The 56,146-nt window shown below is 69.0% G+C and carries 57 protein-coding genes (1 of these 57 running past the window's edge); 19 read left to right on the top strand and 38 right to left on the bottom strand.

Going from position 1 to position 56,146, the window contains the following annotated elements:
* The 8 genes from AVR91_RS13335 to AVR91_RS13300 all read right to left on the bottom strand — a co-directional run.
* Window positions 1–828, bottom strand: the start of a protein-coding gene (locus AVR91_RS13335; protein WP_063275092.1) for a helix-turn-helix transcriptional regulator. Its footprint begins 2,199 nt before the window's first position; 828 of the gene's 3,027 nt are visible here — the first part of the coding sequence; the start codon lies at window positions 826–828; the stop codon falls past the left edge of the window.
* A gap of 63 nt (window positions 829–891) precedes the next feature.
* On the bottom strand, window positions 892–1,104 hold the full coding sequence (locus tag AVR91_RS13330; RefSeq protein WP_063275091.1) for a hypothetical protein: 213 nt from the start codon (window positions 1,102–1,104) through the stop codon (window positions 892–894).
* A gap of 161 nt (window positions 1,105–1,265) precedes the next feature.
* Window positions 1,266–1,475, bottom strand: coding sequence for a DUF397 domain-containing protein (locus tag AVR91_RS13325; protein ID WP_016332808.1), 210 nt, complete (start codon window positions 1,473–1,475; stop codon window positions 1,266–1,268).
* Window positions 1,472–2,374 (bottom strand): helix-turn-helix domain-containing protein, encoded by a 903-nt coding sequence (locus AVR91_RS13320; RefSeq protein WP_063275090.1) that lies wholly within the window; start codon window positions 2,372–2,374, stop codon window positions 1,472–1,474. The genes AVR91_RS13325 and AVR91_RS13320 overlap by 4 nt, the downstream gene beginning before the upstream one ends.
* 445 nt (window positions 2,375–2,819) lie before the next feature.
* Window positions 2,820–3,719: an acyl-CoA thioesterase gene (locus AVR91_RS13315; protein ID WP_043848003.1), complete on the bottom strand. Its 900-nt coding sequence runs from the start codon at window positions 3,717–3,719 to the stop codon at window positions 2,820–2,822.
* A 157-nt stretch (window positions 3,720–3,876) separates the two neighbouring features.
* Complete coding sequence (gene pyk, locus AVR91_RS13310) at window positions 3,877–5,301, bottom strand: pyruvate kinase (protein WP_063275089.1); 1,425 nt, start codon at window positions 5,299–5,301, stop codon at window positions 3,877–3,879.
* Window positions 5,302–5,412: 111 nt separating this feature from the next.
* Window positions 5,413–6,078, bottom strand: a complete 666-nt coding sequence (locus AVR91_RS13305) for a DUF2461 domain-containing protein (protein ID WP_038516139.1) — start codon at window positions 6,076–6,078, stop codon at window positions 5,413–5,415.
* Between the two features lie 288 nt (window positions 6,079–6,366).
* On the bottom strand, window positions 6,367–7,587 hold the full coding sequence (locus AVR91_RS13300) for a glycoside hydrolase family 18 protein (protein WP_063275088.1): 1,221 nt from the start codon (window positions 7,585–7,587) through the stop codon (window positions 6,367–6,369).
* Between the two features lie 164 nt (window positions 7,588–7,751).
* Here AVR91_RS13300 and AVR91_RS13295 point away from each other — a divergent pair, with 164 nt between their 5' ends.
* On the top strand, window positions 7,752–8,060 hold the full coding sequence (locus AVR91_RS13295) for an ArsR/SmtB family transcription factor (protein ID WP_016332802.1): 309 nt from the start codon (window positions 7,752–7,754) through the stop codon (window positions 8,058–8,060).
* Here AVR91_RS13295 and AVR91_RS13290 read toward each other — a convergent pair.
* On the bottom strand, window positions 8,054–8,395 hold the full coding sequence (locus tag AVR91_RS13290) for a winged helix-turn-helix transcriptional regulator (protein WP_063275087.1): 342 nt from the start codon (window positions 8,393–8,395) through the stop codon (window positions 8,054–8,056). The two genes, AVR91_RS13295 and AVR91_RS13290, sit on opposite strands and share 7 nt — an antisense overlap.
* Before the next feature lie 106 nt (window positions 8,396–8,501).
* Here AVR91_RS13290 and AVR91_RS13285 point away from each other — a divergent pair, with 106 nt between their 5' ends.
* A complete protein-coding gene (locus tag AVR91_RS13285; RefSeq protein WP_063275086.1) occupies window positions 8,502–8,972 on the top strand; it encodes a group II truncated hemoglobin in 471 nt (156 codons plus the stop codon).
* 36 nt (window positions 8,973–9,008) lie between these two features.
* Entirely contained in the window at window positions 9,009–10,451 is a 1,443-nt protein-coding gene (locus tag AVR91_RS13280) for an aromatic amino acid ammonia-lyase (protein ID WP_016332799.1), read from the top strand.
* Here AVR91_RS13280 and AVR91_RS13275 read toward each other — a convergent pair.
* Together AVR91_RS13275 and AVR91_RS13270 are read right to left on the bottom strand one after the other, a co-directional pair.
* A complete protein-coding gene (locus AVR91_RS13275) occupies window positions 10,448–11,947 on the bottom strand; it encodes an amidohydrolase family protein (RefSeq protein WP_083737529.1) in 1,500 nt (499 codons plus the stop codon). The two genes, AVR91_RS13280 and AVR91_RS13275, sit on opposite strands and share 4 nt — an antisense overlap.
* Before the next feature lie 134 nt (window positions 11,948–12,081).
* Window positions 12,082–13,107 carry a 6-phosphofructokinase gene (locus tag AVR91_RS13270; RefSeq protein ID WP_063275084.1) on the bottom strand — a complete coding sequence of 342 codons (1,026 nt, stop codon included), beginning with the start codon at window positions 13,105–13,107 and terminating at the stop codon, window positions 12,082–12,084.
* Between the two features lie 283 nt (window positions 13,108–13,390).
* Between AVR91_RS13270 and AVR91_RS13265 the strand changes: the two genes are divergently transcribed.
* The gene (locus AVR91_RS13265; protein WP_063275083.1) at window positions 13,391–14,467 is read left to right on the top strand and encodes a 3-deoxy-7-phosphoheptulonate synthase; all 1,077 of its coding nucleotides are present in this window, start codon (window positions 13,391–13,393) and stop codon (window positions 14,465–14,467) included.
* 432 nt (window positions 14,468–14,899) lie between these two features.
* Here the strand turns inward: AVR91_RS13265 and AVR91_RS13260 are convergent, their stop codons facing one another.
* Window positions 14,900–15,385, bottom strand: coding sequence for a polyadenylate-specific 3'-exoribonuclease AS (locus tag AVR91_RS13260; RefSeq protein WP_016332795.1), 486 nt, complete (start codon window positions 15,383–15,385; stop codon window positions 14,900–14,902).
* Between the two features lie 20 nt (window positions 15,386–15,405).
* A complete protein-coding gene (locus AVR91_RS13255; RefSeq protein WP_063275082.1) occupies window positions 15,406–16,167 on the bottom strand; it encodes a lysophospholipid acyltransferase family protein in 762 nt (253 codons plus the stop codon).
* Window positions 16,168–16,383: 216 nt separating this feature from the next.
* Between AVR91_RS13255 and AVR91_RS13250 the strand changes: the two genes are divergently transcribed.
* Genes AVR91_RS13250 through AVR91_RS13240 form a run of 3 tightly spaced genes read left to right on the top strand, consistent with a single transcriptional unit; the run spans window position 16,384 to window position 18,805 of the window.
* Window positions 16,384–17,154: an alpha/beta hydrolase gene (locus AVR91_RS13250; RefSeq protein ID WP_063275081.1), complete on the top strand. Its 771-nt coding sequence runs from the start codon at window positions 16,384–16,386 to the stop codon at window positions 17,152–17,154.
* Window positions 17,151–17,642, top strand: coding sequence for a hypothetical protein (locus AVR91_RS13245; protein ID WP_063275080.1), 492 nt, complete (start codon window positions 17,151–17,153; stop codon window positions 17,640–17,642). Before AVR91_RS13250 ends, AVR91_RS13245 begins: the two co-directional genes overlap by 4 nt.
* 20 nt (window positions 17,643–17,662) lie before the next feature.
* Complete coding sequence (locus AVR91_RS13240; RefSeq protein WP_063275079.1) at window positions 17,663–18,805, top strand: glutamate--cysteine ligase; 1,143 nt, start codon at window positions 17,663–17,665, stop codon at window positions 18,803–18,805.
* Here AVR91_RS13240 and AVR91_RS13235 read toward each other — a convergent pair.
* From AVR91_RS13235 to AVR91_RS13205, 7 genes are read right to left on the bottom strand one after another with little or no spacing between them, the layout of a single operon-like run.
* Window positions 18,802–19,665: an NUDIX domain-containing protein gene (locus AVR91_RS13235; protein WP_063275078.1), complete on the bottom strand. Its 864-nt coding sequence runs from the start codon at window positions 19,663–19,665 to the stop codon at window positions 18,802–18,804. The genes AVR91_RS13240 and AVR91_RS13235 overlap by 4 nt on opposite strands.
* Window positions 19,666–19,669: 4 nt before the next feature.
* Window positions 19,670–20,629 (bottom strand): ROK family protein, encoded by a 960-nt coding sequence (locus AVR91_RS13230; protein ID WP_016332789.1) that lies wholly within the window; start codon window positions 20,627–20,629, stop codon window positions 19,670–19,672.
* A gap of 16 nt (window positions 20,630–20,645) precedes the next feature.
* Window positions 20,646–21,065: a hypothetical protein gene (locus AVR91_RS13225; RefSeq protein ID WP_063275077.1), complete on the bottom strand. Its 420-nt coding sequence runs from the start codon at window positions 21,063–21,065 to the stop codon at window positions 20,646–20,648.
* On the bottom strand, window positions 21,062–22,204 hold the full coding sequence (locus AVR91_RS13220) for an ArsA family ATPase (RefSeq protein WP_063275076.1): 1,143 nt from the start codon (window positions 22,202–22,204) through the stop codon (window positions 21,062–21,064). Before AVR91_RS13220 ends, AVR91_RS13225 begins: the two co-directional genes overlap by 4 nt.
* A gap of 14 nt (window positions 22,205–22,218) precedes the next feature.
* The gene (locus tag AVR91_RS13215) at window positions 22,219–22,659 is read right to left on the bottom strand and encodes an SRPBCC family protein (RefSeq protein WP_063275075.1); all 441 of its coding nucleotides are present in this window, start codon (window positions 22,657–22,659) and stop codon (window positions 22,219–22,221) included.
* A gap of 26 nt (window positions 22,660–22,685) precedes the next feature.
* Window positions 22,686–23,474: a metallophosphoesterase family protein gene (locus AVR91_RS13210; RefSeq protein WP_063275074.1), complete on the bottom strand. Its 789-nt coding sequence runs from the start codon at window positions 23,472–23,474 to the stop codon at window positions 22,686–22,688.
* Between the two features lie 23 nt (window positions 23,475–23,497).
* Window positions 23,498–23,908 carry a hypothetical protein gene (locus AVR91_RS13205; protein ID WP_038516189.1) on the bottom strand — a complete coding sequence of 137 codons (411 nt, stop codon included), beginning with the start codon at window positions 23,906–23,908 and terminating at the stop codon, window positions 23,498–23,500.
* 125 nt (window positions 23,909–24,033) lie between these two features.
* Between AVR91_RS13205 and AVR91_RS13200 the strand changes: the two genes are divergently transcribed.
* The 11 genes from AVR91_RS13200 (at window position 24,034) to AVR91_RS13150 (ending at window position 34,858) form a co-directional block, all read left to right on the top strand.
* Entirely contained in the window at window positions 24,034–25,824 is a 1,791-nt protein-coding gene (locus AVR91_RS13200; protein WP_063275073.1) for an AMP-dependent synthetase/ligase, read from the top strand.
* A 591-nt stretch (window positions 25,825–26,415) separates the two neighbouring features.
* A complete protein-coding gene (locus AVR91_RS42425; protein ID WP_063823169.1) occupies window positions 26,416–26,658 on the top strand; it encodes an anti-sigma factor family protein in 243 nt (80 codons plus the stop codon).
* Window positions 26,655–27,278 carry an RNA polymerase sigma factor gene (locus tag AVR91_RS13190; protein WP_143253992.1) on the top strand — a complete coding sequence of 208 codons (624 nt, stop codon included), beginning with the start codon at window positions 26,655–26,657 and terminating at the stop codon, window positions 27,276–27,278. The genes AVR91_RS42425 and AVR91_RS13190 overlap by 4 nt, the downstream gene beginning before the upstream one ends.
* 119 nt (window positions 27,279–27,397) lie before the next feature.
* Window positions 27,398–28,648, top strand: coding sequence for an MFS transporter (locus AVR91_RS13185; protein ID WP_063275070.1), 1,251 nt, complete (start codon window positions 27,398–27,400; stop codon window positions 28,646–28,648).
* 218 nt (window positions 28,649–28,866) lie between these two features.
* A complete protein-coding gene (locus tag AVR91_RS13180) occupies window positions 28,867–29,592 on the top strand; it encodes an AfsR/SARP family transcriptional regulator (RefSeq protein ID WP_158077404.1) in 726 nt (241 codons plus the stop codon).
* A gap of 162 nt (window positions 29,593–29,754) precedes the next feature.
* A complete protein-coding gene (locus AVR91_RS13175; protein ID WP_228708336.1) occupies window positions 29,755–31,296 on the top strand; it encodes an FAD/NAD(P)-binding protein in 1,542 nt (513 codons plus the stop codon).
* Between the two features lie 18 nt (window positions 31,297–31,314).
* Window positions 31,315–31,752, top strand: a complete 438-nt coding sequence (locus AVR91_RS13170) for a hypothetical protein (RefSeq protein ID WP_063275067.1) — start codon at window positions 31,315–31,317, stop codon at window positions 31,750–31,752.
* Complete coding sequence (locus tag AVR91_RS13165; protein ID WP_063275066.1) at window positions 31,752–32,738, top strand: FHA domain-containing protein; 987 nt, start codon at window positions 31,752–31,754, stop codon at window positions 32,736–32,738. The genes AVR91_RS13170 and AVR91_RS13165 overlap by 1 nt, the downstream gene beginning before the upstream one ends.
* A 10-nt stretch (window positions 32,739–32,748) precedes the next feature.
* Window positions 32,749–33,033 carry a hypothetical protein gene (locus tag AVR91_RS13160; RefSeq protein WP_143253991.1) on the top strand — a complete coding sequence of 95 codons (285 nt, stop codon included), beginning with the start codon at window positions 32,749–32,751 and terminating at the stop codon, window positions 33,031–33,033.
* Window positions 33,030–34,262 (top strand): cation:proton antiporter, encoded by a 1,233-nt coding sequence (locus tag AVR91_RS13155; RefSeq protein ID WP_063275064.1) that lies wholly within the window; start codon window positions 33,030–33,032, stop codon window positions 34,260–34,262. Before AVR91_RS13160 ends, AVR91_RS13155 begins: the two co-directional genes overlap by 4 nt.
* Before the next feature lie 77 nt (window positions 34,263–34,339).
* Window positions 34,340–34,858 (top strand): DM13 domain-containing protein, encoded by a 519-nt coding sequence (locus AVR91_RS13150; protein WP_063275063.1) that lies wholly within the window; start codon window positions 34,340–34,342, stop codon window positions 34,856–34,858.
* 458 nt (window positions 34,859–35,316) lie between these two features.
* Here AVR91_RS13150 and AVR91_RS13145 read toward each other — a convergent pair whose 3' ends face one another.
* The 11 genes from AVR91_RS13145 to AVR91_RS13095 form a co-directional block, all read right to left on the bottom strand.
* Entirely contained in the window at window positions 35,317–35,718 is a 402-nt protein-coding gene (locus AVR91_RS13145) for a thioesterase family protein (protein ID WP_063275062.1), read from the bottom strand.
* Between the two features lie 22 nt (window positions 35,719–35,740).
* Window positions 35,741–37,147 (bottom strand): pyridoxal phosphate-dependent decarboxylase family protein, encoded by a 1,407-nt coding sequence (locus AVR91_RS13140; protein WP_063275061.1) that lies wholly within the window; start codon window positions 37,145–37,147, stop codon window positions 35,741–35,743.
* Window positions 37,144–38,412, bottom strand: a complete 1,269-nt coding sequence (locus AVR91_RS13135; protein ID WP_063275060.1) for a diaminobutyrate--2-oxoglutarate transaminase — start codon at window positions 38,410–38,412, stop codon at window positions 37,144–37,146. The genes AVR91_RS13140 and AVR91_RS13135 overlap by 4 nt, the downstream gene beginning before the upstream one ends.
* Before the next feature lie 35 nt (window positions 38,413–38,447).
* Window positions 38,448–39,797: a preATP grasp domain-containing protein gene (locus AVR91_RS13130; protein WP_063275059.1), complete on the bottom strand. Its 1,350-nt coding sequence runs from the start codon at window positions 39,795–39,797 to the stop codon at window positions 38,448–38,450.
* Between the two features lie 25 nt (window positions 39,798–39,822).
* Window positions 39,823–40,998 (bottom strand): acyl-CoA dehydrogenase family protein, encoded by a 1,176-nt coding sequence (locus tag AVR91_RS13125; RefSeq protein WP_143253989.1) that lies wholly within the window; start codon window positions 40,996–40,998, stop codon window positions 39,823–39,825.
* Window positions 40,999–41,000: 2 nt separating this feature from the next.
* A complete protein-coding gene (locus AVR91_RS13120; protein ID WP_063275057.1) occupies window positions 41,001–42,332 on the bottom strand; it encodes an aminotransferase family protein in 1,332 nt (443 codons plus the stop codon).
* On the bottom strand, window positions 42,329–43,339 hold the full coding sequence (locus AVR91_RS13115; protein ID WP_063275056.1) for a 3-oxoacyl-ACP synthase III family protein: 1,011 nt from the start codon (window positions 43,337–43,339) through the stop codon (window positions 42,329–42,331). The genes AVR91_RS13120 and AVR91_RS13115 overlap by 4 nt, the downstream gene beginning before the upstream one ends.
* A gap of 33 nt (window positions 43,340–43,372) precedes the next feature.
* On the bottom strand, window positions 43,373–44,794 hold the full coding sequence (locus AVR91_RS13110) for a lactonase family protein (protein WP_158077403.1): 1,422 nt from the start codon (window positions 44,792–44,794) through the stop codon (window positions 43,373–43,375).
* A 282-nt stretch (window positions 44,795–45,076) separates the two neighbouring features.
* Window positions 45,077–46,177, bottom strand: coding sequence for an FAD-dependent oxidoreductase (locus AVR91_RS13105; protein ID WP_063275054.1), 1,101 nt, complete (start codon window positions 46,175–46,177; stop codon window positions 45,077–45,079).
* A 66-nt stretch (window positions 46,178–46,243) separates the two neighbouring features.
* Window positions 46,244–47,191, bottom strand: coding sequence for a ferritin-like domain-containing protein (locus AVR91_RS13100; RefSeq protein WP_063275053.1), 948 nt, complete (start codon window positions 47,189–47,191; stop codon window positions 46,244–46,246).
* 296 nt (window positions 47,192–47,487) lie between these two features.
* Window positions 47,488–48,732 carry an aminotransferase class I/II-fold pyridoxal phosphate-dependent enzyme gene (locus AVR91_RS13095; RefSeq protein WP_063275052.1) on the bottom strand — a complete coding sequence of 415 codons (1,245 nt, stop codon included), beginning with the start codon at window positions 48,730–48,732 and terminating at the stop codon, window positions 47,488–47,490.
* A gap of 175 nt (window positions 48,733–48,907) precedes the next feature.
* Between AVR91_RS13095 and AVR91_RS13090 the strand changes: the two genes are divergently transcribed.
* Window positions 48,908–49,378, top strand: a complete 471-nt coding sequence (locus AVR91_RS13090) for a YajG family lipoprotein (RefSeq protein ID WP_063275051.1) — start codon at window positions 48,908–48,910, stop codon at window positions 49,376–49,378.
* Here the strand turns inward: AVR91_RS13090 and AVR91_RS13085 are convergent.
* Genes AVR91_RS13085 through AVR91_RS13055 form a run of 7 tightly spaced genes read right to left on the bottom strand, consistent with a single transcriptional unit; the run spans window position 49,375 to window position 56,028 of the window.
* Window positions 49,375–49,869, bottom strand: a complete 495-nt coding sequence (locus tag AVR91_RS13085; RefSeq protein WP_063275050.1) for a hypothetical protein — start codon at window positions 49,867–49,869, stop codon at window positions 49,375–49,377. The two genes, AVR91_RS13090 and AVR91_RS13085, sit on opposite strands and share 4 nt — an antisense overlap.
* Entirely contained in the window at window positions 49,866–50,354 is a 489-nt protein-coding gene (locus AVR91_RS13080) for a hypothetical protein (RefSeq protein WP_063275049.1), read from the bottom strand. The genes AVR91_RS13085 and AVR91_RS13080 overlap by 4 nt, the downstream gene beginning before the upstream one ends.
* The gene (locus AVR91_RS13075) at window positions 50,354–51,589 is read right to left on the bottom strand and encodes an MCE family protein (protein ID WP_063275048.1); all 1,236 of its coding nucleotides are present in this window, start codon (window positions 51,587–51,589) and stop codon (window positions 50,354–50,356) included. The genes AVR91_RS13080 and AVR91_RS13075 overlap by 1 nt, the downstream gene beginning before the upstream one ends.
* Window positions 51,586–52,788 carry an MCE family protein gene (locus AVR91_RS13070; RefSeq protein WP_063275047.1) on the bottom strand — a complete coding sequence of 401 codons (1,203 nt, stop codon included), beginning with the start codon at window positions 52,786–52,788 and terminating at the stop codon, window positions 51,586–51,588. The genes AVR91_RS13075 and AVR91_RS13070 overlap by 4 nt, the downstream gene beginning before the upstream one ends.
* Entirely contained in the window at window positions 52,785–53,966 is a 1,182-nt protein-coding gene (locus AVR91_RS13065) for an MCE family protein (protein ID WP_063275046.1), read from the bottom strand. The genes AVR91_RS13070 and AVR91_RS13065 overlap by 4 nt, the downstream gene beginning before the upstream one ends.
* Window positions 53,963–54,994 (bottom strand): MCE family protein, encoded by a 1,032-nt coding sequence (locus tag AVR91_RS13060; protein ID WP_063275106.1) that lies wholly within the window; start codon window positions 54,992–54,994, stop codon window positions 53,963–53,965. Before AVR91_RS13060 ends, AVR91_RS13065 begins: the two co-directional genes overlap by 4 nt.
* On the bottom strand, window positions 54,991–56,028 hold the full coding sequence (locus AVR91_RS13055; protein ID WP_063275045.1) for an MCE family protein: 1,038 nt from the start codon (window positions 56,026–56,028) through the stop codon (window positions 54,991–54,993). Before AVR91_RS13055 ends, AVR91_RS13060 begins: the two co-directional genes overlap by 4 nt.
* Between the last annotated feature and the right edge of the window lie 118 nt (window positions 56,029–56,146).

The following is a 56,146-nucleotide window of genomic DNA, read 5'->3' as shown; positions in this document are numbered from 1 at the left end:
CAGCTCCTCGACGAAGAACGGATTGCCCTCGGAGCGGGAGACGATGTCGGCGATCATGTCCTGGCCGATCGGCTCGTCGGCCAGTGCCTCGACGAAGGCGCGCGCGTCCTCGGCGCTGAACGGCTTGACCTCGACGCGTTCGACCGCGCCCAGCCGGACCACCTCGGACAGCAGCGCGCGGAGCGGATGCCGCCGGTGGACGTCCTCCTCGCGATAGCTCGCCACCACCAGCAGCCGCTGGGTGCGCAGCCTCGTCAACAGGAAGGAGAGCAGGTTCCGGGTGGAACCGTCGGCCCAGTGCAGGTCCTCCAGGAGGATCACCACGGGCCGGCGCTGAGCGATGACGGTCAGCACCCCCAGTACCGCGTCGAACAGCTGGAGCTGGCCGAGGTCCTGCTCGGGCCCGACCCGTTGCGTCGACATCCGTTCGCTCGCGGTGAGCTGACCGTCTTCGATGGCGGGATAGTCCTCCGCCTGCTGCATCTGCGGGAGCAGCCTGCCCAGCGCCGGCCGGGCCCGGACCGCGGCGGTGACCGCGGGATCGGAAGTCGTCGCCAGCGGCGCCAGCGCCTCGGCGAACGGAAGATAAGGAAGACCGCCCTCATGGACGTCGATACAGCGCCCGGTGAGCACCAGGGCGCCCGCGCCCGCGGCGTACTCGCCGAGCGCGGTCAGCAGGCGGGTCTTGCCGACGCCGGCGTCACCGGAGAGCAGCACCGCGCCGGCCTCGGCCCGTTCTGCACGGGCGAAGGCGGCGCGGAGCTGCCGCATCTCCTGTGTGCGGGCGACGATCGGGATTCCGGAGCCAAGACGGGGCACGAGGTGCATTCTTGCCTACCGGACCGACAACTTCGCCTGTGTTTTCGCCGAGAGCTTCATCGCACTCGACCTCTACCGGGTGATGTCGCCGCTGCGGGCGGGCACCTGCCGGACCTCGCGGCGCTCCTGGGCGGGCACCTGGACCTCGGCGCGCTGCGCGCGGATCCGCTTGCCCGCCCGGCGGGCCCGGTCGACCCACATGCTGCGGCCCGCTCGCTGCAGCTCTTCCCTCCGGTATTCGACCTCGGCCAGTACACCGGTGAGGAGGGCGTCGTTCGTGTTCATCTTTTCCCCTTAGGAACTTCACTGCGTTGTTGGTAGTGAAGAGATTCGTCCTGAGGGGTGGCCTGAGGCATCGGGTGATCACCTACACCCGGACGTGATTCGACCCCTTACGCCGGCCCATCCCCTGCTCGGGGGGCGTAAGGGGTCGAGTTCGAGGGTGGCTAGCCGTGATCCGGGCCACTCGCGCGCACCGCGCCGAGCAGCCCGCGCCAAGCCTGCGGCGAGAGGCGGAAGGCACCTCCCTCGGGGTCCTTGGAGTCCCTCAGCGCGGCACCGTCACCGGTGAAGGCGACCTCGACACAGTCGTTGCCGCCACCGCTGTGGCTGCTCTTGAACCACCGGGCCTGGGAAAGGTCATCGTTGGGCGTCATGCTCCCCACTCCTTACTTGTTTCCAGGGACTTCTCCGGAAGGGCCGCCTGTTCGGCGAACCTCCCGGCGGCCTCGGCGATCACCTCGACCGAGTCGTCCGGCTTCAACGCGGCGGCACGGAGATGGTCGAACATCAACGCGTATCGCCGGACGTCCGGGGGTTCCTCCAGGTAGAGCCCGCTGGAGGTGCTGTCGACGTAGACCACGTCGGTGTCGGCCAGTTCGGGGAAGCCCATGATGAGGAACGGACCCTCCATCCCGGGATGGGCACCCGCGCCGAACGGCACGATCTGGACGGTGACGTTCGGCTGGGCCGCCATCGTGACCATCCGGTACAGCTGTTCCGCCATCACCTCGGGCCCGTCGACCACGCGGTGCAGGACCGCCTCGTCGATGACGGCCCAGTACTCCGGGGGCGAAGGATCGGTCAGCAGCTCCTGCCGCGCCATCCTCGCCGCCACCCGGCGCCTGATCTCGGCGTCCTCGGCGTCGGGCCGCATCGCCCTGATCACGGCCTTGGCGTAGCGCTCGGTCTGCAACAGGCCCGGCACCAGCAGCGCCTGGAACGCCCGCAGCGAACTGGCGTCCGCCTCCAAACCGACGAAGGTGCCGGTGAACACCTCGTTGTACGCATGCCACCAGCCGCGTTTGCGGGCTTCCCTGGCCAGCTGGACGAGCGCCTCCTGCTCGTCACCGGCGATGCCGTAGAGCTCCAGCATGTCGCGCGCGTCGCGCGGGGTGACGCCGACGTGCCCCGTCTCGATCCGGCTGACCTTCGACGCCGAGCATTCGAGCTTCTCGCTCACCTCGTCGATGGTGAGGTCGGCCGCCTCGCGCAACCGCCTCAGTTCGCTCGCCAGCCGCCGGCGGCGCACGGTGGGTCCTTGACCCCTCGTCATCACGGCACCTCCACAAGCTGTCCGAGCATCACCGATCGGGACACGGCGAGGAGAACAGTGTTCTCCCAACCCCGCACGAAGCACATCTAACCAGCCCGAGACACATTCGGTGAGATGGTCACACGACCATTTTCACCCATGCGTCGATTTTCATCCTGCAAATTGCAGATTGCCGTTGTAGGTTGAGCATTGTGCAACGCGGTACGCCCGCCCTCACCGGCGTCGGCGGATCCGCTCGCGGCACGGGCGCGGGGCCGCGAGCTGCACCGATGGGCTTTCCGAAGGATACCCGTCGAAGCCGGATTCACCCCCGGTGCAGGGCCGGAGCCGTCCCCCGATCGGTTCCGGCCCTCCCTTTTAATTCGTAATGCTCTGGCTCCAGATGTTAATGCGTTTCGCCATTCCCTCTAAAGGGTGGACAAGGCCGGATCCCGACTGCGGAACGTCACACGACTCGGAGAAGACCTTCCTGCACGACGGTGGCGATATGCGTTCCGTCCGCGGCGAAGAACCGGCCGGTCGCCAGCCCGCGGGCACCCGACGCCGTGGGCGACGCGCTGTCGTAGAGGAACCACTCGTCGGCCCGGAACGGGCGGTGGAACCAGAGCGCGTGGTCGAGACTCGCGCCGAGCACCTTGTCGAGATCCCAGTAGACGCCGTGGCGCGCGAGGACCGAGTCCAGGAGCGTCATGTCGGAGGCGTAGGTCAGGACGCAGACGTGCAGCAGCTGCTCGTCCGGGAGTTTGCCGTCGGCCCGCATCCAGACCTGGTTCCTGGCGGGCCGGTCGCCCGTCTTCCGGGTGACCCACGGCGGATCGTTGACGTACCGCAGGTCGATCGGACGCGGCCGGTCGAGATGGCCCATGAAGTAACCCTCGGCGCGTTCCTGCAGCGTGGGCAGCGAGTCGGGGGCCGGGACGTCCGGCATGGCCTCGGAATGCTCGATGCCGCCCTCGTCCTTCTGGAACGAGGCCGACAGGGAGAAGATCGCCTTGCCGTGCTGGATGCCCACGACGCGGCGGGTGGTGAACGAGCGGCCGTCGCGGATGCGGTCGACCTCGTAGACGATCGGGACACTCGGGTCGCCGCCGCGGATGAAGTACGCGTGCAGCGAGTGGACCTTCCGCTCCTCGGGGACCGTGCGGCCGGCGGCGACCAGCGCCTGCCCCGCGACCTGCCCGCCGAACACCCGCACCGGCGAGTGGGCGGGCGAGACGCCGCGGAAGATGTTCTCTTCGATCTTCTCCAAGTCCAGCAGCGCGACCAGCCGGTCGAGCACGGGCTGTCCGCCCACCCCGCCGGCGTTGTCGAAACCGGCCGCGGCTTCCCTGGCCATCTCAGTCATGTCCTGAACTTTAGGCCGTGCGGGTGCTCGGAGCCTCCGTGAGGCGGGACGTTTGTCGCGAAGGCCACCTTCGGGACACCTGGGACGCTAGGAACGGTCCTTTCCTTGCGAAATTTGCAAGGAAAGGACCGTTCATAGCGTCGGCAGGGCGGCGCGGTCAGGCGTGGTCGTCCTCGCCCAGGCGGTGCACCCGGATGAGGTTGGTCGACCCGACGGTCCCGGGCGGCGAACCGGCCACGATGACCACCAGGTCACCCTTGGCGTACTTGCCCATTTCGAGCATCGCGTGGTCGACCTGCTGGATCATCTGGTCGGTCGAGCCCACCTTCGGCACGATCCGCGTCGTGGTGCCCCACGTCATCGCGAGCTGGCTGCGGACGCTCTCCTCCGGCGTGAACGCCAGCAGCGGCAGCCGCGTGTGCAGCCGCGCGAGCCGCCGGACGGTGTCACCGGACTGGGTGAAGGCGACCAGGGCCTTGGCGTTCAGGCGCTCACCGATGTCACGGGCCGCGTAGGAGATGACGCCGCGTTTGGTGCGCGGGACGTGCGACAGCGGCGGCACGACCGGCGAGTCGGTCTCGACGGCTTCGATGATCCGGCCCATGGTCTTGACCACGTCGATGGCGTAGCGGCCGACGCTGGTCTCACCCGAGAGCATCAGTGCGTCCGCGCCGTCGAGCACCGCGTTGGCGACGTCCGAGGCCTCGGCGCGGGTCGGGCGGGAGCTGTTGATCATCGACTCGAGCATCTGCGTCGCGACGATGACGGGCTTCGCGTTCTCGCGGGCGATCTGGATGGTGCGCTTCTGCACCAGCGGGACCTGCTCCAGCGGGAGTTCGACGCCGAGGTCGCCGCGGGCGATCATCACCGCGTCGAAGGCGAGCACGATGGCTTCGAGGTTGTAGACCGCTTCGGGCTTCTCGATCTTCGCGACCACCGGGAGGCGTCCCTTGCCGACGCGGTCCATCACCTGGTGGACCAGGTCGATGTCGGCGGGCGAGCGGACGAACGACAGCGCGATGAAGTCCACGCCGAGTTCCAGCGCGAACTCGAGGTCTTCGACGTCCTTTTCGGACAGCGCCGGCACCGAGACGTCCATGCCCGGCAGGGAGACGCCCTTGTTGTTGCTGACGGGGCCGCCTTCGGTGACCTCGCAGACGACGTCCGGTCCGTCGACCTCCTTGACCACGAGGCCGACCTTGCCGTCGTCCACGAGGAGACGGTCGCCGGGCTTCGCGTCGTCGGCGAGTCCCTTGTAGGTGGTCGAGACGCGGTCGTGCGTACCGGCCACGTCTTCGACGGTGATGCGCACGATGTCGCCGTTGTGCCACTCGACCGGCCCGCCCGCGAAGGTGCCGAGACGGATCTTCGGCCCCTGGAGGTCGGCGAGGATGCCCACCGCGCGGCCCGATTCGGCGGCGGCGGTGCGGATGAGGTCGTAGACCTGCTTGTGGTCGCTGTGCGTCCCGTGGCTGAAGTTCATCCTCGCGACGTCCATCCCGGCGTCGACGAGTTGCCGCATCTTCTCCGGCGTAGCGGTCGCGGGGCCCAGGGTACAAACGATCTTCGCGCGTCGGCTCACGTTCGCACAGCGTAGTCCCTCATCGTGGCTACGTCTGTACCGATACCGAAAGTTCAAGAAAAGTGTCAGTTGACCTGGGCGACGAGGCAACCGCCGAACCCGGTTCGGTGGTTATCGGCGCGGCTTCTCGCTCGGCCCGACGCGATCCCGCGCCCATTCGTTGAACGCGCGGACCTGCCGCCACGCCTTGCGCACCCGGTCGAGGGCGCCGCGTTCATGGAGGACGTCGTCCGGCTCCCAGCCGCGGACCGCGTATACGGAGCGGTACTTCAGCAGTTCGATGCGGGGATGGTCCTCCGCGAAGCCGCGCGGCTTCGACTTGAGCCTGTCCCCCTTGACCTCCCAGCCCGCCTTCTCCAGCTTCGCGAGGATCTTGGCGAGCTCGGCGCCCCGCAGTTCCGTGTCGACGGCCTTGCGGAAACGGGCGAGCTGATCGGACTCGAAGTGGAAGCAGCCGCCGCCGACGCGCAGCCCGGCCGGGCCGACCTCGACGTAGTACGCGCCGCCGCCGCGGCCCTGCTCGATCACCGCGCCGCAGTGGGTCTTGTACGGCGTCTTGTCCTTGGCGAACCGGACGTCGCGGTACGGGCGGAAGACCTTGCCCTCGCCGAAGCCGTCGCCGAACTCCGGGACGAGTTCGGCGAGCAGCGCCTCCATCGGCGCGCGGACGTCGGCCTTGTAGGTGGCGAGGTTCGCGTCCCAGTAGGACTTGGAGTTGTCCGCCTCGAGACCGTCGTAGAAGTCGATGGCGTACTCGCCGAAACCCTCGAAACCCATGGGATGACCGTAATCCTCGCCACCGACAAGTCCCTGAAGGCCCCACGACCTCCGGCCGACGGCACCTGATTCGAGAGCTTTGCCTGGTTTGCGAGGGGTCGTGAGTGCTAATGAGGGTTCTAACCCTCATTAGCACTCACGACCCCCTCACCTCACGCGGGGGAAGGACGCTTTACCCGCGTCACATGCGGTGAAAGTCCCCTTCATCCACCCGAGTCCCAGAGAACGACACGAACTTCCGGCGCAGGACACCAGGCGTGAGAAAGGGGGCCTTCACGTACTTCGGCGCTACTTGGCCAGGGCGGTGATCAGTTCGCCGTCGGCCGTGTCACCGGACAGCTCCCAGAAGAAGGCGCCGCCGAGCCCCTGGTTCTTGGCGTAGGTGACCTTGCCGCCGATGGTCGCCGGGGTGTCGTAGCTCCACCAGTCGTTGCCGCATTTGGCGTACGCGGTGCCCGCCACGGTGCCAGTGGCCGGGCAGGTGGTCTTCAGGACCTTGTAGTCCTGGATGCCCGGCTCGGTGCCCGCCGCCGGACCGGTCGCGGTGCCGCCCGGGGCCTCCTGGGTGACGCCGGTCCAGCCGCGGCCGTAGAAGCCGATGCCCAGCAGCAGCTTGTTCGCCGGGACACCCTTGGCCTTGAGCTTCTGGATCGCGGCGTCGGAGTGGAAGCCGGCGGTCGGGATGCCCTCGTAGCCGGTCAGCGGCGAATGCGGGGCCGTCGGGCCCTGCGCGGCCCAGGCACCGAAGTAGTCGTAGGTCATGACGTTGTACCAGTCGAAGTACTGCGCCGCGCCGCCGTAGTCCGCGGCGTCGATCTTGCCGCCGTCGGTGCCGTCCGCCGTGATCGCGGCGGTGACCAGCTTCGAGCCGAACTTCTCCCGCAGGGCCTGCGCGAGGTTCTTGATCGCGGCCGGGCCACTGGTGTCACAGGAGAGACCGCAGGCGTTCGGGTACTCCCAGTCGATGTCGATACCGTCGAAGACACCGGCCCAGCGCGGGTCGTTGACGAGGTTGTAGCAGGACTCCGCGAACTTGGCGGGGTTCTTGGCGGCCTCGCCGAACCCGCCGGACCAGGTCCAGCCGCCGAACGACCACAACACCTTGAGGTTCGGGTACTTGGCCTTGAGCTTCTTCAGCTGGTTGAAGTTCCCGCGCAGCGCGCCGGTGTCCCAGCTGTCGGCGACGCCGTCCACACTGCCCGCGGCGTCGTAGAACTTGCTGGTCGCCGCCTCGGCGTCACCGATCGCGCAGCCACCGTTCGTCACGTTGCCGAACGAGTAGTTGATATGCGTCAGCTTGCTCGCCGAACCCGACGTGTCGATGTTCTTCACATGGTAGTTCCGCTGGTAGACGCCCCATTCGGCGAAGTACCCGAGTACCTTGCCGACCGAGGCGTCCGGCGTTTCCGGTGCGGCCGAGGCCTGCTGCGCCGGCGCGGCGACGGCCAGCGCGCCGAGCGCGACGGCCGCGGCACCCAGGATCGCGGTGAGCCTTTTCGAACGGGGCATGCGTTCTCCCTTCACGGTCACCAGGGGTGACGAGAGGACTGCGGCGGGACACGCACAAGCTAAGTGGACTAGACCACTCCGTCAATGGTTCAGACCAAGACTTTCGGATGGACATTTTCGAACATTCCTTGACGGAAATATGCCGCACGGGGCACATTTCCCGGATGATGCAGACCTTCGAGATCCTCGCCGAACCGCGGCGGAGGACCATCCTCGACCTCTTGCGCGGCGGCGAGAAATCGGTCAACGAGCTGGTCGAGGTGCTCGAATTGAGCCAACCGGCCGTATCGAAGCACCTGCGTGTCCTACGCGAGGCCGGTCTGGTCACCGTCCGCGTCGCAGCCCAGCGCCGCTGCTACCGGCTCCGCCCGGAACCGCTCGCGGAGGTCGACGCCTGGCTCGCGCCGTACCGCCGGTTCTGGGAAGGCCGGATCGACGCGCTCGAACGGCATCTCGACGACGACAGTCAGTGAATAGGTAACGGCTCGAACGCGATGCCGCGGTCGGCCGCCCGCCGTGTCCCCCAGTCGTAAAGCGCCTGGAGTGCGGGGCGTAACAGCTCACCCTCCTCGCTCAGCCGGTACTCGACGTGCGGCACCCGGCCCTCGCGGCGCTCCCGGAGCACAAGGCCGTCCGCCTCCAGCTCGCGCAGGTGCTGGGTCAGCATCTTCTCGCTGACGCCCGGCATCCGCCGCCGGAGTTCGCCATAGCGGTGCACGCCCTCCTTGAGATGCGCCAGGATCACCGGCTTCCATTTGCCGCCGATGACGTCGACGGCGAGCTCGACCGCACAGTGATACCGCTTCATCACCGCTCCCCCTTGGCACGAACCGGAAAGTAAGCGGTTGTCCCCGGCGATCCGGGGTGGTTGCCTTTGCCGGACCGGGAGATCGTCGCCGCTGGGAGAACCTTACGTGACCGGGACACCGACGTTGTACGAATGGGCCGGCGGGCTGGACGCCCTGCGCAGGCTGACCACCGTCTTCTACGGCCACGTGCTGAAGGACCCGTTGCTGGAGCCGGTCTTCCGCCACATGGACCCCGGCCATCCCGAGCACGTGGCGGTCTGGCTGGCCGAGGTGTTCGGCGGGCCGGAGACCTACAGCGGCGAACACGGCGGGCACCGGCACATGGTCGGACGGCATCTGGGCCGGGCCATCACCGAGGAGCAGCGCCGCCGCTGGGTGAACCTGCTCTTCGACGCCGCCGACGAGGCCGGGCTCCCGGCCGATCCCGAATTCCGCTCCGCGTTCGCCGCGTACGTCGAATGGGGCAGCAGGCTCGCGGTGATGTTCTCCCAGCCCGGCCGCGAGGTCACCGTTCCCGAGCCGATGCCGAAGTGGGGCTGGGGCAACCGCCCGCCGTGGCAGCCGCCGTCGGACTGAGGCGGCATAGTGGGGCGGTCGTGAAAGGAGGCCGCCGTGATCCGGGTGGACGGCCGGACCCTGCGCTGCGCGGACGTCGTGACCGCCGCGAGCACCGAGGGCCCACTGGGCATCGACGTTTCGATCGCCGCGCTGCGCGGCGCGGAAAGCGCGTGGAAGCTCGCCGAAGAACTGAGCACGCGCAGGATCGTCTACGGCCGCACCACCGGCGTCGGCGCCAACAAGGAGGACCCGGTCGGCGAAGGCGAGTCGCCGGATCACGGGCTGCGGCTGCTGCGCAGTCACGCGGGCGGCAGCGGCGACGTCATGTCCCCCGGCCAGACCCGGGCGATGATGCTCATCCGGCTCAACCAGCTGCTGGCCGGGCGCGCCGGGCTCAGTCCCGTGCTGATCGGGGCGCTCGCCGACGCGGTGCGGACGGGGGCGCTGCCGCTCGTGCACCGGCTCGGCGCGATCGGCACCGGCGACCTCGCGCCGCTCGCGGAGACCGCGCTCGCCCTCACCGGCGAACGGCCGTGGCTGACCGGCGGGGTGCCCCCGGTGCCGGTGCAGGCGGGTGACGCGCTCGCGTTCATGAGCAGCAACGCCGCGACGCTGGCCGAGGCGACCCTCGCGGCGATGCGGCTCGACACGCTGACGCGGGCGAGTCACGTCGTCGCGGCACTGACCTACATCGCGCTCGACGGGAATCCGGAGGCGTACGCGACCCCCGTGCACGAGGCGCGTCCGCACGCCGGGCAGGTCGCGTGCGCGGCGGAGATGCGACGGCTGCTCGGGATGGAGGGCACGCCCAAACCCGGCAGGCGGATCCAGGACCCGTTCGGGCTCCGCGCCTTCCCGCAGGTGCAGGGACCCGCGCTGGACGCGATCCACTACCTGCGCGACGTCCTCGCGGTGGAGATCAACGCCAGCACCGAGAACCCGATGATCTCGACGGTGCACCAGGACGCCTATCACCACGCGCATTTCCACACCGCGTACGTCTCGACCGCGCTCGACCAGGTGCGCGCCACCGTCCATCAGGTCGCCGAGCTGTCGGTGGCCCGGCTGGGTGATCTGGTGGAACCGGAGTTCACCGGGCTGCGGCCGTTCCTGGCGGCCGGGCCGTCGGGCAGCTCGGGCGTGATGATCCTGGAGTACGTCGCGCACGACGCGCTCACCGAACTGCGGCAGGCCGCGCTCCCGGCGACGCTGGGCACGGCCGTCGTCTCACGCGGGATCGAGGACCACGCGAGCTTCTCCACCCAGGCCGCGCGGGCGGCGACCGCGGCCGGGGCGGCGTACCAGCAGGTGCTGGCGTGCGAACTGGTCGCGGCCGTCCGGGCGCTGCGGATGCGCAAGGCCGAACTCGTCTCCCTGCCCGCGCGCGACGCCTACGAGACCGCCGCGGCCGTGCTCGACCCGAGCGTCGAAGACCGGCCGCTGACCGACGACATCGCCCGCGCCGTGTCCCTTTTGGACACCTTCGCCCGCGTCTAGCAGCAACCGCGGCGCGCGAGGGAGCGGAGCCGGGCGTTCGCCGTCACCGGCCGGTTCGCGGCGGCCTCGACGGCGTCGAGCATCCGCCGCCGCTCCGCCCTGTCGAGCACGCGGCCGCGGGTGATCACCGTGTCGATCTTCGCGACATTGCGGATGTCCGCGGCCGGGTCCGCGTCCAGCAGCACGAGGTCCGCCTCCTTCCCCACCGCGACCGTGCCCGACGTCCCTTCCCGGCCGAGGAACCTCGCCGCGTCGGCCGTGACGGTCTTCAGCGCCCGCACCGGCGAGAGCCCGGCCTCGACCAGGGACGCGAGCTCCTCGTGCAGCCCGCTGCCGGGGAAGGTGTACGGATTGAGGCAGTCGGTGCCGCCAATGAGCCCGACACCAGCCTCGTGCGCGACGCCGACCAGCCGCAGCGTCTCCCGGTAGTACCGCTCCTGGAGGGCGATGTCCGCCGGGGTCTTCGGCGCGAAGCGTTCGATGCCGACGGCCCAGCTCTCACGCACGTCCACGGGGACGTACTTCAGCCGCGGGTCCCGTTGGTGGGTCTCGGCGGGCTGCGTGACGACCCGGTTGATCGTCAGCGTCGGCGAGTGCCAGGTGCCGTTGCGCCGCAGCCGCTCGAAGTAGGCCCGCGCCGCTCCGCGGTCGTACGTGGTGACCGACTCGAACTCCAGCCGCCGGGCCAGGTTGAAGAAGTCCCGCGGCGCCGCGGGGTCGTAGGGCGTCGCCTTCAGCCTGGCGAGGATCTCGTCACGCCGGGACGAGCAGTGGATGGACACCCCGAAGAAATGCTCCAGGCTGTGCTGCCCGAGGTCGCTCGCCTCGAGGTGCGACAGCTTGTACGGCCAATGCCCGGAGAACCGCAGGCCCTGGGCGCGGACCTCGTCCGCGATCGCGCGCACGGCCTCGGGCGCGAGGTAGGAGTAGGTCTTGACAAGGTCCGCGCCCGCGGCCTTCTCGGCACGGACGGCTGCCCGCGCTTCGGCCTCCGTCGACACCTGGAGCACCGGCGGCCCCAGGAGCGTGACCGGCCCGTCGACGATCCCGCTCGCCAGCACGACACGCGGGCCGAGCAGCTCCCCGCGTTCGATCTTGGCCTTCGTGGCACGGTTTTCCGCGTACCCCCACATCTCGCGGACACCCGTGACGCCGTGCGCGAGATGCAGCGGCGGGACGATCTCCTCGAGATCCGCGCCGTGGGTGTGCATGTCCCACAGTCCCGGGATGAGGTACTTGCCGCGGCCGTCGATCACCCGCGCGCCGCCGGTCGCCGGGACCGGGCCGGAGCCGACCCAGGCGATCCGGTCGCCGACGAGCACGACCGAGACGTCACGCCGGGGCGCCGAACCCGTGCCGTCGATCAGCGTGACGTGGGTGATGACGACGATCGCGCCCGTTTCCGCGGCGGCCGTACCGGGCAGCAACCCGGCGAGCGCCACCCCGGTCCCGCCCGCGGCCAGCCACCTCAGGAACTCGCGCCTGCTGGACCCCATGCGCACCGCCGCCCTTCCACCCCTGATCCCCCAGGTGGACGATTCAACTCGCCGCGACGGCGGGACCGCAAGAAAAGCGAAGGCCCCTTACCCGAGGTCAGCACGATGTAAGGGGCCTTCTCCTGAAACGGGGCTCAGCCGAAGAAGACCTCGGCCTCTTCGTACCGTTCGACCGGGACGGTCTTCAGTTCGGCGGTCGCCTCGGCGAGCTTGACGCGGACGATGTCGGTGCCGCGCAACGCCACCATCACGCCGAAGTCGCCGTCGGCCACGGCGTCGACGGCGTTGAGGCCGAACCGGGTGGCGAGCACGCGGTCGTACGCCGTCGGGGTGCCGCCGCGCTGGACGTGCCCGAGCACGACGGCACGCGACTCCTTGCCGGTGCGGGCGGCGATCTCGTCGGCCAGCCAGGTGCCGATACCGCCGAGCCGGACGTGCCCGAAGGCGTCCTTCTCCCCGGTCAGCAGCTTCTCCTCGCCGCCCTCGGGCAGCGCGCCCTCGGCGACCACGATGATCGGCGCGTACTCCTTCTCGAAGCGGCGCTCGACCCACGAGACGACCTGGTCGACACTGAAGTGCCGCTCCGGCACCAGGATCACGCTCGCACCGCCGGCGAGGCCCGAGTGCAGCGCGATCCAGCCCGCGTGCCGCCCCATGACCTCGACGACCAGCGCGCGGTGGTGCGACTCGGCCGTGGTGTGCAACCGGTCGATGGCCTCGGTGGCGATCGAGACGGCCGTGTCGAAGCCGAACGTGTAGTCGGTGGCGCCGAGGTCGTTGTCGATCGTCTTGGGCACCCCGACGACGCCGACGCCGTCGTCCGTGAGCCGCTTCGCGACGCCGAGGGTGTCCTCGCCGCCGATCGCGATCAGCGCGTCGACCTGCTGCTCGGCGAGCACGGCCTTGATCTTGTCGACGCCGCCGTCGACCTTGTACGGGTTGGTCCGCGACGAGCGCAGGATCGTGCCGCCGCGGGTCAGGATGTCCTCGACGTCGTTCAGGCCGAGCGGGCGGCTGTCCCCGGTGAGGGGACCGTTCCAGCCGTTGCGGAACCCGACGATGTCCCAGCCGTGCACCTCGATGCCCTTGCGCACCACACCGCGGATCACCGCGTTGAGCCCCGGGCAGTCCCCACCGCCGGTCAGCACACCGACACGCATCAGAAGCCTCCGTCTTGTGTTCCGTAGAGATGACAGTCACATGTCCCGACGCCAGCGTAGCGGCAGTTCTCTGGATCGGTGCAGGGCGGACCACCTCGGGAATCGGTACGCGCGGCGGATGTGCTAGCTTGGCCCCGTGCAGCGCTATTTCTGGTTTACGAAGCCGGCCCCGGGTGGGCACGGCGGCGTGAACCTGCGCTGACCTCCACCCCGAGCCGGATTTCCCACCGGCTCGGCGAGTTCCCGCGGGTCGGTATCCCTTTCGAAAGGAACCAGACCCGCGATGTCTCCCTCCGCTGACACCCTGATCGCCCTCGACGGGCACCGCACGGCGGCCATCAGCCCGCTGCTGTCGCCCGCGATGCTGCGGCACGAACATCCGATGACGGCGGAAATCGCCGATACCGTCCTAGCCGGGCGGGCCTCGGCCGTCGACATCCTCGACGGCCGGGACGACCGGCTCCTCGTCGTCGTCGGGCCCTGCTCGGTGCACGACGCGGACGCCGCGCTCGACTACGCCCGCCGTCTCGCCGCGAAAGCCGAAGAACACCGCCGCGACCTGCACATCGTCATGCGCGTCTACTTCGAGAAGCCGCGGACCACGCTCGGCTGGAAGGGCCTCATCAACGACCCCGGTCTCGACGGCACCTACGAGGTCAACCAGGGCCTCCGGATGGCGCGCAAACTGCTGCTCGACATCTCCGCGCTCGGCCTGCCGGTGGGCTGCGAATTCCTCGACCCGATCACCCCGCAGTTCATCTCCGACACCGTGACCTGGGGTTCCATCGGCGCGCGGACCGCGGCGAGCCAGGTGCACCGGCAGCTGTGCAGCGCGCTGTCGATGCCGGTCGGGATCAAGAACTCGACCGAGGGCGACGTCCAGGTCGCCGTCGACGCCACCCGCGCGGCCGGCGCGAGCCACGTCTTCGCCGGGATCAACCCCGATGGCCTCGCCGCTTTGATCACCACGGCGGGCAACGAGGACTGCCACGTGATTCTCCGCGGCAGCTCCGCCGGGCCGAACTACGACCCCGCGACGGTGGCCGACACGCTGGCGCGGCTGGCGAAGTCAGGACTGCCGGAACGCGTGATCATCGACGCGAGCCACGGCAACAGCGCGAAGGACCACGTGCGGCAGGCTTCGGTCGTGCGCGAGCTCGCCGGGCGGATCGGGGCCGGTGAGCGGGGCATCGCGGGGCTGATGCTGGAAAGCTTCCTGGTGGAGGGGCGCCAGGACCTGACGCTGGGGTCTGCCGCTTCGCTGACGTACGGGCAGTCGATCACGGACGCCTGCCTCGGGTGGGAGACGACGGCGGAGCTGCTGGACACCCTCGCCGAGGCTGTCGACTCACGCCGCTGAGTGCCCCTCTCGAACGCTAGGAACGGTCCTTTCCTCGCAAATTTCGCAAGGAAAGGACCGTTATTGCACGGCACTCGGGGTGGAGGGGCTCGCGTCTCGTGTTGCGAAGGGAGCTTTCGCCGCGTGGCACGCGGGGATGGCGCCCTTCACCGCAGGATCGTCAGGCCGATGTCCTGGTGAAGGACTCATTCCTACCTTCCGCGGGACCAGTGTGGTCCGGCGCTCGGTCTGAACGCGCGAACCCGGCTTGACTGGCCCCTGAGCGCAGGGAAGCGGTGGTCGTGAAGGACTCCTTGAGGGACTCTGGCTCCCTCAAGGAGTCCTTCACGGCCGGGCCCGGCAACTCCTGCCCCACCAGCCACGACGGCCCCGCGTGAAGGCCCCCTTCCCTCGGCTCAGCCGAGGGAAGGGGGCCTTCACGCGCTCAAGCGCCTACCGGTGCCAGTAGGACTCGATGATCTGCCACCGCTGATAGTTGTGCCGCGCGTCCGCCAGCGCGTCGTGCTGGTCGTCCGGGGCCGACGGCAGCTTCGGCTTGCCCGCGTCCTCCCAGCGTTGCCGCAGGTCACGGGTGAAGCGCGGCAGCTGGCGCGGCAGCGCGGGCATCGGCCCCCACAGCTGTGCCAGCGCGACGTGGTCGTAGGCGGCGAACCAGGCCCACAGTTCGATCCCGCCGGGCGGTTTGCCGAAGAACTCGAGCAGGTCCGTGCGGATCTTCTCGCGGCTGCGCCACGCCGGGTCGGCGGGCGACGGGAGTTTCGGGAGCACGTTGTCGCGGACCCAGGGGCCGGCCTTGCCGGGATCGAAATCGGTCGAGACCGCGTAGAACTCGCGGCCTCTTTCGTCCACGACACCGATCGACACCAGATCGATGGTCACGCCGTCCTCAATGAATTCGGTGTCGTAGAAAAAGCGCACCGGAGAACCCTAGTGGGGCCTCAGCCGACCTTGGTGTCCGGGATACGGGCCACGTCCTGGGCGGAGGCCTGCGCGGGCACCTTGGGCCGGACTCCCGCCTCCTCGGCGGCGAGCAGTTCCTTCGCCTTGGCGGCGTAGATGTCCACGTACTCCTGGCCGGAGAGCTCCATGAGCGCGTACATGATCTCGTCGGTGATGGACCGCTCGATGAAGCGGTCGCCGGCGAGGCCCTCGTAGCGCGAGAAGTCGAGCGGCTTGCCGAAGCGGATCTCGAGGCGGCGCGGCCACCACATCTTCGAGCCGATCGGGTTGACCTTGTCGGTGCCGATCATGGCGACCGGGACCACGACGCCGCCGGATTCGAGCGCGATCCGCGCGACGCCGGTCTTGCCCTTGTACAGGCGGCCGTCCGGGGACCGGGTGCCTTCGGGGTAGATGCCGAGGAGGTGACCTTCGCGGACCAGCCGGGTCGCGGTGTCGAGCGCGGCCTGCGCGGCGTTCCCGCCGGAGCGGTCGATCGGGAACTGGCCGACGCCGGTGAAGAACCACTTCTTCAGCAGGCCCTTGAAGCCCTTTTCGGTGAAGTACTCCGATTTGGCCGGGAAGGTCACCTTGCGCTTGACGCGCAGCGGCATGAAGAAGGAGTCGGCCACCGCGAGGTGGTTGCCCGCGAGGATCGCGCCGCCGTCGTCGGGGATGTTCTCCGCGCCGACGACTTTGGTGGGCCACAGCGCCTTGAGCAGTGGCCCGATAAACACGTGTTTCATGAGCCAGTACAGCACTGCGAAAACTCCTCCTAGCAGCTCAACCCCTGCGCCCGATGGTCAAGACTACGAATCGCGCACCCCAGGCACAACGAAGTCCACCCGGTTACCCGCACCCAGCGACGGATCTCACACCCGATCCGGCCCGATTTTCGAAGTGAGAGCGGGGCCCCACAAGCCGCTCCGGTCGTGCGAACATAGTAGACCTACCCAGCTCTCACGGAAGGCGATCGCATGGCCGTCCTCGCCGGCGCGGAACCGTTCGCTCACACCGGTTCAACCGAAGCAGGGTTCCTGCTGTGCCACGGATTCACCGGCACTCCCGCGAGTATGCGGCCGTGGGGCGACCATCTGGCCGAAGCCGGTTACACGGTGCGCTGCCCGCTGCTCCCCGGGCACGGGACCCGGTGGCAGGACATGAACCGGACAGGCTGGGAGGACTGGTACGGCGCGGTCCGCGAAGAGCTGCTGGCACTCTTCGCGACCTGCGAGACGGTGTTCGTCGCCGGGATGTCGATGGGCGGGACGCTGACGCTGCGGCTGGCCGAGGAGTTCGGCGACCGGATCGCCGGCATCGTCCTGGTGAACCCGTCGGTCATGACACTGCGCTGGGACGCCAAGCTCCTGCCCGTCCTGTCGCGGATCCTGCCCTCGGTCCCGGGCGTGGCCAACGACATCGCGAAGCCCGGCGAGTCCGAGCTGGCCTACTCGCGGACGCCCGTGCGCGCCGCGGCGAGCCTGGCGAAGCTGTGGAAACTCACCCGCGCGGATCTGCGCAAGGTGACCCAGCCGGTGCTGCTGCTCCACTCGGCCGTCGACCACATCGTGGAGCCGGTCAACTCCCGGGTGATCCTGGACGGGATCGGCAGCGACGACGTGACCGAGGTGGTGCTGGAGAACAGCTTCCACGTCGCCACCCAGGACCACGACGCGGGCCTGATCTTCACGCGTACGGTGGACTTCGCCCGGTCCGTGCGCCGGGCGGGACAGGTGGACGCCGGATGAGCAGAGGCAAGGACGGGCCGGAGGACGTCGACGCGACGTTCGCCGAGATCGTGGCCGACCTCCGTGCGGAGGGTGTCGGCCTGTTCCCGGACGACGACCCGGGGAAACCGGCGGAGAAGCCCGCCGAGAAGACTCCCCGGCCCGAGCCGTCGGACGCCGAACCCGAACCGGGCTGGCGCGGCGGCGGCACCAGCTGGGACAAGACCCTCTTCGAGGACGACCCGGCCGGGCCGGGCGACGACGAGGGCCATTTCGTGCCGCCCGAGCCGCCGCCCCTGCCGCGTCCGCGCAAGGGTGCGTTCATCGTCCTGTTGTTCTTCCTGCTCGGCCTGCTGCTGCTGATCGCGCCCACCCTGATCGGCATGGGCACCCGGCTCGGCACGCCGCTCGGGATCCTCGCCCTCGCGACCGCGATCGCCCTGCTCCTGCTGCGGGTGCGCCAGGGGCCGCCGCCCGGCGCGGATCCGCACAACGGCGCCCAGGTCTGATCTGCCGGACAATTCGGAAGATGAAGATCGACTTCACTCCCTCGCGCCGGTCGACGGTCGGCGCGGAATGGGAACTCGCCCTCGTCGACCGGCGGACCGGCGAGCTCTCGTCGGTCGCGGAACAGGTGCTCGACGCCGTCCGGCCCGACGGCGAGGAGGAGCATCCGAAGATCAAACAGGAACTGCTGCTCAACACCATCGAGGTGATCAGCGGGATCTGCGACACGATCGCCGAGGTGAAGGCCGATCTGAACACCTCGCTGGACGTGGTGCATTCGGTGCTGGACCCGCTGGGCGTCGAGCTGTTCTCCGCCGGGTCGCATCCGTTCTCGACCTGGTACCAGCAGAAGGTCACGGACAAGGAGCGCTACGCCAAGCTCATCGACCGGACCCAGTGGTGGGGACGGCAGATGCTGATCTACGGCGTCCACGTGCACGTCGGCGTCGACCACCGCGACAAGGCCCTGCCCATCCTCGACGCCCTGCTCAAGTACGCGCCGCATCTGCAAGCGCTTTCGGCGTCTTCGCCGTACTGGGGCGCGGAGGACACCGGGTACGCGTCGAACCGCGCGCTGATGTTCCAGCAGCTGCCGACGGCCGGGCTGCCGTTCCAGTTCCGGAAGTGGACCGAGCTGGAGAGCTACGTCGACGACATGTTCACCACGGGCGTGATCGACCATTTCTCCGAGATCCGCTGGGACATCCGGCCCGCCCCGCATTTCGGGACGGTCGAGATGCGGGTGTGCGACGGGCTGCCGACGCTGGAGGAGGTCGGCGCGATCTCCGCGCTGACGCAATGCCTGGTCGACGACTTCAGCGCCCGCCTCGACGACGGCGAGATCCTGCCGACGCTGCCGCCGTGGCACGTCCAGGAGAACAAGTGGCGCGCGGCGCGGTACGGCGTCGACGCGATCGTCATCCTCGACGCGGCGGGCAACGAGCGGCTCGTCACCGACGACACCTACGACCTGCTGAACCGGCTGGAACCGGTGGCCCGGCGCCTGGACTGCGCCGACGAGCTGCGGTCGGTGGAGACCATCCTGGCCTACGGGCCCAGCTACCTGCGTCAGCGCGCGGTGGCGAAGCAGTACAACGGCAGCCTGCGCGCCGTCGTCGCTTCGCTCATCGCGGAGATGCGGGACGGGAAGATCGCGCGGCCTTAATCAAGGTGCCCCAGGAGAGTGCCGGGGCCGAAGGTCGAAGCACCAAGGGCCTCGACGCGGGACCGCAAGCCGCGATCGGCGGTCACCACGACGACGTGGTCGTCCGGACCGGCCTCCCTGGCCTCCCGTGCGACGGCGACGATCGTGTCGTCACCCTCGCCCTCCGCCTCGACGACCTCGACTTCGGGCACCGGCTCGACTCCCCGCGCCTTGCCCTCGACGACCAGGACGACCTTCGGCCACCACGACCATCCGCCGCCCCCGGGCAGGGCCGGATCGGCGAGCCCGGTCTCGGACAGGCCCACGAGCTTGTCCCGCAACCGTTCCGCGGCGCCGCGCCGGTCCCGCCACCAGCCGTCCGGCCGCGATCCGACGACGTTCGCGCCGTCGACCACCAGTACCAGCCCGCGATCCAAGTGTTCCCTCAATCCCGGCCACGCCGCCGCGAAGTCGCGATGCAACCGGAAGTCCGCGACCTCGCCCGCGCGTACCCATCGCAGTTCCGCGCTCTCCGCACTCTTCACCCTGGCCGAAAGCGGGCCGATCGGCGCGGCGAGGACCGTGGTGTAGCGCCAGTTCCCGTGGTCGACGTGCGAAGCGGCCAGCGGCCGGACCCGGGCGGGCGGGATGTCGGCCTCCTCGTGCGCCTCACGGGTGGCCGCCTCACGCGGGCTCTCCCCCGCCTCGACGGCGCCACCGGGCAGCGCCCAGGTGCGTCCATGGTGGACCCACCAGGCCCGCCGCTGCAGCAGGACCCCGCGTGCGGGATCGGACAGCAGCAACCCGGCCGCGCCGTTCAAACCCCAGTGAAGATGCCCGAAGTCGCACTTCACGAAGCCGTTGCCGTCCTGCCGGGTCACCGCTTCAGCGTGTCACACCGATCTCGGCACCGGGAGCCTTCGCCGCGTCGGCGGCGAGGGCGGCGGCGCCGACGATCGCCGAATCGTCGCCGTGGTGCGCGGCCCGGATGCGAGCCAGCGGACGGTGCCCGGCGCCGGTGATCTTGTCCGCGTAGTGCTCGCGGGCCTCGTCGAGGAACAGCGGAGCCGATTCGGACACGCCGCCGCCGATCACGATGAGCTCGGGATCGAAGACGTCGGCGACCAGCGCGAGCCCCTCGGCGAGCCACTTCGCCAGCTCGGTCATCGCGCGCTGGGCGATCGGGTCGCCGTCGCGGGCGGCCCCGGCGACGCGGCGGCCGGTGACCGAGCCCGGGTCTCCCCTGGTCTCGCGTGCCAGCACGGTCGAGCGGCCGGGATGCCGGGCGAGCAGTTCCACCGCCGTCGCCGCCAGCGCCGTCCCGCTGCAGTACCGCTCCCAGCAGCCGTACTTCCCGCACGGGCAGGGCCTGCCGCCGGGGACGACGGTCAGATGCCCGAGTTCCGGCGCGACACCGTACGCGCCCCGGTAGATCTTGCCGTCGAGCAGCAGTCCCGCGCCGATCCCGGTGCCGAGGGCGATCAGCGCGGCGACATGAGCGCCGCGGGCGGCCCCGAAGCGGTATTCGCCGACCGCGGCGGCGTTCACGTCGTGCTCCAGGGTCACCGGCAGGCCGACCCGCTTTTCGATGCGTTCGGCGACCGGCGCGGCACGCCAGGACAGATGCGGCGCGAACATCACCGTCCGCCGGTCCTTCGCGACGAACCCGGCGACCGCGAGCCCGACGCCGGACACGTCGTGCCGGTTGCGCAGGTCTTCGACGACGCCGGCGATGGCGTCTTCGAGCGCGTCCTCCCCGCTGGGCGTCCCGACCCTGGCGGTGTCCATCAGCGAGCCGTGCTCGTCCACCACGCCGGCGCGCACACTCGTGCCCCCGACGTCCACCCCTACCGTCAGCAACTCAGTTCTCCCGGTCCGGCTGCCAAGCGTCGCGCCTGGTCACCGTGATGTGCTGGACCCGCGAAGCTCCCATCGGCACATCTTCGGCCGCGGGCTCCTTCCGCGCAGGCTGGAACCCCGGCATGTGCACGCCCGCCTCGGGTTCCCACCGATCGGCGAGCACCGCCCGCAGCAACGCGACGAGCTGCGCGGCCTGCTCCATCAGGCGGGCCACGAACTCGGGCCGTTCCCCGCGGAAGATCCCGACGATCGCGCAGAGCGGGCACCACCCGTCGGCGTCGTGGTCGGTGCAGCCGTGCCCGGCGGAGATCAGGCCCTCCAGCCACGGCGCGGCGTGCTCGACGACCAATTCGACCAGGAGCCGGATCTCCTCGGCCAGTTCGAGCGGCTTCGATCCGGTGTACTCGTTGTTCTCGCTCACCCGGGTCCCCGGTTCCCGGCCAGGCTCACGACCAGGCCGTGCGCGTCGGATTCCGCACCGGTGATCCGGCACGGGCGCAACATCTCCGGCAGCGCGATCAGCCGCCGGAAACCGTCCACGGTGACGGCGAGATCATCGTCCACTCTGGCCAGGTCCACTTCGGAATCGAGGTGCAGAGGCACCGCGATACGCAGCTCGTAGCCGCCGTCCGATTCGGACACCTGCAGCAGTGGGGTCACACCTTTTTCGTTCCCGGCCAAGGGATCCAGCCCTTGATAGAGCTCGTACGCGATTTCCTGCAGTGCTTCGAGCCCCACCGGCTCGACGGCCCGATGCTCGACGGGTTTCACCTGCCCCGGCCCGAAACCCGCGTCGGCGAGATCGGCGAGGACGGCGTTCTGCTGGGTGCGCCGGGTCCGCATCCACGTGGCCGCGGCGCCGCGCCAGAACCCGGGCGCGGGCATGAGCCGGTTGACGATCAGGCCGTCGACCGAGATTCCGCGCAGGGCAAGGGAACTGAGCGTGCGTCGGGCCTCGGCGACGACGACGCGCTCCGGGGTCAGCACGAGCCGCACGGTGGTGGTGGCCGGGTCGGTCAGCAGCGTGCGCAGCGACTCCAGATGCGCGCCGAGCCGCCGCACCGCGGCCGCCGTCCGCCGCGCGCCCGGTTTGAACATCCTCGACAGGTAGCCGGAGACGGCTTCGGGCAAGGCCAGCAGCCGCAGCGTTTCCGCGGTCGGTCCACAGTCGACGACGACGGTCTCCCAGGGACCGTGCTCGGCGAGGCGCTGCACTTCGGTGAGGGCGAGGAGTTCGTCGACGCCGGGTACCACGGTGAGTTCCTCGGCGTCGAGCGAGTCGAGGCCCACTCCCGCGAGCGCGGTCTGGAGTTCCCGCCGGAGTTCGCGCCAGGTGCTGTCCACGAGGCCGCGGGTGTCGATCTGGGCGGCGTGCAGCAGCGTGTCCACTTCGGACGGTTCACCGCCGAGCGGGCGACCGAAGGCGTCACCGAGGGAATGCGCCGGGTCGGTCGAGACCACGAGCGTCTTCCTGCCCCGCCCGGCCAGTGCCGCCGCCGTCGCCGCGGCCAGCGTGGTCTTGCCGACACCCCCCTTGCCGGTGAACAGCAGGATCCGCATGCCTACCCTTCGACTCAGGATGCTTCAGCGCGCTTCTTGAGCTCCTTGAGCGCGGTGTCCATGACCATCTTCTCGGCCTTGCGGCGCAGCAGCCCGATCATCGGCAGCGCCAGCTCGACGGACAGCGTATACGTGACCTTGGTACGCCCGGCGCCCAGCGCTTCGAGGGCGTAACGGCCGTTCTGGGCCTTCTGCATCTGGCCCTTGACCAGGTGCCAGCTGACTCCGTGGCCGTCGGTGTCCCAGTCGTACTCGAGGGTGTAGACGTCCTTGATGGGTCCGGCGTCGAGGGTGAGTTTCACCTGCTTGGCGCGGCCGTCGGCGTCCTCGCCGAGCACCTCGGTCTCCCGGACGGCCTTGGCCCATTCCGGGTACGCGGGGAAGTCGGCGATGACGGCCATGACCCGCTCGGGCTCGGCGTCGACCTCGATGGATTGCGTGGACTGCTCGGCCATGAACGCAGCCTAGCCGGAGCCGAGGGTCACCAGCGCAGCACGTACGGCTGTCCGGTCTCTTTGAAGTGACCGACGTTACGGCATTCGGTCCTGCCGACCCTCGTCCTCGGGGTCAGCGGCTGGTGGACGTGCCCGAAGACCGACCAGCGCGGCCGCTGCTCGCGGATGAGGTCCACCAGTGCCGCCGAGCCGATCTCGGACCGCCGCGCGATCACGTCGTAGGTCAGTTCCGGGACGGCGGGCGGGATGTGGGTGCACAGGACGTCGACGTTCTCCAGCCCGGCGACCGCGGCGTCGTACTCCTCGCGGGTGCGCAGGTACGGCCGCCAGAAGCCGTTGCGGCGCGGGACCACGTTCGGCGGGAGCAGCGCGCCGCCGATGAACCCCAGCCGCAGGCCGCCGAACTCGGCGACCTCTCCGTCGAGGACGGTGATGCCGTCGCCGGCGAACTCCGGCCACAGCGAGGGGTCGTCGACGTTGCCGGGGGTCGCGAACGTCGGCGCGGTCAACGCGCCGAACAGGACGCCGTACTGGTCGTGGATCGCCTCGCCGACGGCGGCGGCCGGATCGGCCAAAGTGGCCCACAACGATCGCGAGAAGGCAACGGTCTCATCACGAGTGCCCTCACGCCGCAGGCGCGCGAACTCGCCGACCTTCTCGGCGCCGAACAGCGCGCCCATGATGCCCTTGTCGTGCTCGCGGTAGTCGACGAAGTCCAGCAGGTCGCCGAGGACGATCACCGCGTCGGCGCCGTCACCCGCGCGTTTGAGCGCGTCGGCGTTGCCGTGCACGTCCGACACCACGTGAACCCGCATGCTCTCCCCTGTGCTCCCCGTGCCTACTGGGCCCGGGGGCCGACCCCGGGCTCCCGCCCGTCCTCCAGGACCTCTTTGAGCCCGAGCGCGATCGCCTTGGCGGCACGGGCACGGCGGTCGAACTCGCGGCGCAATTCCCGTGGTGCCAGGCCTATCGGCTCCCCGTCGGGACCGGCGGGGGTGGCGCGCAGGAAGTAGTGCAGCAAGGTGCCGTCGAGCACCGGCTCGAGCCAGACCTCCATCGTACCGATCAAGGCACCGCGCACGGTCCAGCGCAATCCCTGGTCCCCGCGGTCGGTGTAGACCTCCAGGACGAGGTCCGGCCAATAACGTGACCAAGATCGCGGATCCGCGAAAGCGGCGGCCACGGTGGAGGGCGGGACCACGAGGAAGGTCTCGTCGACGATGTCGAGAGCTGGCGGCGCCTGGTTCACAGCGGCAGAATGTCATGCCCTGGGTATGGCCGATTCGTCAGCATGGTCTTAAGGTGCACGGCACGCTAAGTTGACTGGCGGGTAACACCGGTCACACCACTTGCACGCGAACACGGAGGTTCCTCGTGCGCGAATACAGCGCCCCCGCCGCCACTCCGGTGACCGACGACGAAAATCTCGCCGACGTCGTCTGGGCGAACGCCGAGCGGTTCTCCGATGTGGTGAGTTTCCGCCGTCAGGTCGACGGTACCTGGTTGGACGTCACCGCCAAAGACTTCGCCGCCCAGGTTCTGGCCGTGGCCAAGGGAATGGCACAGGCGGGCATCGCTCCGGGCGACCGGGTCGGGCTCATGTCGAAGACCCGCTACGAATGGACCCTGATCGACTTCGCGATCTGGGCCGCCGGCGCGGTCACCGTCCCGATCTACGACACCTCGTCGGCCGAGCAGGTCCATTGGATCCTTTCGGATTCGGCCGCGAAGGCCGTCTTCGTCGAAACCGACGACCACGTCGCGACGCTGGAGACCGTCAAGGGCCGTCTCGACGCGCTGGAGCACACCTGGCAGATCGAGGCGGGCGCCGTCGACCAGCTCACCGAGCAGGGTGCAGACCTCGGTGACGACGACCTGCACGAGCGCCGCCGCACGGTGAAGGCCGGCGACCTGGCCACGATCGTGTACACCTCGGGCACGACCGGCCGCCCCAAGGGGGTCGAGCTGACCCACCGGAACCTCCTCGCCGAGATCCGCGCCGACATCGCCGCGTTCCCGCAGCTGATGGAGCAGGGCAACTCGCTGCTGGTGTTCCTGCCGCTCGCGCACGTCCTCGCCCGCGCCATCGCGGTGACCGCGCTCAGCGCGCGGGTGACCCTCGGGCACACGTCGGACGTCAAGAACCTCGTCGCCGACCTCGGCACCTTCCGGCCGACCTTCGTCGTCGCCGTGCCGCGTGTGTTCGAGAAGGTCTACAACGGCGCGAAGCAGAAGGCGCACGGTGACGGCAAGGGCAAGATCTTCGACGCCGCCGAAGCCACCGCGGTCGCGTACAGCCAGGCACAGGACACCGGCGGCGCCGGGCTGGGCCTGAAGGTCAAGCACGCGCTGTTCGACAAGCTGGTGTTCAGCAAGCTCCGCGCGGCCCTCGGCGGCCGGTGCGTCGCCGCGGTGTCCGGCGGTGCCCCGCTCGGCGTGCGGCTGGCGCATTTCTTCCGCGGCATCGGCGTCCCGGTGTTCGAGGGTTACGGCCTCACCGAGACCTCCGCGGCGGCCTGCGTCGGCACCCAGACCGGGTTCCGCGTCGGCACCGTGGGCCGCCCGGTCGCCGGCACTTCGGTCCGGATCGCCGAAGACGGCGAGATCCTGCTGAAGGGCGACGTCGTGTTCGGCGGCTACTTCAACAACGCCGAAGCGACCGCCGAAGCGCTGGAGGACGGCTGGTTCCACACCGGCGACCTCGGCGAACTGGACGACGACGGGTTCTTGAAGATCACCGGGCGCAAGAAGGAGATCATCGTCACCGCGGGCGGCAAGAACGTCGCCCCGTCCGGGCTCGAGGACACCATCAAGGCCAGCCCGCTGGTCAGCCAGGCGATGGTCGTCGGCGACCAGCGGCCGTTCATCGGCGCGCTGATCACCATCGACGAGGAGTACTTCCCGTCGTGGAAGTCGCAGCACGGCAAGCCTTCCGACGCGTCGGTGTCCGATCTGGCCGACGACGCCGAACTGCGCGCCGAGATCCAGACGGCCGTGGACCAGGCCAACAGCGCGGTGTCGCAGGCCGAGGCGATCAAGAAGTTCACGATCCTCTCGAAGGACTTCACCGAGGCGGGCGGGGAGATCACGCCGAGCCTGAAGCTGAAGCGCAACATCGTGAACAAGAACTACGCGACCGACATCGAGGCCCTGTACAAGAAGTAGCCCCTCCGTACCCGAAGGCCCCTTTCTCGCGCCGAGCGCGAGGAAGGGGCCTTTCTTTCGGAATCGATCTCTCGCGTTTCCAGGCAGGCGGCGAAACGACGGCCGAAGCGGTCGCCGTGACGCCTTCCGGATTCTCCGGAATGATTCCCGGAACCATGTTCCGCGGAATGGTGAATCAGCGGCAACGAAGGTGCGACCGGGCGGTATCGCACGATGCTCGTGCATTCGCCGGTGATTCGACATCGGTTAATTCTTTCGGTCAAATTGCCCCGGTCGGCCGTTGAAGTGCGGCGCAATCCCGTGTTAAAGCGGCGCGGCGGCACTTTTGCCGTCAGGCTTGGAGGCACGCGAACTCTCTAGTAGTGTTCCGTGCAGGGTGAGGGGGCAACGTTCCGGGCGGCTTCCCATGCTTTCGCTGAGAGCACCGCTCGGGGCAGGCATCCGTATGGGGGGATGATGGGACTTCACAGCGAAATGATCAATTCGCTCACCCGCGATCGGCACGGGCTCCCACCCCTCGTCCCCGGGCGGCCGCGTGGCCGACCGCACTCACCGGGACGGGCGATCTGCCAGACTGTCGGCGTGGACGAGATGTCATGCGCGGAACTGGTCGAACGGATCACCGATTACCTCGAAGAGGCACTCGGCCCGGACGACATGGCGCGGTTGAACAATCACCTGATGGTCTGCGAGAGCTGCGAAAACTATCTTGCTCAGATCAAGGCGTCGATCCGGGTTTCGGGCAGCCTGCCGAGCGAGGGACTGAGCAAGGAGGCTGAGGCTGGTCTAGTCGACATTTACCGGAAGTGGCTTGCCGAACGAGACAATCAGTGATCGAAGTGGATCTCGAGGCGCTGCGACGTGGCGACGACATTGCCTTCCTGGAACTCGTGAACGCCTACCACCCCACTTTGCTCCGGCTCGCCCTCGTGTACTCCCCCTCGCGGGAGGTCGCGGAAGAAGCCGTGCAGGAGACGTGGATCGCGGTACTCCGCGCGCTCGACGGCTTCGAGGGCAGGTCAACCTTGCGCACCTGGATCTGCCGGATCCTGATCAACACCGCGCGCCGGAGGTCCGCCGCGGAGAACCGGTCCCTGCCGTTCTCGAGCGTCGCCGACGGCGACGACACCCCGGCCGTGGAGCCGGAACGATTCCTGCGGTCCGGGCCGTACGCCGGCCATTGGGCCAGCCCGCTGCACGACTGGTCGACCATACCCGAGCACACGCTGCTCGCCGGCGAACTGCAGGACGTCGTCGCCCGCGCCATCGCGGCCCTGTCCGACAACCAGCGGGTCGTCATCACCCTGCGCGACGTCGAAGGCTGGACCAGCGACGAGGTCTGCGAACTGCTGGGCGTGGACGCGGGCCACCAGCGGGTGATCCTGCACCGGGCACGCAGTCGCGTCCGTGCGGCACTGGAACGCTACCTGTCACCCGAAGTGACCGGCGTATAGCCGAACGTGTTGGATAATTACCCCGAAAGCGCTTGTAACGGATAGCGGTCTCGCCCCCTCTGAAACTTCGCAAGCTCGAAGTTGCGCCGCCCTCGAGGCGGAATCGAAAGGGGAGCTCGATGACGACCGCAGAAGAAGCACCCGCCCGCGAAGCCACCGAAGACGGTGGTTTCCGCGCGTATCTGAAGGTGGCGAAGACTCCCGGCATGCGCGGTTGGCTCTTCGTCGTGCTGTGCCAGCGGCTGCCGATCGCGATGTCACCGCTCGCACTGGTCTATCTCGGGCATCTGGCGAGCGGTTCGTATGCCGTCGGCGCCTTGATGGCCGGTGCGTTCGCGTTCGCGGAGGCCGTGGCCGCGGGGGTCATGGGAAGGCGCTTCGACCGCCGCCCGGCGGGCCCCGAAGTACGCCTGGTGCTCGGCGTCCAGGCCGCGGCGCTGCTCGTGCTCGGGATCCCGGCACTGGCCAACCCCGGGCTCCTGCCCGCCGCGGTCATGATCGTGCTCGCCGCGATCGCCGGTGGCGTCGCGTCCGGCGCGCACGGCGGGCTGCGGGCCTTGCTGGTGCGCAAGGTCGATCCGGTCGCGCACCACGCCGCGCTCAGCCTGGAAGCGACGTTGACGACGCTGCTGTGGGCGATCGGCCCGGCCGTGGTCGGCCTGGTCGCGCTGGTGGCTGGCCAGGTGTGGCCGATCGTGGTGATCGCGGCGATCGCGCTGGTCGGCGTGCTCGGTGCCGGCCTGTTGCAGGATCCCGGCCCGGTGGCGAAGTCCGGGAACGAGGCCAAACCCGCCGACGTCCGGGTCTGGCGGCTCAGCTGGCCCGCCTTGCTGCAGGAGGGTGCCGTGATGCTCTGTGTCGGTGCCGCCTACACCGGGCTGCCTTCGCTGCTCGAACACGTCGGCACCCACGCCGGGATCGCCGGTCCGGTACTCGCGGTGTTCGCCGGAGCCGGTCTCGTCGGCGGCATCGTCTACGGCAGCCGCAAATGGCCGGGCGCGTACCGCACCCAGAGCTTCGTGCTGGTGCTCACCGTGACCGCGATCGTCGCGGCGGCGGTGGTGTCGCCGACGGCCGCGCTGATCATCGGCCTCATGATCGTCTCCGGTCTGGCCGGCACGCCCGCGCTCACCGCACGGGCGGCCGGGATGCAGGCGCTGCTGCCGGAACGGGTCTGGGCGACCGGGTTCTCCGGCCTGTACGCGGCGGGCGGCGTCGGCTTCGGTGTCGCCGGACTCGCCGTGGCCGCGCTGCTCGAGCCGGTGGGCATCCGGGCCGCGCTGCTCGCCTGCGTCGCGATCGCGGCGACGGCCACGGTGATCGGCGGCATCGCCGAGGCGAAGATGTCGAAGACCCCCGCCGGGGTGTGACCGGCGAGGTGTGATGCGCGGGACCCGTGGGGAGCCGAGTCCATCGACACAGTCAGTGGTGCACGTTCACCGAATCGGCAGCCAACTTGCCTGTTGGGGGTTCAGAAATGTTGACCAATCCCGATCGAGTACCTGTCCGCGTCTTGACCGATCCGACCTGGCTTCGCGATTCAACGCGGGGCACCGACCTGAAAACCGCGAGGGTGGTTCCCTTCACCGTGGCCAAGCCCGCGATGACGGCGCAATGCGAACTCAACCTTCTCGGCGACTTCCGGCTCGTGGTGCACGGTGAGCGAGTGACGGTGGGGCCCAGCGCGCAGCGGCTGCTGGCCGTGCTGGTCTGCCTTGGCAGGCAGGCCGCCCGGACCACGATCGCGCACGCGCTCTGGCCGGACAGCCCCACCGCACGCGCACACGCGAATCTGCGTACCACCCTGTACCGGCTCCAGCGAGCCTGGCCGGATTTGGTGCTGTCGACGAAAACCGATCTGCGGCTGTCACCGACTCTGCGGGTGGACGTCGAAAGCACGCGTGCGATGGCGATCTCATTGCTCAACACTCCTCCAGGCGAGGAATCGGCGCTTCTCGACCGGCTGCAATGGACGAATTTCGCCGAGGACATGCTGGCAGGCTGGGACGACGAGTGGCTCGCCGATCATCAGCTCAGCTACCGCCGGCTGCGGCTGGACGCGCTGGAGCGGCTCTCCGCTCTGCTCGTCTGCCGGGAAATGCACGGGGCCGCCATCCAGGCGGCACTGGCCGTCATCCAGGCCGATTCGTTGCGCGACAGCGCACACGAAGCGCTCATCCGGGTCTACCTCGCGCAAGGCAACCGTCATGACGCGATGAGTCATTACCGTGACTACCGGCTGATCCTTCGTGACGAGCTCGGCCTGGAGCCGCCCGAAGCGCTCGGCAGGCTTCTCTGGCAGGAGGCCGCCTGAGGCGGAATCCGTCCCTTTCCTGACACCGGGCCGCGTCGGAAGACGCGGCCCGGTGTCACGTTGGGACAACGGTGGCGCGACGCCCGATACCGGATCGTGAACGTGCGGCCTTTGCCGGTGAGTACCGGCGTTCCACGAAGAACGACCAGGACGGTGAGCGACGTGACAGAAGTAATCGATGTCCCTCAAGGACCGAAGGGAACCGTTGACCTGCCACCGCTGCTGCGGTCCAGCGACCAGTGGACCGACAGCATGGTGACGGATGCGGGCATTCCTTTGCAGGACAAGCCTTTCGTCACCGTCGGTGGCGGAATCGGCTCCTTCGTCATGGCCGACTACCTGCGTATCGCGGGTGGCCTGCCGACCTCGGACATCCAGGTGGTGTCCAATCTGAGCCATCCGTGGCAGACCTACGAACACCTGGCCACGGCATCCCAGATCGCGCTGGACAACAGGATCCGGTCGGACGCGGCCTCGCGGCCGGACAATATCTGGGGATTCCCGTCCTACGCGGTTTCCGAAGCGATCCGCAAACGGACGATCAAACCGCTGATGCAGGTTCTGGTGGAGCCGGTTTTCGCCGACTTCTACACCCCGCGCTTGCGCGCGGTTCTCGAGTCGATCGACCGGGAAGCACGTCGTATCCGGTACTGGGACATGCTCGAACGCGGTGACGTCGAACTGGTCCGGCGGCGCGTGGGTGGCGGGTATTTCGTGGTCCACGCCGACCGGCGTGCCGCCGAACCCGTGTTCCGCGCGGTGCGGTGCCGGGACGTCCATCTCGCGGTCGGTTACACCGGTTTGCAGTTCCTCCCGGAACTGCAGGAGTTCCGCGAGCGGATGAACGACTTCCACCATGTCGTCAACGCCTACGAAGACCACGAGCACGTCTATCAGGCCTTGCGTTTGAAGCCGCGGACCGTCCTCGTCCGTGGCGGTGGGATCGTCGCCTCGCGGGTCGTGGAGCGGCTCATCAGGGAGCGCGTCGAACGCGGTACGCGGACGCAGATCGTGCACGTCCTCCGGACCTACGTCGCGGGCAAGCACGGTAAGCACGCTTGGGCCCGCCGCCGCGGTCAGGACGGCTTCGCCTATCAGGGATTCAACTACCCGAAGTCGGTCTGGGGCGGGCAGCTCAAGGCCGAGATGCGAAGGCTCGACGCCGACGCCCGTTCCGAGGTCTACCGGGAGATCGGGGGGACCACGACGGCTTGGCGGCGGGAATGGCAGCGGCAGATGCGCCTCGCGCGTTCTCAGGGGTGGTACCGGGTGCTCAACGGCACCTTCGAGGACCTGAAACCGGACGGCGACGGTCTCGAAGCACGGCTTCGGGTGGCGGACGGCGGGCTTTCGATCCGCGCGGACTTCGTCATCGACTGCACGGGGCTGAACGCCGACGTGACCGAACATCAGGTGCTGGGCGATCTCCTGCAGCGCGGCGGGGCACGGATGAACGGCCTCGGCAGGCTCGATGTCGACCGGGCCTTCGCGGTGCGCGGCGCGGACAGCGGGATGGGCAAGCTCTACGCGACCGGCGCCGCGACGCTGGGTGGGCCGTTCCCCGGTGTGGACACCTTCCTCGGGCTGCAGATCGCCGCCCAGGAGGTCGTCGACGACGTGGCGCGGCGGGGCCATTGCCGCCGGATGGGCCCGATGTCCTCGTTCGCAGGCTGGCTGCGCTGGGCGACCGGCCGCGAAATCTGACTCGGAAGGAGAAAACCCGTGGTACCCACGCTCTGCGGTCGCATCCAGACGCGACTGTTCCTGCTGGCACTGGTCGGCGGCGTGCTCACCGCGCTGCTCGTGCCCGTGCTCCCGGTCGACGCCCCTCGTCCCGCGATCTACCAGTCCGCCTTCGTCGTACTGGCCGCGGTCGCGGTGCTCGGGGTCGGCTGGGAACTGCTCTACCACCTCCTCATGCAATGGCGCTGGGAGAAGGACTGGCCGACGATGTTCGGTCTGCTCACGCTGGTCCCGGAAGGGCTGCTGGTCGGTTTTCTCGCCGTGAGCGGCGTGCTGCCCTGGCTGCCGGCGCCGGTGCCCCTGGACGCTTTCGTCCTCCATTTCGTGGTCGTCTGGATCGGGGTGTGGCTGGTCGCGAACGGCCCGATGCGGGTTCCTTTCATCCGGTGGCGTTTTCGCGGCGGGAGGTTGATGTGATGAACGAGCAAGCCATGAAACTCGCTCCGGGCAACGGAATCCTGGCCCGCTACCCCGGTTTGGTGCTGCTGTTCGACGTGGCCGACGACGCGCTGACCGCCGAACTGCTCGCCGCGGCGAGTACCGCGGCGGAGCAGGACCAGCCCGGACGGCGGCTGGGGGAATCGCTGATCCGGCTGCTCGCCGCTTCCGGGGGAAAGCTGCCCGGTCTCTGTGCCTACGGTTCGGTGGAAGGTGGGGTGGCCGCGCTCGTGCACGGTCCGGCCACCATCACGATCCGGACGGAATCGGGCGAGGTACGCCTCGACGGCCGGGACGCGGTGACGATGGTGGACAAGGTCGTCCCGGGCCCGGTTTCCTCCTTCCAGGCCGTGCTGGGCGACGCCGGCGCGGACGCCGACACCTGGTCCGCGCTCGGCACCGGGATCGTGCGCGCGGACGCGTTCTGGGTCGGCGGCCCCGCCGTGGCGGAACCGCCCGCCGAGGAGCCGCCCGTGGCGGAGGAAGCGGCCCCCGGGCCGCCGGGAGTGTCCGGGGTGCGCTGCCGGAAGGGCCATTTCAACGATCCGTCCCTGAGCTACTGCGGGATCTGCGGGATCGGCCTCACCCAGGCGGGTAAAGCGCCCGACCACAGCGAACGGCCGTCGCTGGGCGTGCTGATGCTCGACGACGGCACCTCCTTCGCCTTGGACAAGGAGTTCCTCCTCGGTCGCGCGCCGGAGCAGGCCGAGGAGGTTCGCCGCGGGACGGTGACCGCGCTGAGGCTGCACGATCCGGCCGTCTGTGACGTGCACGCGCGGATCAGCCTCGACGGCTGGGAAGTCGGCGTCACCGACGTCGATTCGGTGAACGGTACCTACCTGCGTGCCCCCGGTGCGGGTACCTGGGTCCGGTTGCCCAGCGGGGTGCGCAGCGTGCTGCGGCCCGGCGCCGTCGTCGCCGTCGGCGGACGACAGTTCCGATACGACACTTATCGCAAGTCATGAGGTGATTCCGATGAACGGAGCGTCCGGCCGTCAGGTCAGCCTTGGGGTTGCCCACCTGACGGCACCGCCGACGGTGCCCACACCCGACTGTGGCGACCTGGTTCTCAGCCTGACCGATCTGTCGGTGCTGACGGGCAAGGTCAGCCGGTACGTCGAGCAGTTGCGGTTCCTGCTCGCGGACCGGCCGACGGTGACCGCGCATCTCCAGCAAGCCCAGTCCTACGCGGGCGATCTGAGACGCAAGCTCGACCATGCCGCCGGGATGCTGGCCTACAACACCGGCTGTGACTCATGACCAGTCTCATGATGCTGATCGACATCGCGGTCATCCTGCTCGCGGCCAAGGTCGCGGGACGGCTGATGGGCCGGATCGGCCAGCCCGCGGTCGTCGGCGAGATCGCCGCGGGCGTGGTGCTCGCCGCCGTGCTGCGCGGCGGCGACGTGGCCGAAGTGGTGTTGCCCGGCGAGGTGAAGGACGCCCTGCACGCGATCGCGACGGTCGGCCTCGTGCTGTTCATGTTCACCATCGGCCACGAATGGAATCCCCGGCAGCTGCGGAACAAGGGCCGGGCGGCGGTGGGTATCGCGCTGGGTTCGACCCTGTTGCCCTTCGCCCTCGGCGCCGGGCTCGCCGTCTGGCTGGCGAAGACGCACTATTCGGCCGAACCGTTGATGTTCGTCCTCTTCCTCGGCACCGCGATGTCGATCACCGCGTTACCCGTGCTGGCCAGGATCGTCGCCGATCGAGGGCTCACCGGTTCGACGGTCGGCGGGCTCGCGGTGGCGTGCGCGGCGATGGTCGATGTCGTGGCGTGGGTGATGCTGGCGGTCATCGTCGCGATCGGTGGCGGGAGTTCACCGTGGCAGATGCTGCTGGTGGTGCCCTACGTGCTGATCCTGGTGTTCGCGGTACGGCCGATGCTCGCGCGGGCGTTGTCGCGGTTCACCGGACGCGGCGGCTTCGGCTCGATCCTCGCCGTGCTGTTCCTGTCCGCGGCGGCGACCGAGTGGCTGGGCATGCACTTCGTCTTCGGCGCCTTCCTGTTCGGCGCGGCCCTGCCGCACAAGGAAGAACCCGCGGTGCGGAGGCAGGTGGAGGAGATCGGCACGCTCTGCCGGACGTTCCTGCTGCCGATCTTCTTCGTCACGGCCGCGCTCGACGTCGACATCTCCGGGTTGCACCTCGACGGTCTCGGGGAGCTGAGCCTGATCCTCCTGGTCGCGATCGTGGGCAAGGCGGGCGGGTCGTACGCCGGCGCGCGGCTTTGCGGGCTGCGTCCCGGCGAAGCCGCGTCCATCGCGTCGCTGATGAACGCCCGCGGCGTGACCGAGATCGTCGTCCTGCAAGTGGGACTCCAGCTCGGGGTGCTCGACACCAGGCTGTATTCGCTGATGGTGCTCATGGCGCTGATCACCACGGCGTTGACCGGACCACTGCTCACCCTGGTGCGCAGGCGGTCCCGGTGGAGCGGTCAAGAACCGCTGGAACCGGATATCCGGCAACGGGTCGAAGCGACCCGATGAACCAGTGCCTGCCAGTCGACCGCGAGTCCTGGCAGGCACTGCCTTTTCCTTTCCCTGCCACCTCGAAAGGGTTCGCCATGAAGAAGCGGTATTTCCTCATTCCCGGCGCGCTGACCGGCGCCGTGGTGCTGGCCACCGGGCTGTACCTGTTCCAGCCGTGGCGGGCGGTCACCTCGACCACGGTCTCCGACCGGCTCGTCACCGCGACCACCGGACCGGCCGCACGGGAGGCGGCCCCCGCCGTACTCGTCGCCGCGGGCGGTTTCCGGTCGCTGGAACACGAGTCCTCCGGTCGCGCGCAATTGGTGCGGCTGCCCGACGGTGGTCATCTCGTCCAGTTCGTGGGCCTGGACACCAGTGACGGCCCGGATCTCCACGTCTACCTTTCCGACAAGCCGGCGTCGTCCGAGGAGTCGGCGTTCGGTACCGGCTTCATCAGCCTGGGCAAGCTGAAGGGCAACCTGGGTGATCACGTCTACCCGGTCGCGGCCGGCACCGATCTCACCTCGGTCCGGTCGGTCGTGATCTGGTGCAAGCGGTTCTCCGCCGGCTTCGGGGTGGCCCCGCTCGAGAGCGCGCAGGGCACCGGGTCGTGAGTGTCCGCAAGGGACATATCGCGTCGATCGGGCACCCGATTGATACCTTTATGTCCGTTTCTGGACGGGGTCGTGAGTGATAATGAGGGTTAGAACCACCCAAATCACTCACGACCCCCGCACAAAGTGGCCAAATCGGGCATTTTGCCGCTGGATGTGTCCCTTGTGGACAGTCAAGAGCGCGCCAGGTCTCAGTGGTGAGCATGCTCTCGCCACCAACTTCATCACGCCACGCCACGTTTGACTTACCTCTCAATAGAACGACCCTTACCACTCACGACCCCCGAGTTCACGTGCCGGAACGGACGACACGCGTGATCAGACGGACGACACGCGTGACCAGGAGGACAGGACTCGGTGTCGTCCTCCTGATCACGTGTGTCGTCCGGACCGACGCGGACACAGACCCGCGGCGGCAGAACACCTGACCGTGAGGGCACGANNTCGTGCCCTCACGGTCAGGTGGGTGACGCGTGGTCCTTCCCGGCGAGCCGGGCGAGGAACCGTGACCGGCGCACGACCGCTCGGGTGTGCGTACCGCTGAGGATCTCCTCGCTGTCGTCGCGACCGTAGACGTCGAAGACGAGCTTGCTGCCGGTGCGCTCACGCAGGACGGCGGTGAGCTGGACCTCGCGGCCCGCCGGGGTGGGGGCGAGATGACTGGAGTCGTGGCTGAGGCCGACGGTCATCTCGTCGTCCTCGAGATAGCCCTCGAGCGCCCGCATGGCGGTGATCTCGCCCAGCCACAGCAGTACGGGGGTCGCGAGCACGGGAAGGTCGTTGCGCCAGCGGACTGCGGTGTCCTGATCGGTGACCTCGTGGCGGTACTCGGCGCGCACGGTGTCGGGAAGGGGTTTCATGGGATCCGTCCTTTGTGGAGTGTCAGGCCGCCGCGGGCACGGCGGTGGTGGTCTCGACCAGGTCCAGCAGATGGCCGAGGTGGCGTTCGGTGACTTCGGGATTGAGCAGGGTGAGTTTCAGCCAGACCAGGCCGTCCACGGTGGCCCGGCCGAGTACCGCGGTACCCGCGATGAGCAGCTCCCGGCGGATGCCGGCGACCAGGTCGTTGCCTTCGGCCACCGGCACCGTGTCGGCCGCGACCGGACGGAACAGGACGGTGCTGATCTCCGGCCAGGCCTGAAGGCGTAGCCCCGGCCGGGCCGAGATCAGCCCGGCCAGGGACGCGGCCGCGTCACAGCACCGATCGGTCAGCCTCGCCAGCCCGTCCCGGCCCAGCGCCTGGAAGGTCACGGCGAGCTTGAGCGCGTCCGGACGGCGCGACGTCCGGATCGACCGGCCGAGGAGGTCCGGGAAACCGGCTTCCTGGTCGTCGTTCGCGTTCAGGTAGTCGGCGACCAGCGAGAGCGGGGAAAGCTGCTGCTTCGACCGCACCGCGAGCAATCCGGCCGGCAGCGGCTGCCAGCCGAACTTGTGCAGGTCCAAAGCCACCGAACCGGCCCGTTCGAGACCGGCCAGCAGGTCCCTGCGCGAGCTGAACAGCAGGCCACCGCCGTAAGCGGCGTCGACGTGGAGATGGCCCTGGTGCCGTTCGGTGATGTCCGCCATCGGCCCGATCGAGTCGATCACGCCGCGATCGGTCGTCCCCGCCGTCGCCACCACGAAATGCGGGCCGGGGACCTCCGACAGCACCGATTCCAGCGCGTCGAGGCTGAGCCGCCCCTCGATCGTCGGAACCGGGATCGCCGGCGGAAGCCCCAGCATCCACGCCGCCCTGCCGACGCTGTGATGTGCCTCGGCCGAACACACCACCTGCACCCGCCCGAGTTCCTCGCGCACCAGCAGCAGCGCGACGAGATTCGACTCCGTCGCCCCCGTGGTGACCACCGCGTCGGCGTCACCGTGGCCGGGGTAGACCAGCCCGGCGATCTCGTCGGTCACCAATCGCTCGATCTCGGCGGCGGCCGGTGCCTGATCCCAGGAGTCCAGCGACGGATTGAGCACACTCGCGGCGAGGTCCGCGGCCGCGGCGACCGCCAGTGGAGCACCGTGCAGATGCGCGGCACACAACGGGTCGGCCGGATCCGCCGCGCCCGCGGCGACCGTGCGCACGATCGTCGAGAGCGCACGGCCGGCGCCGACCCCCTCCCGGGGCAGGATCGACGACAGCCGTGCGCGCACCGCCGCCTCGACCCGCGCCGGCCCGCCCGGCGGAACGGGCCCGCCGCGGCGCCGCCGTCCCTCGCCGAGCGCGTTCAGCGTGATGTCGGTCAGTTCACGCAAGGTCTCCAGGCCGGCCGGGGTGGCGGCCAACGGCTCCCGGGCGGTCATGCCGCCACCCCGATCATCGCGGTTCCGACCACGGTGTCGGAGATCCGTTCGGCCGTTTCGGCCCATTCGGACAACGACATCGTGAGCGGCGGCAGCAGTTTGAGCACCCGCCCGTCCCCGGAGGTCTCCGCGATGATCGACGCCCGGAACAACGCTGCCCGTACCTGCTCGGCGAGCCGGGCGTCGGCGAACCGCAGGCCGCTCATCGTGCCCCGGCCCGCCGTCGTCGCCATTCCCTCGGGCAGCCGCGCGACCAGGTCGCGCAACGACTCCCTGATCGCGACGCCCAGCTCCGGCACGTGCGCGACGAAGGCCGGATCGGCCCAGTAGTCGAGTGCCGCCGTCCCGGCCACGAACGCGAGGTTCTGACCGCGGAAGGTGCCGTTGTGCTCGCCGGGTTCCCACTGATCACGATCGCGCCTGACCAGCAGCATCGCCATCGGCAAGCCCATCCCGCTCAAGGATTTCGACAGACAGACCAGATCCGGCCGGAGCTCCGGGACATGCTCGAAGCTGAAGAAGGAACCCGTACGCCCGCAGCCCGCCTGGATGTCGTCGACGATGACGAGCGCGCCGACGGCGTCCGCGACCCGGCGGATCCCGGCCAGCCAGGCCCTCGACGCCACGTTGAGCCCGCCCTCGCCCTGCACCGTCTCCAGCAGGATCGCGGCCGGTGGGGCCACCCGCGACGTCGGCCGCAGCATATGCAGCAACTCCGCGGCCGTGTCCGGGTGCCCCGGCCCGTTGTCGTAGTCGACGAGGGTCACGCTCGGCAGGATCGTCCCCGCCGCCCTGCGCAGCAGGGGCGACGTGGTCGCCGCCAGCGAACCCAGTGAGGCGCCGTGGAAACCGCCCCTGAAGGCGATCACGTTCGCCCGTCCGGTCACCTTCCTGGCCAGCTTCAGCGCGGCCTCGACCGCGAGCGTTCCCGCCGGGCCGGGGAACTGCATCACGTAGTCCCCGAACCCCTTGGGCGCCAGCACCTCCTCGGAGAATCGCCGCAGGAACTCCGCTTTCGCGGTGGTGTGCAGATCGAGCGACTGCACCGGACCGCCGCCGGTGAGGTACTCGGTCACCCGCTCGACGATCCTCGCCGGGTTGTGCCCGTAGTTGAGCGATCCCGCGCCGCAGAGCAGATCGACGTACCGGCGGCCTTCGGTGTCCCACAGGTGGTGGCCGCTCGCGCGTTCGAACAGGGCCGGAAAACTGCGACAGTAGCTGCGCACCTTCGACTCGTGGCGTTCGAACACAGTCTGGTCCATCATTCCTATCACCTCATTTTCTTCAGTGCCAAGGGAAATCAGGCTTCTTCGAAGGCCGCGAGCGCTCGCTGCTCGAGGTCGTGGGCGTGGGCGAGGTCCTCACCGACGACCATGTAGTCCAGGACGCCGCACCGGGCCACGTCCTCGATGGCGACGATCACGCCGGTGCGGGTGGTCTTGTCGAACGAGAGCCCGCCCGCGTCGAGTGCCTTGAGCACCGCGGTGAAATCCCTCGCTTCGACCCAGTTGTAGGTCAGCACGACACGTTCCCGGGTGTAGTTCTCGCCGACGAGCACCCTGGCCAGGTAGTCGATGTTGGTGCAGCAGCCCATCCGGCCGTTGACCTCGTTGAAGAACAGCTTCCCGTCGACGGTCGTGATCGAGTCGATGTTCAGGTAGCCGACGAAACCGCGGCGGCCCGCCTCACGGGCGAGGTTCATACTGTGCGCGGTCATGTCGCCGAGATCCGCCGCGAGCATGCGCTGGCCGGGGATCTCGAAACCGATGAAGGTCGGTTCCATCCGCATCTCACCGAAATTGAGCAGCTTCGGCGACTCCGTGGGGCCGGGGACCCAAAGCTCGCTGTAGTAGACCTGCGCCGCCTGGTGGTAGGCCTCGACGACGACGCGGGTGTTGCGCTGCAGCGCCACCAGCGGCCACAGTTCCGCGGCCAGCACGGCGAAGTCGCAGCCCTCCGACGGCACCGGCACCACCCGCGAGGCACCGGTCAGCCTGGTCTCGTCGTGCACGGTGACGACGGTGTTGCCCGCGCTGCCGGAGTTCATCTCCTGTTTGATGATCACCCGCCCGGTTTCGCCGAGCAGGGTCCGGATGGCCACGCCGAGCTCATGCTCGGTGCTCGCCACCCGGCCGGAGGGCACCGGGGCGTCGACCGTGCCGGCGAGCTGGCGGAACAGCACCTTGCTGTTGAACGTCTCCGCTCCCCCGCAGCGCAGGAAGTCCCGGCAGGCCAGATCCGTTCCCTCGTCGATGCCGAACAAGGGCAGGCCGAGCTCGTCGGCCAGCGCCATCACCGGCCGGTCGAGGAAATACGCCTCCATCCGCCATTCAGCGAGGTCGCCGGCCCGGGACCGGATCTGCTCCGCCACGAAGCCGTCGTTCAGCGACGCGTCGTTGAGGATCAGCTGGCGGGAGTCGCCGTCACGCGGCACCACGACGTTGTTCCGCGTGAGGTTGCGGTCGAGAAGGCCTGCCACATAGTCGATGAACTCGTCGGAGACCGAATGCGGCAGGATCACGAGGTCTTCGTCCTCGGCCATGACGAGCAGGCGGCAGCAGCACATCGAGCTGAGCGCGTGGATCTCGGGCGGCATGTCGTTGCCGCACATCGAATCACTGTCCACATTGGCCACGATCACCTTGGGCATGACTTTTCCTTTCCGGATGGGGTTTTCAGGCGGCGGTCTTGGTGGCGACGGGGATGTTCTTGGCCTTCTGCAGTTTCACCAGCTGAGTGAAGATGTTCTTGCGCTGGATGTCGGAGGTCCCGCCGGCGATCAGCGTGCCCAGCGCGTCCTGCACGTTGCGCGAATGCCTGCTCAGCTCGTAACCCGCGTGGCCGAAGATCTGCATGACGTCCAGCGCGGCCGCCGCCATCCCCTCCGAGCCGATCAGCTTGGCGGTCGACGACAGCAGCACGGCCTCGTCCTGCTCCTCGAGCAGGCTGGCGAGCGCGGCGTAGGACACCCAGCGGGTGGACTCGATGGCGAGCTTGACATTGGTGATCCGGCGCTGGACGTACTGGTAGTCGGCGATCGGATGCCCGAAGGCCTCACGTGTCTCGGAAAAGTCCATCGCGTCCTGCAGGAGACCTTCCAGATACGCGGCGCCGACCACACCGTAGAGAAGCCGGTCGAGCGTGATCGTGTTGTAGGTCAAGCGGAGTCCGTCGCCGGGTTTCCCGAGCACCTGGCCCGCGGTGATGGGCAGGCCGAAGAACGAGATCGGACCGGTCGGGCTGGTCCGGTTGCCGAACATGTGCTCGTGGTCCCCGGTGCGCATCGCGGGGCCGCGTTCCACGACGAACACCGAGATGTCACGTTTGGCGGGCAGCTTGTCGATCCGGCCGAGCACCCAGAACATGTCCGCGACCGGCGCGTTCGTGATGTGCGCCTTGCTGCCGACCAGTTTGTAGCCGTGTTCGGTGGGATAGGCGGTCGCGGAGACACGGCCGACGTCGGAGCCGCCGCGCATCTCGGTCAGCGCGGTCGAGCCCACCGAGCCGCTCATCATCCGGGGCAGCGCGACCGTGTGGTGGTACTCACCGCCGAAGTTCACCAGCGAACGCAGGAAACCGGCGTGCGCGATCAGGGACAGGCAGAAGCCGAGATCCTTGCCGCCTCGTGCGATCCCCTCCAGCGCGGCGCAGAAATCCCACCAGGTCAGACCGTGACCGCCGAGCTCCTCCGGCACCGGTATGCGCCACAGCCCGTCGTCGGCCAGTGCCCGCCACGCCCTCCGGTCGAGCTGTTCCCGTTCGTAGTGCCACTCGGAGCGTGGTGCGACGTGCTCCCTGGCCAGTTGCTCGTAATGGTCTGCCAGCGCGCGCTGCGACAGAGTCCAGCCCATTTTCATCGCGAAGCTCCTTCCAAGAGTGTGGTTTCGCACCCGGCGACGGTGTCGAGCGCGGTGGCGAACAATTCGACGAGCCGGTCCAGTTCGCCGGCCGTGATCGTCAGCGGTGGTGCGACCACCACCGCCTGGGGCACCGGCGTCGTTCCCGCCGGATAGAGCAGCAGCCCGGCGTCACGCGCCGCCCGCACGATCGCCGCGGCGGTGATCAGCGGCGGTGCGTCCGGTCGGGAGAAGTCCACGGCGAGCAGCAGGCCCCTGCCGCGAACCTCGGCGACGATTCCTCTGGCGCGCAACGCTTCCCGTAGTCCCTCGGCCAGCACCGGCCCCAGTTCCCTCGCCCTGCGGGGAAGATCGTGTTCGCGGACATAGCCGAGCACGGCGAGTCCCACCGCGGCCGACAGCGGATTCGCCGCGTAGGTGTGGCCGAGGACGAATTGCCCGCTTCCGGTCCGGATCGCTTCGTGGATCCGGTCGCTCAGCAGTACCGCCCCCAGTGGCGCGTAACCGGCGCTGACCCCTTTGCCGAGCACCAGCAGGTCAGGCTCCACGCCCTCTTCGTCGCAGCCGAACCAGTGCCCGGTCCGGCCGAGACCGGTGATCACCTCGTCCGCCACCAGCAACACGTTGTGCCGACGGCAGATTTCCGCCACTTCGCGGAGGTAGCCCGCCGGGCTGGGCACCGCCCCGCCCGACGCGCCGACCACCGGTTCGACGAACACCGCGGCCACCCGGTCGGCGCCGGCCTCGAGGATCGCGTCCTCGATGGACCGCGCGCAGTCGAGCGCGCAGGTGGACCTGGTCAGTCCGAAGGGGCAGGCGCCGCAGTTCGCCGCGGTCGCTTTCGGCCAGTCCGGCAGTACGGCCCGCACCGGGCGCCGCCGCTGCGGATGCCCGGACAGACCGATCGCGCCGAGGGTGGCGCCGTGGTAACTCCCGTCCCGCGAGATCATCACCGTGCGCCGCGGCTCGCCGACCTCCTGCCAGTACTGCAGGGCCAGCCGGACCGCGGCCTCGATCGCCTCCGAACCGCTGTTGGTGAAGAAGGCATGGTCCAGATCGCCCGGCGCGAGCAGGGTGAGCTCCTCGGCGAGCCGCTCCGCCCGCGGATTCGTGAACTGGAGCCGGGTCACGAAGGTGATTTCCTCGAGCTGCGCGCGGATGGCGTCGGCGATCTCGGGCACCCCGTGCCCGATGTTCACCACGATCGCCCCCGAGCAACCATCCAAATAGGACTTCCCGGTGTCGTCGTAGACGTAGCTTCCCTTGGCGCGTACGGCTACGGGGTAGTCGTCGGCCAGCTTCGGATACAGCAGGCGCGTGCCGGTCACGGCGCACCGAACCCGGCGCCACTGCCCGCCCAGCGATGCAGGGAGGCCCCGGCGCTCATCCCGCCACCGATCCCGAGCAGCACGATCAGCGCGTCACGCTCGATACCGCGCGTCCTGATCGCGTCGTCGAGCGTGACCGGGATCGACGCCGCCGCGGTGTTGCCGTAGACCTGACAGGTCAGGTGCAGCTTCTCCGGCGGCACCCCCGCCGCGGTGAAGGTGTTCCGCAGCAGTACGGCGTTCGCCTGATGCGGTACCACGAGATCGATGTCGTCGATGCCGAGGTCGGCTTCCTTGAGCAGCGTGCCCAGCAGATCGGGCACCACGGTCTCGACGTACTCGCGTACCGCGCGGCCCTGCATGGTGAACAGTCCTTCGCCCGCGGCGAGGGACGCCGGCGTCAACGGGTTCCGGCTGCCGCCGCCCGCGACCTTCACGAACTCCTGCAGACGCCCGTCGGAGACCAGGCGCGAGGTGAGCATCCCGTGCTCCTCGCCGGTGGGGCCCAGCACCACGGCGCCCGCACCGTCCCCGAACAACACCGCGGAGCGGTGATCCCCGAAATCCAGTTGCCGCGAGTAGATGTCCGCACCGATGACCAGCGCGTACCTGGCGTTCGAGTCGGCGGTGAGCAGACCGCGCGCCGTGTCGAGCGCGTAGACGAAACTGGTGCACACCGAGTTGACGTCGAAGGCCGCGGCCCGGTCCGCACCCACCGCCGACTGCACCACGACGGCGGTCGCGGGCTGCGGGAAGTCCGGTGTGGACGTTCCCACCACGACGAAGTCGAGCAGCTCGGCCGGAAGGTCGGCCGCCTCCAGCGCGCGCTTCGCCGCCTCGGCGGCCAGATCACTGGTCGCCTGCCCGGAAGCGGCGAAGCGGCGCTCGCTGATCCCCGTCCGTTCCGCGATCCACTCGGCCGTCACACCGGTCCGCGGTGCGAGCATTTCGTTGGTCACCACTGACCGGGGCAGATAGGAGCCGGTGCCGATGATTCCGTACCGCATTTGTTTCCCCGCTTTCATTTCGGATACGCGTGGTCAGTACGCGGCGAGACCGAACGGCGCCGCTTCGCCGCCCTTGCCGAACTCTGGGAGCTGGAAGACGTCGTGCTTCTCCACGAAGGTGAGCAATCCATTGCCGACGACCTTGAACACGTACAGCGATCCGGTGAACGAGTTGAGCTGGTAGAGGAACTGGGAATCCCGGCTCAGGCTCATGTCCGTGGCACCCATGGGGAGGTTGTCGTTCTTCGAGTCCTTCCCGTCCGCGGCGGTGGCCACCGGCTGCAGCAGGGTCAGCGCACCGTCGGCGCCGAGGCTGTAGGAGGAGACGATGCCGTCGTCGAACGGGCTGGAGACGAACACGGTCCGCTGGTCGTCGGTGACCACGACCCAGCAGCTGTCCGTCTGCTTGTTCGGCACCGATCCGTTGATGGCTTTCAGCTTCGCGTCACCGTCGAACTGGTACGCCGCGGCGTGGCCGCCGCCGGGGTTCGCCAGCGCACCGTTCTGCTCGCTGACGATCAGCTTGCCGTCCTTCGTGAAGTTGAACCCGAAGGGACCCGTGCCGCTGGGGTCGTTGAGCTGCTTGCGGCCGAGCGTGCCGTCGTAGTGGACGTCGAACGTGGTCAGCGAACCCTTGTTCTCCTTGCTCGCTCCCGGCAACGAGGCGATGCGCTCGCTGACGACGAGGGTGTGCCCGTCCGGGGTGAAGGAGACCTGCGAACAGCCGGACCGCCCACGCCCGCTCAGCTCACGGGTCGAGTTCTCGATCGGCTGGAGCGCTCCGTCGGGCGTGACCCGGAAGCCGGTCACCGTCGGGATACCGCCGTGGCTGCAGTTCTCCAGGGCCGTGGTCGGTCCCAGGAGCAGCCGGCGGTCCTCCTCGCCGCTGTTGAGCACGTAGAGCAGGCCGTTGTTGACCGTCACGCTCACCGGCCGCTTACCGCCGGACGGCGTCTGGCCGACCAGTTCGAGCCCGCTTTCCAGCACCCGGAAGACGGAGATCGTGCCGCTGCCGGCGTTGGTCACGAACAGCAGTTCCGCCTTGTCGATGTTCTGGATGGGCGCCGCTTCCCCGGACGCGGTCCCGAGCACGATGCCCCCCGCGCTGTCCTCGAAACTGCCGGTGCCCACGCCGCCGGTCGGGTAGCGGCCGACCTCGCGCAGGGTGCCGTCGGCCTTGCGGGCGAACGCGGCGACCTCGTTGGCGGTCTCGTCGTTCGACTGCAGGAACACCGCGCCCTCTCGCAGGTTCCCCTCGCCGAGCGAACGCGGGCCGGTGTTGACCCCGTTCGCCGCCGGTGCCTCGGCCTGCGGGGCGGGCTCCTGCGGCCGCGGCGCCTGTTCGGCCTGGCCGGCGAGCACCGGTGCCGGCTCGGCGTCGCCGGTCACGGCGGTGGTGACGATGGCGGTCGCGACCGCGATGGCGATCGCGGCCGCGAAGGCGGAAGTGACCACCAAGACGCGTCGGCCGCGTTTGGGCTTGCGCACCGGTGCCGCCCACGCGGGCGGCTCGGGCGGTGTCCCCTGAACGGGGTAGGGATGGGGGGCGAACGCCTGGTTCTGGCCACCTGGCGCGGGGCAGCCGCAAGTCCCCTCGTGACCACATTGCTTGTGCATGCCAACCTCCTCGGTGTGTCAGTGAGACCGAGGATGCTGGGACCTGCGTGGCTGGGCAGTCACACGTGCGTCGCAGGGGGCGTACCCTGCGTTCCGGATATCCGAAGGCGGGCGGGTGCCTTATCCCGCGTGGACGCGCTCGTCCCATTCGATGTGGTGCCGGTAGAGCCAGTTCCGGTCCCGATCGGACGTCGTGCCCGACGACACCGCCGCGCTGCCGGCCACCAGTTCCTCCACCCGCGCCCGCCGCAGCCGCTCGTAGGCCGCGAAAGCCGTTGGCGCGTCAGGAAGATCGCGCAAGCACTGGGCCAGCACGACACTGTCCTCCAGCGCCATCGACGCACCCTGCCCCGCGGCGGGCGAGGCCGCGTGCGCCGCGTCGCCGACGAGCACCATCGAGGTGTTGAACCACACCGGTGTCGAGGGCACGTCGTAGGAATGTCCACCGAAGACCTCGTCTCCGGTGGACCGGATGATTTCCGCGGCGGGCAACGGTTCCCCGTCGAAAGCGGCGAAAGCGGCCGCGCGCCATTCGGCCGCGGTCAGGCCGGAGCGCACGCCTTCGGCCGTGGGAAGCCGCGCGAACCAGTACGTCGAGCCGTCGGGCGTGCTCGTGTAGCCGAAGAAAGCGTGCAGGCTCTGGATCATCCGGTAGAGGGACGGTGCCTGAGGGACGCTCGTGTCGGTCGTGTAGCCGTAGACGACGTCGAGGCCCGTCGAACGCGGCGGCGGGCAGTCCGGGTCGATGATCGTCCGGACGACCGAACGCAGGCCGTCGGCGCCGATGAGGATGTCGCCCTCGGCCACGGAACCGTCCTCGAACCGCGCGATCCCCGGCGACGCGGAAACCAGCCGCTTCCCGCGTTCGAAGGTGATCCCGCGTGAGATCGCCTCCTCCTGCAGCACGTGGTAAAGCGACGCCCGCGTCATCGTGCGCGGCCCGGCGAGGCCCTCGATGTCGAAGGAACGGCGTTCGACGGTGCGCCCGTCCGGCGTCACGAGTTCCAGACCCACCGCGCCGAACGAAATATCGATCACCGGTGCCTCGGCGCCGATCGCGCGCAGGGCGTCCATGCCGTTGTGCATGATCGTCAGGAACGCGCCCGCGTCCTCACCGCCGGTCGGGTACGCCTCGTGGACGCTCGCCTCGATCCCGGCCCGTCGCAACGCCATCGCCGTCACCGTGCCGGAGATGCCGCCGCCGATGATCACTGCCTTCACCGCGAACCCCCTGTCGTGTCGCCGGCCCTCGACGGTACCGGGAAACGGCGACACGACAGAGGGGGATCACGCGCCGCCGCTGGCGACGATGTCGCCGTTGACGCCCTTCGGGAAGAACCCGCCCTCCTTCACCGCGCCCGGGTTCAGGTAGACGACGTTCAGCACGCGGTCGGCGCCGCGCCCGAAGCAGATGCCGTTGTGGTCGGTCGGCACGATATTGGCCTGGTTGCCCATCAGGACACCCTGGTCGTCGTCACCGGGACCGTCGAGGGCGTCGCGCGCGTTGGAGATCTTGGCGGCCGCGTCGCCGAGTTCCCGGTCGAACAGCGCGGTCCGGATGGTGGCGGCGTGGTAGGCCTCGGCCGCCAGGATGCCGGCGGCCGCGTCGAGGAACGTCTTGTTGGTGATCAGCGGCGCGGCACCCTTGTAGGCCGTCACACCGACGTCCTCGAACAGGAACGCCGCGAGCAGGAAGTTCTTCTCGTTGGCGAACGGGTCGAACTGCTGGTACTCGCTGACCAGCCCGGCGGCGCGAGCGGCGGCCGTGAAGCTGTTCTTCAGGTCGATCTCGGGCCGCGACACCGCGGCCTCGCCGAGCGCCCCGCGCAGGAACTTGACGTGCGCGACCTCGTCGCCCGCGATCTCCTTCGCGAACTGGTGCAGCGCCTTGTCGTGGAACATCACCTTCTTGCCGCCGGCGACGCCACCCTGGGCACCCACACCGCCGATGAGGTCGTCCGGCAGGCCGCGGCCGTGGACGGCGAAGGAGTAGAACTCGGCTTCGAGGTACTCCAGGTTGAGCGCGAAGTTGAGGACGGCGGCGTCGCTGGGAGCACCCGCGGCGGCAGCGGCGTCACCCGTGGCCGAAGCCGACGAAGTGGCCTGGACCCCGAGGTAGGTCGCGCCGACCACACCGAGCCCCGCCGCGCCCGCGGCCTTCAGGAACCGGCGGCGATCCGTGCGGTTCTCGGCGCTGCGGGAGATCAGGGTACGAACGAAGGGCTTTCCGAACACGAGTGGTTCCTCTCGTCTTTGCGGTGCACACCCACCCACTCGGACGTTCGGAACCACCCGCGACCCGGATTGGAGAAGATCTCGAAGTTGTTTCTTCGCTGCCGCGGCAAGGCGAAGAGTGACTGTGTCACGCCACGCTCTTTGTCGAGGAACACGCGAGTGCGGCTTCCAGACACGCGAGTCACGCCTGTGCTCGCGCCGCGCCTGTGTGCCTAGTCCGTGAAGGCCTCCTTGAGGGACCCAGAGTCCCTCAAGGAGGCCTTCACGGACTTCCGACCACCTTGCCTTACGGCTGCCTATTCCTTCGTCGCCGCGGCGAGGCGGACGCAGACCGCGAGACCGCGGATGGCCTCTTCCACCTCGGCCAGCTCGGGGTACGTCGGCGCGATGCGGATGACGGCGTCCTCGGGGTCGTCGCCGTACGGGTGGGTCGCGCCGGCCGGGGTCAGGGCGATCCCCGCCTCCTTGGCCAGCCGCACGACCTCCTTGGCGGTCCCGGACGGCACGGTCAGCGAGATGAAGTACCCGCCGGTCGGCTTGGTCCAGGACGCGAGGCCCGATTCGCCCAGTTCCTTGGTGAGGATCTCGTCGACGGCCGCGAACTTCGGCCCGATGAGCTCGGCGTGCTTGCGCATGTGCTCGCGGACGCCGTCCTCGTCGCGGAGGAACTGCGCGTGGCGGAGCTGGTTGACCTTGTCCGGGCCGATGGTCCGCTTGCCGATGAGGCCGGTCCACCAGGCCAGGTTCGCCTCGGACGCGCCGAAGAAGCCGACGCCGCCACCCGCGTAGGTGACCTTCGAGGTGGAGCCGAAGACGAACACGCGGTCGGCGTTGCCCGCCTCGGTGGCCAGCGCGAGCAGGTCGGCCAGCGGCGCCTCGTCCTCGGTGAGGTGGTGCACGGCGTAGGCGTTGTCCCAGAAGATCCGGAAGTCCGGGGCGGCCGTGGTCATCGTCGCCAGGCGGCGCACGGTGTCGTCACTGTAGGTGACGCCGGTCGGGTTGCTGTACTTCGGCACGCACCAGATGCCCTTGACCGCGGCGTCCTCGGCGACGAGCCGCTCGACGACCTCCATGTCCGGGCCGGTCTCGGTCAGCGGCACCTGGATCAGCTCGATCCCGAAGCGCTCGGCCAGCGCGAAGTGGCGGTCGTAGCCCGGCACGGGGCACAGGAACTTGACGCTCGGCTCGTCGGCCCAGCGGCGCTCGGCGCCAGGGAGCTTGCTGAGGAAGGCCTGCACGATCGAGTCGTGCATGAGCTCCAGGCTGGAGTTGCCCGCGGCCAGCAGCTGCTCGGCCGGGACCTGCAGCGGCCCGGCGAAGATGCGGCGGAGCTCGGGCAGGCCCTTGAGGCCGCCGTAGTTGCGGACGTCCGTGCCGTCCTCGGCCTTGCGCACGTCTCCGGGGAGGGCGAGCAGCCCGTCGGCGAGGTCCAGCTGGCGAGGGGACGGCTTGCCGCGGGTGATGTCCAGGGAGAGGCCACGGTCGACGAGGGCCGCGTAGTCGCGGCGGGCGCTCTCGACATCGACAGGTGCAGTGGTCATGCCTAACGCTAAACCCGGCGGCGGTCCGGCGTGAGACGAGGGTGGCCCTAGACCCGCGCGCACATGATCCGATAACGGTTCCGGCGCGTTTTTCAGCAATCGTAACGAGGCCTAATCCCCTATTGACGGCGCCGTCGTTCCCTCATTCTCGATAGCGCGAGGGAAAGGGGAGAAAATGGGACCGAAGAAGTGGTTGATGGTCACCATGGCGGCGGGAACACTGGCGGCGTGCGCGGTGCCGACTCAGGGAACCGCGCTGCCCGCCGTCACGGTGACCGCTCCACCGAACACGATCGTGATCCAGCCACCCGCGGTGGCTGCGCCGCCGCGAACGGTTTATGTCACCCCCTCGGCTCCCGTGGCGCAAACGGTGATCGCCTTCTACGACGCGATCAACCGGCGTGATTTCCTCACCGCGTGGAATCTCGGTGGGCAACGGCTGGCGAAAGGCGGCACTTATGCCTCGTGGTCCAGTGGATACGCGACGACTTCGTGGGCCGGTGTCACCGTGCGGAGCGTGAGCGGGAACACCGTGTACGTCGACCTTTCGGCCCGCCAGACCGACGGTTCACTCCGCACTTTTTCCGGTTCTTACACCGTTTCCGACGGGGTGATCACCGGAGCGAACATGAAACGCCTCTCCTAGAGCGGAATGAGCTGGGAGATCTTCCACCGGCCGTCGATCCGCACCGCCGTGACCGAAAGCTGGGACACCGAAGACTGCGGGGCGCCACCGCCCGCGGTGAGCGTCTGCTGGTCGAGGAACAGCAGCACCTCGGCCTGGTCGCCGCGCAGGGAGCGGACGCCCAGCGACCGCACCGTCGTCGTGCGCACCAGCTTCCCTTCCTCGGCCCGCTTCCGGGCCGACGCGAACTGGTCCCGGTACTGCCCGGTCGCGTCGCCGGTCAGCACGTCGGCGGCGGCCCTCTCGGTGCGCGCGAGGTTGCTGTAGTCGTAGGAGAACACGGCCTTCACCCCGGCGCCGACCTGGTCCGCGACCTCGGCCGTGGCGGCCTGGTCCACCAGCGCCGCGTTGCCGTCCGAACCCAGCGAGGACGCCTGGAGGCCGAACCACACCGCGCAGCCGCCGGCCACCACGATGATCGCGAGCAGGAGCCGCGGGACGCGTCCGGTCATGATCCCGCCGCCTGGACCGCGCTGACCTTCCAGCCGCCCTCGACCCGCTGGTAGTCCACGGTCAGCCTGCTCACCTTGGGCGCGGCCGAGCCGCCGCCGGTGCTGACCCGCACGTCCAGCACGGCCATCAGGCGCGCCGTCCCGGCGGCGGCGTCGAGCTCGGTGACCGCGGCCTGCTTGAGCTTCGCGGTGGCGACCGTCTTGCTCGCGGTCGCCCGGTCGATCTGGATCTGCCGGTCGCCGGTGAGGTCCTTGCCGAGCCGTCCGGTGGTGACGCCGAGCCAGCGGTCGACGTCCTTCGCGCCACTGCGGTAGTCGATCGTGTTGAGCACCTCCAGCTGGCCGGACGCGGCGGCGAGGACGGCCTCACGCTCGCGGCCCCTGGCCAGGCCGTCGTCACCCGCGGCGCGCCACCACGACCAGCCGAACCAGGCGGCCGCGAGGACCGCCAGCGCGGCCACGACGGTGAGGGCGCGGGTGAGCATCACTTCCCGCCCAGCAACGCGCCGAGCCCGCCGGGCGCGGATCCGGCGAGCAGGCTCAGCACCCCCGGCAACTGGGCGGATTCCGCCGCCTGCGGGGTCTGCTTCGGCCGCTCCGGGACCGCCGGCGGCTTCCCGGCGTACGGGGCGTTCTGCGAGCCTCGCACGCCTGTGGGGCTTCCTGGCGGCTCGGCGCAGTACGCCTGGGTGTTCACCGGTGCTTCGGTGGTGTCGTTGGCAGGACGCTGCTTCGTGCCCTCGTAGCCCTTCGTGCACGAGACCGGGTCGAAGAAGTTGAACACGACGCCGAGGTGGCCGGTGCCGTCCGGCGACGTCGAGCGCGAGAACGCCGAGATGATCGGGTACGCCACGAGGAGTTCCTCGATGGCGTCGGTGCGGGCGGAGGTGATCTGGGCGGTCGTGAGCGTGTTCGCGAACAGCACCCCGAGGTCGGTCCCGGACACCGCGAGCACATCGCTGATCTGGCGGCTCAGTTTCGGTGCCTCGTCGATCACGCGCCGCAGATCCGGGTCGGACGTCTTCAGCTGGGCGGCGATCGTCTTGAGCCCGCTGGAGAACTGGGTGATGTTGTCCGCCTGCCGCCGCTGCGTGTCCAGCACGGTCCGCGAGTTGGCGAGCAGGCCCTGGGTGTCGGGCAGGTACTGCGTCGCGGTCGCGGTGAGCGAGCCGGTGCTGTTCAGCAGCTGCCGCAGATCCGGGCCGGCGTTCGCGAACGCCTCGTAGGTCTCGTCGACGACCGTCCGCAACGATTCCGGCTTCACACTCGACACCAGTTTGTCCAAATTGGACAGCACGGTGTCCGGCGCGAGCGGGATCGAGGTCTTGTCGCGTTTGATGACCGAACCCTCGGCAAGATACGGCCCGTTTTCGTGCATGGGCAGCAGATCGACGTACTGCTCCCCCACCGCCGACCGGTTGGCCACCGCGGCCCTGGTGTCGGCGGGGATCTTCGGCGCGCCCGAATCGATGTCGAGGCCGAGGTCGATACCGTGTTCGGTGAGCGTCATCGACGCGACCTTGCCGACCGCGACGCCGCGGTAGGACACCTCGGCGTTGACGAAGATCCCGCCGGAGTCCACGAGCTGCGCGGTGACGAGGTAGCCGCGGGTGCCGAAGAGCCGGTCCAGCCCGGCGTAGTTGCCGCCCGCGTAGACGACCGAAACCACCGCGATGACGACGAACACCGCCAGCTGGATCCTGATCTTGCGCGTGATCACCGGCCACCTCCCAGCAGCGGCCCGAGGATCCCGCCGAGCACGCCGCCCAGCACGTCCCCTTGCGCGGTCGGAGGCGCTTGCGGGAGATCACCGGGCAACGGCAGAACCGGCGGAGCGGCACCGTTGTTGAACGGGATCGCCCCGGGCGCGCCGGTGCCCTGGGTACCCGGCAGCTGGATGATCGGCTGCGACGAGTTGTTCATGTTCTCCAGGAAGGTGTCCAGGTTCAGGTCGATCTTGGCCTCGACGTTCGCGTAGTCGCCCTTGATCACGTTGCCCGCGTAGTCCGGGAACGGATACGTGAGCAGGATCCGCAGCGCCGTCGGCAGATCCTGGCCCGCTTCGGTCAGCTTCTTCAGCGTGGGCTGCAACGCACGCAGGTTCGCGACCAGCGTGTCCTTGCTCGCCTTGATCGTCTCGGTGGCGACCCCGGAAAGGGTGTTCAGCGACTGCAGCATGCCGACGAGCTGATCCCTTTGCTCGGTCACGACCTTGAGCCCCGGCGAGAGGTTGTCGAGCGCGTTCGTCAGGTTCTGCGTCTGGCCGACCAGGGTCTTGGACAGCCGGTCGAGACCGTCGATGGCACGCAGGATCTCGCCCTTGTGCCCGTCGAGTTCGGTGGCCAGCTTGTCCACCCGCGACAGCAGGGAGCGGACCTCGGCCTCGTTGCCGGTGAGCGCCTCGTTGAGTTCGTGGCTGATCTTCTGGATCTGTTCGACCCCGCCGCCGTTGAGCAGCAGGGAAAGCGCGCCGAGGACCTCTTCGACCTCGGGATTGCGGTTCGTGCGGTCCAGCGGGATCTTCGCGCCCTCGGCGAGCGTTCCTTCGGGCTTTTCGGGGGCGTGCAGGTCGACGAACTTCTCCCCCAGCAGGCTCGACTGCCGCAGTTCGGCACGCGCGTTCGCGGGCAGCGCGATGTCGCCGTTGACCACCATGCTCACCCACGCCGAACGCGTGTCCGGCGCGAGGTCGATCTTCTCGACGCGGCCGACCGGGACGTCGTTGACCTTCACGCTCGCCTGCGGCACGAGGTCCAGGACGTCGGAGAACTGCGCGGTGAGCCGGTACGGATGGTCGCCGAGATCCGCGCCGCCCGGCAAGGGAGTGTTGTACAGCCCCGAAAATCCGCCGTCACTGCATCCGGCGAGCACGAGGACGCCCGCCATCACCCCGGCGATCTTCTGCCGCTGCCGCCTCATTTCGGGAGTCCTTTGGTCATCACGTCGACCAGCGGGAGCGGCAACGGCGGCAGTTCACCGCTCTGCAGCGAGGCCAGCACCTGCGGGACCGACGGGAGTTTCAGGGTGCCGTCGAGGACGGGCGCGAGCTGCTTGCAGATGTTGCCCAGCGCGTCCGGGATCGGTTTCGGCGTGCTCGCGCTGATCAGCCGGCACACGGTCAGGATCGGCGGGTGGGTCAGCTCGTTCAGGTTGTCCCGCACCGCGATCGTGCCGGACGCGGCGTCGTAGGAGTTGATGAAGTTCGTCGCCCCGGTCGGCGCGATGTCGATCACCTCGGCGAGCGAGGCACGCTGGTCCACGAGCACCTTCGTCAGCCCGGCCAGCTTGTCCACATTGGACGAGAGCAGCTCCTTGTTCTCCGCGACGAACTTCTCGACGTCGCCCATGGCCGTCGCCAGTGAGCTCAGCGCGGAGCCGACGTCGGCGGAGTCCGCGGCCAGGAACCCGCTCACGTGCGCCGCCCGGCGATAGAACTCGTTGAGCTGCTTGTCGCTTTCGGCCAGCGCTCCGGTGAAGGAGTTCAGATTCTGCACGGTGGTGAACAGGTCGCCCTTGGAGCTGTCCAAGGTTTTGGCCAGTTCGGACAGCCGCGTCACCGTGGTGTTGAGGTTCTTCCCGTTGCCCGCGAGGTTCGCCGCCGCGGTGTCGAGCACGTCGGACAGCGCGCCGTTCTTGTTGGCACCGTTGGGTCCGAGGCTGGTCGAGAGCTTGTCGAGACTCGTGTAGAGGTCGTCGAGCTCGGCGGGCGTCGCCGTCTTCTCCTTGGCGATCACCGTGTCCGTCGCCATTTCGGGGCCGCTCTCGTAGGCCGGGGTCAGCTGGACGTAGCGGTCGCTGACCAGGCTCGGCGCGACGACGACGGCGCCCGCGTCGGCCGGGATCGGCGTGTCGGCGTCGATCCGCATGTCGACCCGGACCGCTTCGCCCTGCGGGGTCACGCCGGTGATCTCCCCGACCTTCACCCCGAGCACCCGGACCGACGAACCCGCGTAGAGCCCGACGGTCTTGCCGAAGTAGGCGCTGATCCTGGTCCCGCCCGGTTCCTTGAACACCAGCCACAGCCCGGCGGTCAGGAGCAGCACGAGGACGCAGGCGAACGCGACCCAGTTGTAGAGCGTGCGAGTCCGGGTGCTCATCGTCCGCCCACCCCCTGGTTCGGCGCCGCGATCGGCGGGGTGCAGCCCTCCGGGTTCACCTGGAACGCGCCCGCGATGATCGTCGGCGGCAGCAGCCCGCACAGGTAGCCCTCGAACCAGCGCCCGTTGCCGGTCGCGTTGGCGCCGACGCGGGCGAACGGCGCCATCAGCGCGAGGCTGCGGCTGAGGTTGTCCTGGTTGCGCTGCAGGATGTCGGTGACCTTGCCGAGTTTCTCCAGTGTCGGCTTCAGCTGTTGCCGGTTGTCGGCGACGAGACCGGACAGCTGCGCGGAAACCTGTTGCGTGCCCTTGAGCAAGGTGCTGATCGCGTCCTTCCGGTTCTGCAGTTCGGCGAGCAGGAGATTGCCGTCGTCGAGGATCCGCTTCAGCTGCGCGTTGCGATCGGACAGCGTCTTGGACACCTTGCTCGTGTTGGCCAGCAACGCCTTCAGGTCACTGTCGCGTGAGGACACCGTCTTGGACAACGAGGAAAGCCCGCCGAGGGCGTCCTTGAGGTACTGCGGGCTGTCTTTGAGCGCGTCGGACAGGACGGTGAAACTCGTCGCCAGCTGCGCGGTGTCGATCTCGCCGACCGTGCCCGAAAGCTCCTGGAACGCGTCCTGCAGTTCGAACGGCGTCCGCGTGCGGTCGAGCCCGATCGTGGTGTTCGGGTCCTGGTTCCCCTTGCCCTTCGGCGTGAGCGCGAGGAACTTCTCGCCCAGCAGCGTCTTGATCTCGATCGACGCCGCGGTCGCGTCGCCGACCCGCACGTCCTTGACCCGGAATTTGACCAGCACCTTCTTGCCGGCCAGCTCCACCGAGCTGACCTGCCCGACCTTGACCCCGGCGACCTGCACCTCGTTGTCCGGCGCCAGCCCGGCCGACTCGCCGAAGTACGCGGAGTAGGTCGTCCCGCTGCCGAACAACGGGATCCGGTCGGAGAAGTACGTCGTCGCCGTGATCAGCACGATCAGGATCAGCGTCACACCGCCGACCACGGCCTGGTTGCGTTCCTTGAGCGGCTTCACGGCCCGCACCTCTCCGGTCGCTGCGTGCCGGGCAGCGGCGTGATCGGCAGTTCGATGTTGAGCGACTTGATGCCGATGCTGCCGGAGATCCCGCACAGGTAGTAGTTGAACCAGCTGCCGTAGCTCAATGTCCTGGTGAACTTCTGCAGGTTGCCCGGCAGCACCCCGAGGAGATGGTCGAGCAGCTGCTCCGAATCGCCGAGGTTCTGCGACAGCGCGCCGAGCTGGGCGACGTCGTCCTTGAGGGCGGGCCGCGCGTCGGCGAGCAGGCCGGTCGTGGCGACGGTGAGGTCGCCCAGCGCCTTGACGGCTTCCCCGATCGGCCGGCGCTGTTCGGAAAGCCCCGTGACCAGCCGCTGGGTCTGGTCGATCAGCTCGCCCAGCTGCGGCGAGCGTCGCTCGACCGTGCCCAGCACGGTGTTGAGGTTCGCGATGACCTCGCCGATGATCTTGTCCTTGCCCGCGATGGCCGACGTGACCGACGCGGTGTGCGCGAGCAGGCTGGTGATCGTGCCGCCCTCGCCCTGGAAGACCTGGATGATCTCGTAGGAGAGTTTGTTGACGTCCTCGGGGTTCAGCGCGCGGAAGAGCGGTTTGAACCCGTTGAAGAGCACGGTCAGGTTCAGGGCCGGTTTCGTGCGCTCGGGCGGGATGATCCCGCCGCGCGGCAACGACTTCTCGTCCCCGATGTCCGTGCCGAGCGAGAGATACCGCTGCCCGACCAGGTTGCGGTACTTGATGGTCGCGGTCACCGAGGCGGGCAGCCGGTGCGAGGTCTGGACGTCGAAGTGGACCTGGGCGAAGTTCTTCTCGCCCTCCTCGACCTCGATCTTCCCGACCTGGCCGACCTTCACGCCGACGATGCGGACGTCGTCGCCCTCCTTGAGACCGGACGCGTCGGTGAACTTGGCCGTGTAGCCCGAGGTCTCGCCGAAGTTGGTGTTCGCGATGGTGGCGCCGAGGATCGCGGTGAGCAGCACGGTCACCACGGCGAAGACGAGGATCTTGACCAGATCCGGGACGAAGGACCTCATCGGGTGCCCCTCCCGTCCGCGGCGGAGTGAGCGTGTTGCGAAAGCCACTTTCGCAACGTTGAGTGGGCGAAGGGCCCCTTCAGCCCGGCCTTGCTCCAGGGGGTCGTGAGTGGCGATT

Origin of the sequence: Amycolatopsis keratiniphila subsp. keratiniphila, from assembly GCF_001620365.2 — a bacterium.
GTDB classification, from domain to species: Bacteria; Actinomycetota; Actinomycetes; order Mycobacteriales; family Pseudonocardiaceae; genus Amycolatopsis; species Amycolatopsis keratiniphila.
The sequence above is the reverse complement of the archived record's forward strand: the minus strand, read 5'-3'. Positions and strand labels throughout refer to the sequence as shown.

Excerpts from the sequence above, each read along its gene's own strand:
- AVR91_RS13070 (WP_063275047.1), bottom strand. The coding sequence starts at position 52,788 with ATGAGGCGGCAGCGGCAGAAGATCGCCGGGGTGATGGCGGGCGTCCTC.
- AVR91_RS13250 (WP_063275081.1), top strand. The coding sequence starts at position 16,384 with ATGGCCGTCCTCGCCGGCGCGGAACCGTTCGCTCACACCGGTTCAACC.
- AVR91_RS13080 (WP_063275049.1), bottom strand. The coding sequence starts at position 50,354 with ATGCTCACCCGCGCCCTCACCGTCGTGGCCGCGCTGGCGGTCCTCGCG.
- AVR91_RS13305 (WP_038516139.1), bottom strand. The coding sequence starts at position 6,078 with ATGGGTTTCGAGGGTTTCGGCGAGTACGCCATCGACTTCTACGACGGT.
- AVR91_RS13065 (WP_063275046.1), bottom strand. The coding sequence starts at position 53,966 with ATGAGCACCCGGACTCGCACGCTCTACAACTGGGTCGCGTTCGCCTGC.
- AVR91_RS13265 (WP_063275083.1), top strand. The coding sequence starts at position 13,391 with ATGTCTCCCTCCGCTGACACCCTGATCGCCCTCGACGGGCACCGCACG.
- AVR91_RS13090 (WP_063275051.1), top strand. The coding sequence starts at position 48,908 with ATGGGACCGAAGAAGTGGTTGATGGTCACCATGGCGGCGGGAACACTG.
- AVR91_RS13290 (WP_063275087.1), bottom strand. The coding sequence starts at position 8,395 with ATGAAGCGGTATCACTGTGCGGTCGAGCTCGCCGTCGACGTCATCGGC.
- AVR91_RS13085 (WP_063275050.1), bottom strand. The coding sequence starts at position 49,869 with ATGACCGGACGCGTCCCGCGGCTCCTGCTCGCGATCATCGTGGTGGCC.
- AVR91_RS13270 (WP_063275084.1), bottom strand. The coding sequence starts at position 13,107 with ATGCGTGTCGGTGTGCTGACCGGCGGTGGGGACTGCCCGGGGCTCAAC.
- AVR91_RS13095 (WP_063275052.1), bottom strand. The coding sequence starts at position 48,732 with ATGACCACTGCACCTGTCGATGTCGAGAGCGCCCGCCGCGACTACGCG.
- AVR91_RS13160 (WP_143253991.1), top strand. The coding sequence starts at position 32,749 with ATGAACGGAGCGTCCGGCCGTCAGGTCAGCCTTGGGGTTGCCCACCTG.
- AVR91_RS13055 (WP_063275045.1), bottom strand. The coding sequence starts at position 56,028 with ATGAGGTCCTTCGTCCCGGATCTGGTCAAGATCCTCGTCTTCGCCGTG.
- AVR91_RS13220 (WP_063275076.1), bottom strand. The coding sequence starts at position 22,204 with ATGCGGATCCTGCTGTTCACCGGCAAGGGGGGTGTCGGCAAGACCACG.
- AVR91_RS13130 (WP_063275059.1), bottom strand. The coding sequence starts at position 39,797 with ATGCCCAAGGTGATCGTGGCCAATGTGGACAGTGATTCGATGTGCGGC.
- AVR91_RS13165 (WP_063275066.1), top strand. The coding sequence starts at position 31,752 with ATGAACGAGCAAGCCATGAAACTCGCTCCGGGCAACGGAATCCTGGCC.
- AVR91_RS13135 (WP_063275060.1), bottom strand. The coding sequence starts at position 38,412 with ATGATGGACCAGACTGTGTTCGAACGCCACGAGTCGAAGGTGCGCAGC.
- AVR91_RS13210 (WP_063275074.1), bottom strand. The coding sequence starts at position 23,474 with ATGCGGGTTCACGTGGTGTCGGACGTGCACGGCAACGCCGACGCGCTC.
- AVR91_RS13125 (WP_143253989.1), bottom strand. The coding sequence starts at position 40,998 with ATGGGCTGGACTCTGTCGCAGCGCGCGCTGGCAGACCATTACGAGCAA.
- AVR91_RS42425 (WP_063823169.1), top strand. The coding sequence starts at position 26,416 with ATGTCATGCGCGGAACTGGTCGAACGGATCACCGATTACCTCGAAGAG.
- AVR91_RS13300 (WP_063275088.1), bottom strand. The coding sequence starts at position 7,587 with ATGCCCCGTTCGAAAAGGCTCACCGCGATCCTGGGTGCCGCGGCCGTC.
- AVR91_RS13185 (WP_063275070.1), top strand. The coding sequence starts at position 27,398 with ATGACGACCGCAGAAGAAGCACCCGCCCGCGAAGCCACCGAAGACGGT.
- AVR91_RS13115 (WP_063275056.1), bottom strand. The coding sequence starts at position 43,339 with ATGCGGTACGGAATCATCGGCACCGGCTCCTATCTGCCCCGGTCAGTG.
- AVR91_RS13330 (WP_063275091.1), bottom strand. The coding sequence starts at position 1,104 with ATGAACACGAACGACGCCCTCCTCACCGGTGTACTGGCCGAGGTCGAA.
- AVR91_RS13315 (WP_043848003.1), bottom strand. The coding sequence starts at position 3,719 with ATGACTGAGATGGCCAGGGAAGCCGCGGCCGGTTTCGACAACGCCGGC.
- AVR91_RS13155 (WP_063275064.1), top strand. The coding sequence starts at position 33,030 with ATGACCAGTCTCATGATGCTGATCGACATCGCGGTCATCCTGCTCGCG.
- AVR91_RS13275 (WP_083737529.1), bottom strand. The coding sequence starts at position 11,947 with ATGGGGTCCAGCAGGCGCGAGTTCCTGAGGTGGCTGGCCGCGGGCGGG.
- AVR91_RS13245 (WP_063275080.1), top strand. The coding sequence starts at position 17,151 with ATGAGCAGAGGCAAGGACGGGCCGGAGGACGTCGACGCGACGTTCGCC.
- AVR91_RS13215 (WP_063275075.1), bottom strand. The coding sequence starts at position 22,659 with ATGGCCGAGCAGTCCACGCAATCCATCGAGGTCGACGCCGAGCCCGAG.
- AVR91_RS13320 (WP_063275090.1), bottom strand. The coding sequence starts at position 2,374 with ATGACGAGGGGTCAAGGACCCACCGTGCGCCGCCGGCGGCTGGCGAGC.
- AVR91_RS13145 (WP_063275062.1), bottom strand. The coding sequence starts at position 35,718 with ATGAAACCCCTTCCCGACACCGTGCGCGCCGAGTACCGCCACGAGGTC.
- AVR91_RS13140 (WP_063275061.1), bottom strand. The coding sequence starts at position 37,147 with ATGACCGCCCGGGAGCCGTTGGCCGCCACCCCGGCCGGCCTGGAGACC.
- AVR91_RS13240 (WP_063275079.1), top strand. The coding sequence starts at position 17,663 with ATGAAGATCGACTTCACTCCCTCGCGCCGGTCGACGGTCGGCGCGGAA.
- AVR91_RS13295 (WP_016332802.1), top strand. The coding sequence starts at position 7,752 with ATGATGCAGACCTTCGAGATCCTCGCCGAACCGCGGCGGAGGACCATC.
- AVR91_RS13325 (WP_016332808.1), bottom strand. The coding sequence starts at position 1,475 with ATGACGCCCAACGATGACCTTTCCCAGGCCCGGTGGTTCAAGAGCAGC.
- AVR91_RS13150 (WP_063275063.1), top strand. The coding sequence starts at position 34,340 with ATGAAGAAGCGGTATTTCCTCATTCCCGGCGCGCTGACCGGCGCCGTG.